52 protein-coding genes, 4 tRNA genes and 1 pseudogene are annotated in these 52995 nt (G+C 66.4%); 21 read left to right on the forward strand and 36 right to left on the reverse strand.

Annotation, left to right across the window (positions count from 1 at the left end; translation table 11 throughout):
- From AC1RQF_RS20955 to AC1RQF_RS20985, 7 genes and pseudogenes are all read left to right on the forward strand, one after another.
- A pseudogene (locus AC1RQF_RS20955) lies at positions 1-436 on the forward strand (bacteriophage T4 gp5 trimerization domain-containing protein); the annotation flags it as partial.
- Complete coding sequence (locus AC1RQF_RS20960; protein ID WP_492872877.1) at positions 436-1365, forward strand: DUF4123 domain-containing protein; 930 nt, start codon at positions 436-438, stop codon at positions 1363-1365. The pseudogene AC1RQF_RS20955 and the gene AC1RQF_RS20960, both read left to right, overlap by 1 nt.
- Before the next feature lie 10 nt (positions 1366-1375).
- Complete coding sequence (locus AC1RQF_RS20965; RefSeq protein WP_492872879.1) at positions 1376-4213, forward strand: toxin VasX; 2838 nt, start codon at positions 1376-1378, stop codon at positions 4211-4213.
- The gene (locus AC1RQF_RS20970; protein ID WP_492872880.1) at positions 4203-5150 is read left to right on the forward strand and encodes a DUF6708 domain-containing protein; all 948 of its coding nucleotides are present in this window, start codon (positions 4203-4205) and stop codon (positions 5148-5150) included. Before AC1RQF_RS20965 ends, AC1RQF_RS20970 begins: the two co-directional genes overlap by 11 nt.
- Before the next feature lie 314 nt (positions 5151-5464).
- A complete protein-coding gene (locus AC1RQF_RS20975; RefSeq protein ID WP_492872911.1) occupies positions 5465-5899 on the forward strand; it encodes a DUF6708 domain-containing protein in 435 nt (144 codons plus the stop codon).
- Positions 5881-6114 (forward strand): hypothetical protein, encoded by a 234-nt coding sequence (locus AC1RQF_RS20980; RefSeq protein WP_492872881.1) that lies wholly within the window; start codon positions 5881-5883, stop codon positions 6112-6114. Before AC1RQF_RS20975 ends, AC1RQF_RS20980 begins: the two co-directional genes overlap by 19 nt.
- Positions 6115-6158: 44 nt before the next feature.
- Positions 6159-6416 carry a PAAR domain-containing protein gene (locus AC1RQF_RS20985; RefSeq protein WP_274002055.1) on the forward strand — a complete coding sequence of 86 codons (258 nt, stop codon included), beginning with the start codon at positions 6159-6161 and terminating at the stop codon, positions 6414-6416.
- A gap of 62 nt (positions 6417-6478) precedes the next feature.
- Here the strand turns inward: AC1RQF_RS20985 and AC1RQF_RS20990 are convergent, their stop codons facing one another.
- From AC1RQF_RS20990 to uvrC, 5 genes are all read right to left on the reverse strand, one after another.
- Complete coding sequence (locus AC1RQF_RS20990) at positions 6479-6691, reverse strand: hypothetical protein (protein ID WP_492872882.1); 213 nt, start codon at positions 6689-6691, stop codon at positions 6479-6481.
- A gap of 461 nt (positions 6692-7152) precedes the next feature.
- Positions 7153-7228, reverse strand: a tRNA-Gly gene (locus AC1RQF_RS20995).
- Positions 7229-7283: 55 nt separating this feature from the next.
- A tRNA-Gly gene (locus AC1RQF_RS21000) sits at positions 7284-7359 on the reverse strand.
- A gap of 124 nt (positions 7360-7483) precedes the next feature.
- A complete protein-coding gene (pgsA, locus tag AC1RQF_RS21005) occupies positions 7484-8074 on the reverse strand; it encodes a CDP-diacylglycerol--glycerol-3-phosphate 3-phosphatidyltransferase (protein ID WP_274004254.1) in 591 nt (196 codons plus the stop codon).
- A gap of 80 nt (positions 8075-8154) precedes the next feature.
- Positions 8155-10215 carry an excinuclease ABC subunit UvrC gene (gene uvrC / locus AC1RQF_RS21010; RefSeq protein ID WP_492872883.1) on the reverse strand — a complete coding sequence of 687 codons (2061 nt, stop codon included), beginning with the start codon at positions 10213-10215 and terminating at the stop codon, positions 8155-8157.
- A 75-nt stretch (positions 10216-10290) separates the two neighbouring features.
- Here uvrC and earP point away from each other — a divergent pair, with 75 nt between their 5' ends.
- The 3 genes from earP (at position 10291) to AC1RQF_RS21025 (ending at position 13881) form a co-directional block, all read left to right on the forward strand.
- Positions 10291-11496, forward strand: a complete 1206-nt coding sequence (earP, locus tag AC1RQF_RS21015; RefSeq protein WP_274002052.1) for an elongation factor P maturation arginine rhamnosyltransferase EarP — start codon at positions 10291-10293, stop codon at positions 11494-11496.
- Positions 11497-11665: 169 nt separating this feature from the next.
- Positions 11666-12223: an elongation factor P gene (efp, locus tag AC1RQF_RS21020; RefSeq protein WP_252982604.1), complete on the forward strand. Its 558-nt coding sequence runs from the start codon at positions 11666-11668 to the stop codon at positions 12221-12223.
- 257 nt (positions 12224-12480) lie between these two features.
- Positions 12481-13881: a sigma-54-dependent transcriptional regulator gene (locus tag AC1RQF_RS21025; RefSeq protein WP_274002051.1), complete on the forward strand. Its 1401-nt coding sequence runs from the start codon at positions 12481-12483 to the stop codon at positions 13879-13881.
- Positions 13882-13924: 43 nt separating this feature from the next.
- On the opposite strand, the gene nagZ is transcribed toward AC1RQF_RS21025, so the two are convergent.
- The 22 genes from nagZ to AC1RQF_RS21135 form a co-directional block, all read right to left on the reverse strand.
- Complete coding sequence (gene nagZ, locus AC1RQF_RS21030) at positions 13925-14953, reverse strand: beta-N-acetylhexosaminidase (RefSeq protein WP_274002050.1); 1029 nt, start codon at positions 14951-14953, stop codon at positions 13925-13927.
- Positions 14954-14978: 25 nt separating this feature from the next.
- The gene (gene acpS, locus AC1RQF_RS21035) at positions 14979-15401 is read right to left on the reverse strand and encodes a holo-ACP synthase (RefSeq protein ID WP_274002048.1); all 423 of its coding nucleotides are present in this window, start codon (positions 15399-15401) and stop codon (positions 14979-14981) included.
- Positions 15402-15407: 6 nt separating this feature from the next.
- The gene (pdxJ, locus tag AC1RQF_RS21040; RefSeq protein WP_274002045.1) at positions 15408-16181 is read right to left on the reverse strand and encodes a pyridoxine 5'-phosphate synthase; all 774 of its coding nucleotides are present in this window, start codon (positions 16179-16181) and stop codon (positions 15408-15410) included.
- Positions 16178-17017, reverse strand: coding sequence for a DNA repair protein RecO (recO, locus tag AC1RQF_RS21045; protein ID WP_443111561.1), 840 nt, complete (start codon positions 17015-17017; stop codon positions 16178-16180). Before recO ends, pdxJ begins: the two co-directional genes overlap by 4 nt.
- On the reverse strand, positions 17004-17903 hold the full coding sequence (gene era / locus AC1RQF_RS21050) for a GTPase Era (protein WP_252982599.1): 900 nt from the start codon (positions 17901-17903) through the stop codon (positions 17004-17006). Before era ends, recO begins: the two co-directional genes overlap by 14 nt.
- A 63-nt stretch (positions 17904-17966) precedes the next feature.
- Positions 17967-19073, reverse strand: a complete 1107-nt coding sequence (rnc, locus tag AC1RQF_RS21055; RefSeq protein ID WP_492872884.1) for a ribonuclease III — start codon at positions 19071-19073, stop codon at positions 17967-17969.
- A 140-nt stretch (positions 19074-19213) separates the two neighbouring features.
- Positions 19214-20107, reverse strand: coding sequence for a signal peptidase I (gene lepB / locus AC1RQF_RS21060; protein ID WP_274002038.1), 894 nt, complete (start codon positions 20105-20107; stop codon positions 19214-19216).
- 15 nt (positions 20108-20122) lie between these two features.
- Positions 20123-21916: a translation elongation factor 4 gene (gene lepA / locus AC1RQF_RS21065; RefSeq protein WP_274002036.1), complete on the reverse strand. Its 1794-nt coding sequence runs from the start codon at positions 21914-21916 to the stop codon at positions 20123-20125.
- A 126-nt stretch (positions 21917-22042) separates the two neighbouring features.
- Positions 22043-22288 (reverse strand): glutaredoxin family protein, encoded by a 246-nt coding sequence (locus AC1RQF_RS21070; protein ID WP_492872912.1) that lies wholly within the window; start codon positions 22286-22288, stop codon positions 22043-22045.
- Positions 22289-22298: 10 nt separating this feature from the next.
- A complete protein-coding gene (locus tag AC1RQF_RS21075) occupies positions 22299-23804 on the reverse strand; it encodes a DegQ family serine endoprotease (protein WP_274002033.1) in 1506 nt (501 codons plus the stop codon).
- Positions 23805-23821: 17 nt separating this feature from the next.
- A complete protein-coding gene (locus AC1RQF_RS21080; protein WP_274002030.1) occupies positions 23822-24877 on the reverse strand; it encodes a MucB/RseB C-terminal domain-containing protein in 1056 nt (351 codons plus the stop codon).
- 5 nt (positions 24878-24882) lie between these two features.
- Positions 24883-25494 carry a sigma-E factor negative regulatory protein gene (locus tag AC1RQF_RS21085; RefSeq protein WP_274004246.1) on the reverse strand — a complete coding sequence of 204 codons (612 nt, stop codon included), beginning with the start codon at positions 25492-25494 and terminating at the stop codon, positions 24883-24885.
- 86 nt (positions 25495-25580) lie between these two features.
- Entirely contained in the window at positions 25581-26180 is a 600-nt protein-coding gene (gene rpoE, locus AC1RQF_RS21090; RefSeq protein WP_252983141.1) for an RNA polymerase sigma factor RpoE, read from the reverse strand.
- A 70-nt stretch (positions 26181-26250) separates the two neighbouring features.
- Positions 26251-26712: a hypothetical protein gene (locus AC1RQF_RS21095; protein WP_274002028.1), complete on the reverse strand. Its 462-nt coding sequence runs from the start codon at positions 26710-26712 to the stop codon at positions 26251-26253.
- An 11-nt stretch (positions 26713-26723) separates the two neighbouring features.
- Positions 26724-27962, reverse strand: coding sequence for a beta-ketoacyl-ACP synthase II (gene fabF / locus AC1RQF_RS21100; protein ID WP_274002026.1), 1239 nt, complete (start codon positions 27960-27962; stop codon positions 26724-26726).
- 148 nt (positions 27963-28110) lie between these two features.
- A complete protein-coding gene (gene acpP / locus AC1RQF_RS21105; RefSeq protein ID WP_012735022.1) occupies positions 28111-28350 on the reverse strand; it encodes an acyl carrier protein in 240 nt (79 codons plus the stop codon).
- Between the two features lie 143 nt (positions 28351-28493).
- Complete coding sequence (gene fabG / locus AC1RQF_RS21110; RefSeq protein WP_274002005.1) at positions 28494-29243, reverse strand: 3-oxoacyl-ACP reductase FabG; 750 nt, start codon at positions 29241-29243, stop codon at positions 28494-28496.
- 43 nt (positions 29244-29286) lie between these two features.
- Positions 29287-30219, reverse strand: a complete 933-nt coding sequence (fabD, locus tag AC1RQF_RS21115; protein ID WP_274002003.1) for an ACP S-malonyltransferase — start codon at positions 30217-30219, stop codon at positions 29287-29289.
- Positions 30220-30290: 71 nt separating this feature from the next.
- A complete protein-coding gene (locus tag AC1RQF_RS21120; RefSeq protein WP_274002001.1) occupies positions 30291-31280 on the reverse strand; it encodes a beta-ketoacyl-ACP synthase III in 990 nt (329 codons plus the stop codon).
- Entirely contained in the window at positions 31281-32384 is a 1104-nt protein-coding gene (gene plsX / locus AC1RQF_RS21125; RefSeq protein ID WP_274001999.1) for a phosphate acyltransferase PlsX, read from the reverse strand.
- A 133-nt stretch (positions 32385-32517) separates the two neighbouring features.
- Positions 32518-32697 (reverse strand): 50S ribosomal protein L32, encoded by a 180-nt coding sequence (gene rpmF / locus AC1RQF_RS21130; RefSeq protein ID WP_252983148.1) that lies wholly within the window; start codon positions 32695-32697, stop codon positions 32518-32520.
- Between the two features lie 97 nt (positions 32698-32794).
- On the reverse strand, positions 32795-33418 hold the full coding sequence (locus AC1RQF_RS21135) for a DUF177 domain-containing protein (protein WP_274001996.1): 624 nt from the start codon (positions 33416-33418) through the stop codon (positions 32795-32797).
- 254 nt (positions 33419-33672) lie between these two features.
- On the opposite strand from AC1RQF_RS21135, the gene AC1RQF_RS21140 reads away from it, so the two are divergent.
- On the forward strand, positions 33673-34308 hold the full coding sequence (locus tag AC1RQF_RS21140; RefSeq protein ID WP_274001994.1) for a Maf-like protein: 636 nt from the start codon (positions 33673-33675) through the stop codon (positions 34306-34308).
- A complete protein-coding gene (locus tag AC1RQF_RS21145) occupies positions 34305-35027 on the forward strand; it encodes an SAM-dependent methyltransferase (protein WP_274001991.1) in 723 nt (240 codons plus the stop codon). The genes AC1RQF_RS21140 and AC1RQF_RS21145 overlap by 4 nt, the downstream gene beginning before the upstream one ends.
- Positions 35028-35049: 22 nt before the next feature.
- On the opposite strand, the gene AC1RQF_RS21150 is transcribed toward AC1RQF_RS21145, so the two are convergent.
- The 4 genes from AC1RQF_RS21150 to AC1RQF_RS21165 are packed head-to-tail and all read right to left on the reverse strand — an operon-like array spanning position 35050 to position 38116.
- Entirely contained in the window at positions 35050-36039 is a 990-nt protein-coding gene (locus tag AC1RQF_RS21150) for a S49 family peptidase (RefSeq protein ID WP_274001989.1), read from the reverse strand.
- A 16-nt stretch (positions 36040-36055) separates the two neighbouring features.
- On the reverse strand, positions 36056-36448 hold the full coding sequence (locus AC1RQF_RS21155) for a Rieske (2Fe-2S) protein (RefSeq protein WP_274001988.1): 393 nt from the start codon (positions 36446-36448) through the stop codon (positions 36056-36058).
- Positions 36445-37104 carry an HAD-IIIA family hydrolase gene (locus AC1RQF_RS21160; RefSeq protein WP_252983155.1) on the reverse strand — a complete coding sequence of 220 codons (660 nt, stop codon included), beginning with the start codon at positions 37102-37104 and terminating at the stop codon, positions 36445-36447. Before AC1RQF_RS21160 ends, AC1RQF_RS21155 begins: the two co-directional genes overlap by 4 nt.
- 4 nt (positions 37105-37108) lie before the next feature.
- On the reverse strand, positions 37109-38116 hold the full coding sequence (locus AC1RQF_RS21165; protein WP_274001985.1) for an RluA family pseudouridine synthase: 1008 nt from the start codon (positions 38114-38116) through the stop codon (positions 37109-37111).
- Between the two features lie 718 nt (positions 38117-38834).
- On the opposite strand from AC1RQF_RS21165, the gene AC1RQF_RS21170 reads away from it, so the two are divergent.
- From AC1RQF_RS21170 to AC1RQF_RS21195, 6 genes are all read left to right on the forward strand, one after another.
- Positions 38835-41990 carry an Rne/Rng family ribonuclease gene (locus AC1RQF_RS21170; RefSeq protein WP_492872885.1) on the forward strand — a complete coding sequence of 1052 codons (3156 nt, stop codon included), beginning with the start codon at positions 38835-38837 and terminating at the stop codon, positions 41988-41990.
- Between the two features lie 139 nt (positions 41991-42129).
- A complete protein-coding gene (gene moaA / locus AC1RQF_RS21175; RefSeq protein ID WP_492872886.1) occupies positions 42130-43230 on the forward strand; it encodes a GTP 3',8-cyclase MoaA in 1101 nt (366 codons plus the stop codon).
- On the forward strand, positions 43230-43856 hold the full coding sequence (mobA, locus tag AC1RQF_RS21180) for a molybdenum cofactor guanylyltransferase MobA (RefSeq protein ID WP_274001981.1): 627 nt from the start codon (positions 43230-43232) through the stop codon (positions 43854-43856). Before moaA ends, mobA begins: the two co-directional genes overlap by 1 nt.
- 112 nt (positions 43857-43968) lie before the next feature.
- A complete protein-coding gene (moeA, locus tag AC1RQF_RS21185; RefSeq protein WP_492872887.1) occupies positions 43969-45258 on the forward strand; it encodes a molybdopterin molybdotransferase MoeA in 1290 nt (429 codons plus the stop codon).
- 34 nt (positions 45259-45292) lie between these two features.
- The gene (locus AC1RQF_RS21190; protein WP_252983162.1) at positions 45293-45568 is read left to right on the forward strand and encodes a hypothetical protein; all 276 of its coding nucleotides are present in this window, start codon (positions 45293-45295) and stop codon (positions 45566-45568) included.
- On the forward strand, positions 45565-46053 hold the full coding sequence (locus AC1RQF_RS21195) for a GNAT family N-acetyltransferase (protein WP_274001974.1): 489 nt from the start codon (positions 45565-45567) through the stop codon (positions 46051-46053). Before AC1RQF_RS21190 ends, AC1RQF_RS21195 begins: the two co-directional genes overlap by 4 nt.
- Before the next feature lie 53 nt (positions 46054-46106).
- Here AC1RQF_RS21195 and AC1RQF_RS21200 read toward each other — a convergent pair whose 3' ends face one another.
- The 5 genes from AC1RQF_RS21200 to pncB form a co-directional block, all read right to left on the reverse strand.
- Positions 46107-47591 carry a DNA recombination protein RmuC gene (locus AC1RQF_RS21200; protein ID WP_492872888.1) on the reverse strand — a complete coding sequence of 495 codons (1485 nt, stop codon included), beginning with the start codon at positions 47589-47591 and terminating at the stop codon, positions 46107-46109.
- Positions 47588-48577, reverse strand: a complete 990-nt coding sequence (locus AC1RQF_RS21205) for a 2-hydroxyacid dehydrogenase (RefSeq protein ID WP_492872889.1) — start codon at positions 48575-48577, stop codon at positions 47588-47590. Before AC1RQF_RS21205 ends, AC1RQF_RS21200 begins: the two co-directional genes overlap by 4 nt.
- A 75-nt stretch (positions 48578-48652) precedes the next feature.
- Positions 48653-50083, reverse strand: coding sequence for a sodium:proton antiporter (locus tag AC1RQF_RS21210; RefSeq protein ID WP_492872890.1), 1431 nt, complete (start codon positions 50081-50083; stop codon positions 48653-48655).
- A 55-nt stretch (positions 50084-50138) separates the two neighbouring features.
- Positions 50139-50801, reverse strand: a complete 663-nt coding sequence (locus AC1RQF_RS21215; RefSeq protein ID WP_492872891.1) for a LutC/YkgG family protein — start codon at positions 50799-50801, stop codon at positions 50139-50141.
- An 82-nt stretch (positions 50802-50883) separates the two neighbouring features.
- Positions 50884-52086 (reverse strand): nicotinate phosphoribosyltransferase, encoded by a 1203-nt coding sequence (gene pncB / locus AC1RQF_RS21220; RefSeq protein ID WP_492872892.1) that lies wholly within the window; start codon positions 52084-52086, stop codon positions 50884-50886.
- A 267-nt stretch (positions 52087-52353) separates the two neighbouring features.
- Between pncB and fdxA the strand changes: the two genes are divergently transcribed.
- From fdxA to AC1RQF_RS21235, 3 genes are all read left to right on the forward strand, one after another.
- Complete coding sequence (fdxA, locus tag AC1RQF_RS21225) at positions 52354-52677, forward strand: ferredoxin FdxA (protein WP_252983169.1); 324 nt, start codon at positions 52354-52356, stop codon at positions 52675-52677.
- Positions 52678-52773: 96 nt separating this feature from the next.
- Positions 52774-52849: transfer RNA gene (locus AC1RQF_RS21230), tRNA-Asn, on the forward strand.
- A gap of 69 nt (positions 52850-52918) precedes the next feature.
- Positions 52919-52994 (forward strand) — tRNA-Asn (locus AC1RQF_RS21235).
- Position 52995 lies beyond the last annotated feature (1 nt).

A 52995-nucleotide genomic window follows, 5' to 3' on the forward strand; every position in this document is an offset into this window, starting at 1 on the left:
CGTCGGCCGCAACCACACCCTCCACACCGGCAAGGACCGCACCGAAGAGGTCGGCAATAACCGCCGCGACAAGACCGCGGCCAACCACTGGGTGAGCATCGGCGGGCATCAGGAGCACACCGTTGAGGGGCACTCCGAGCTGCAGGCCGGCCAGGCCATTCGCCACCGCACTAAGGTCTATGAGATCCAGGCCGTTGAGAATCTTTCTATTAAGGGGCCGGGAGGGACCATCCGCATCGACGGTTCCGGTATCACGCTGGATGCCATCTCCATTCTGGTGAAGGGACCCATGAGTAAACCTGGCAGTGGAACGGGGAATGTACTCGCCCTGTCCGCAGCGCCTCGGGCTGGACAAAGTATGGTCCGTGCGTGCGCTATGCGTGCCGATGGCTCTTGTCCGCGCCAGCCGTGTCCTTGCGGGAAGGGAGCAGCTTGATGAAAACGGCGATCGAGCAATCGATGTGGTCACGCCAAGTAGTGAAGGCATTGCCCAGCACAAGCTGGACCTCGCTACAACAAGGTGCTCGCCCTTGGCTTTGCCTGAACGGCACGCATAGCGAAACGCTTGAGGAAGACGTGCTCACGATCACCAAGAGCTTTGATTTTCGTTGGATTTGGCGCGATACAGCTTGGGAGTACAGTTCCCCTGGCTATCGCCAGGGCCCCTTGCTGGTGCCACTCGACGAGGCACTGTACACCTTTGCGCTTGACCACTGGCTTAGCCAACAGGCAGGACTGATCCTACTAAGCCCCAATGATAGCGATAGCCTCGTAGCTCATCTCCAGCACTTGAACCAGTTGACCGGGTCCGATGGGCATCCGATCGGTTTCAGCCTTCATGCTCCGCGTGTCCTCGAAGAACTCTGTGAGGGGTTGCCGGAGGAGCGTCTATCTGGCCTGTTCGGTCCCATCCAGCGTTTCATCTGGTATGTGGGTGCAGGGCAATCAGGCGAGTGGTTATCTGCCGATGCACCGGTGACCAATCGGTCCCCATCGGTTGCAGAAAAACCCATCGTATTGACACTAGATGACGAAGACGCGCTCAACCATGCCAGCCTCGCGTGGTTCATGCGCGATTGCGTGCGCGAATTCCGTCAAAGAATCCCGGCCTACAGCAATCCTGAAAACGAACCCACGCTCTGGCGGCATCTCAACCTGTTCGTGCGTGAGGCGGCTGATCAACTAGCGCTAACCGCTGAGCGCGACGTTCGCCACTATGTGGAACTTCGCTTCCAGTACCCGCATGAGTTCTTCGCCAAGGATGCTGCATTGCGTGACATCTTTTTAAAAAGACAGGTGCAAGGGAAACAGCGGTTGCTTGACGCCGAAGCGCGGCTGACGGCACTCGCCACCGCAAGAGCTTGAAGGAACCCATATGACGACGCCCCATAAAAATGCCCTGGGCCCCAACCGCCCCAACGAGAAGCAACTGGCCGCTGCAATCTCGCCACTACCGTGTGAGCGGTGTGTTCCTGTCTACCCGATGCGCTATGGCATCGCGGATAGAGCCCTCGATAAAAGCATATTCCCCACGCTGAGTACCGAGGGGTATCCCGCTCTCACAGGTACTAAGGCCTATGGTTTGCGCGTGCTGCGCCCAGGCACCTACGTCTACCTCTGCTATTTCGAGAATGACCGTATGTGGACACAACACTATCAAGTTACCGAGGATGTGCGATTTGCCCGTATTTGGTGGGACCGGTCTGATGACAAAGATGCTACACCAGGTCGGCACACCCGGCCCGATACAGCCGGTGCCAAACCCTATCTACTTGCTCCGGAGAGCAAAACCGCAGAGACCGTCTACCTGTTGGTAAGTGACACGCTGCTTACCCATCGCACACTCTGGCAGGTCGAAACCAATAAGGACGGTCTACGCGACACATTGGCCACCAAGTGCATGCCTGCCGGAGGCGCCGGGCAAAAGCACGTTTTCAATGCAGCACTGCTTGGCAGCTCAACGCTCGAACTGCTCGCGCCCGCCGTTTACGGCGTACCGATGCACTACGGATGGAGCGAAATCCGCTTTACCGAAGGAGCGCCCAACAGCAATAACATCTTGGGCAACATGTACATCGCTTTGCAACCGCGCATGGAAATCACGCCTCTGGCGGTCACGTTGCAAGATCCGATCGGGATTGCAAGTGAGTTGCACTATCTGGTCACGGAGGCGGTCGCGAGCAAGACCAAGTATGCCGGGCAAAATGCACACAAGTTGCAGAGTGGGATTCTCATTACCAACTATTTTGAGGCCATGAAGAAGCAGGCGGCCAGTTCCCCAGATTCGGCCAAAGCCCTAGCCAAGCAACGCAATCTTGTGAACTATGCCGGCGCGACATTGTTTCCCGAGACCTACTCCAAGAAGATCAAAGAGTTTGAGAAAACCATTGCCACAGCGGTGAACGATTCCATCGCCTGGGTGCAACTCATCGACCAAGAGAAGCTGTTGGGCAAAGCACTGAGGTGTTTTGATCTTACCGTGATCCACAACGCACGCGACTATGAGAATGCAGTCTTCCAGTGTATTGGCGGCTTGGTTCACACCAAGGAGGGCGGCAAGGTGATGGATGACCTGATCGCCAAGCCTGCGGACAAAAGCCCCTATTGGCTGGCACTTGCCAATGGCAGCGAAATCCTGTTGGCTCGGTTGAAGTCCAGCACCGGCGATATTGCCAAAAACATGTTTGATGTAATGGACAAGTTTATGGAAGAGCATGTTATCGCTCCCGCCACCAATGCGCTGATTGGATTGTTGCAGGTGCTACCGGAAGCAAAGCAAGCAGACGTCCTGGTACGACGTCTGCGACATGTGATGGAGATCAGAGCCAACGCAACCATCGTTGTATATGATGTCCGCTTGGTGGATCTGCAGCGTGCCGCCTATGAATTCCAAGGTTACCAAACGCTCGGTGCCGAGCGCTCGCGCGGCTGGAAAATGCCACCGCCGAAAATCAACCAGGCCGATGTACTTACTCGTGTTCTGGTGTACGACTGGGTCAAGGTTGGTGAAACCACATACCGCGAACTTGACCGCGCGCCGGCAGAGCGGCCTGCGCTGCCACCGGCACGGGCTATTCATATGGAAGGCAATCCGTTCATTAACGCGATGAATCGGATACGTGGCCCCGGAGGGCACTTCTTCACTGGATTAGGAGGCTTCCTTGCGCTTAAGGGAATGAATAATTCACTAAAAGCGTGGAATTCGACGGAAAATAAGGCGGCAAATACTGCGGCAGTTGTTGGAGCCCTTTACTCTCTTGTTGGCGCTGGAATAGAAACTAGCGCAGCCGTCACTGTTATATCAGCTAAAGCGCGTGGCAATACCGCTTTAGCGAATAGCATGAAGATACTTGCCGCCAAACGTGGGGTAGCTATCTTCGGTGCTGGGGGAGTCGGCATCACAGCAGTTGCGGATGCAATTAGGGCGGCCGCTGCATTTGGTGAAAGTAACCCAGAACAAGGTTGGATGTTGGTCAGCTCAGCCATGGCCGGCGGCCTGCTGACGGTTGCGACCTGGGCAGGAGGCACAGCCACCGCCTTGACTGTTTCAGGTGGTGGAGCAGCCGCTATAGTGCTTGGCCTGACTCCGGGGGGCTGGGCCGTTGTTGCGGGTATCGCCGTCGTACTTGTTATTGGGTTTGCGTTTGGGGCAGACATGACCAAACATGGCCCTGTGGAGAGATGGCTTAAGCACAGCGCGTGGGGGATTGACAGCCGCCATTACAACAATCGTGAGGAGTTGGATGCTGTACATAGTTTGTACTATCGCCCGCGCCTGACGCCTGAGTGGGACAAAGCCCCCGGATACTCAGTGGGTACACTTCGCATCAGTTGCCAACTCCCCGGAACAAACGATGTGCCAGGAGATAAATTCCAAACAAGGTTAGCCTTCAGTCTGCGCGGCAACAAGCTTTCCCGAGTCAATGGGCCCATTATCCACTCCGCTGAAAGCAGCCCTATAGACTACCGTCGTGAGTGTTTGGTTACACCGTTAGGTGGCACTGGAAAGGAATGTGGCTGGTCGATTCAAATGCATGAGGATGCCAAGGTGGACTTGGAATATCTGTACTTTCCGGATCCGGAGCAACAACCCGGTTTGGCATTGTTGCAACCTGACGCGCCGACACCGTTGGTATTCACATCGGGGGGATGGTTTACCGATCCGATTGACTCTTCCAAGCTTGAACCCGTTGGAGCACCAAATGACAACTGAAATTAAACGTCTTCCAAGAAGCCTACGCCTCGGTGGAACGCCTCTATATAAAGCTCCCCCCTCTGGAGAATTGCCACAACCCGATGGAGTGCGGCGGGTCAGCAAACAGTGTATCGAACTTGAGACCTACGCTAACTTTACGCAGAGCAGTATCGCTGGTCATATTGGAATGTCCATTCTCGTGACCGCATCCGCTCTGCTACTGATATTGGCAGTTGCGGATAGAGATAAGATAACTGAACAAACACTTCTAACCTTCGCACTTATTGCTCCGGTTTTACCTTCTATAGTTCTCTTTTTTTACTTCACAAGTGGTGCCCATCGGAGTCGTGGAGGCTATATTCGCATCCATAGAGAAACTCGAAAGGCTTACTTCATTTACCCCCGGCAGACACACCTCCACGTACTCGACTGGGATAGCATCGAGGCCTTAGCTGGGTATATCCCGACCTTTACCGGCAGCATTAATACTTCCCGACATCCACTGTATTTGATCGGCATCGACTACGCTATGGATCCGCCCGCCGAGATCTGTGCGGCCTGTGGCAACCTCGGTATGTTCGATGGTGACCGGTCAGCCAGGGCGCTCTGGTCTTATCTGCAAGCCTTCATGGAGCGAGGTCCTGAGGGCCTACCCAAGCCCGCGCCGCTCCAGCCACGACGAAGCCGGTGGCAAGAGACGCAGCAACCCTACCGAGACTGGTATACGGGGCTGCGAGGTAGGTTGGCAAAGCCCTACGGCCTGCTCAAGGCCCCCATCACCATTCCGCTCTGGTTGGGCTGGCTGCTCATCAACGCATTTCCGGACAGCGTCGAAGCCTTCATCCAGTACAACGTGCCGTACACGCAGTTTCCCAAGGAGATCGACCGGCTATGCGGTTTCGACGAGAAGCGCACGCCGGTTATCCGCGTGAACGGGGAGCGCATTGAGCCATGAAGTGTTGCCGTGGATAGGACAGCCAATCTGATCAAGCGTCTACCAAACAGCCTGCGCGTTGGTGGAACGCCACTGTATCGAGATCGGCTACGGAAGAAACCCCTCAACCCGATGGGGTGCGACGGATTAACGATAGGTGTATCGAACTTGAAACTTATGCAAATTGCACGCAAAGCGGAGCTGCCGGCTTCATTGGAATGTCCGTCGTTGTTTTCATCTTCGCAGTTGTATTGGGCATATTCGCCCTCGGCCCCGCAAGCATAGAGCCAGATACAATCTTGGTTATGCTCTCCGGGCTACCAGTATCGATTGGCATGGCCTTTATTTTTTACTTAGCCAGCGGGGCTCATCGGAGTCGCGGCGCCTTTATTCGCATTCATCGAGGCACCCGAAAACTCTACTTCATATACCCGCGGCAGAAGCGTCTCCACGTACTCGACTGGAATCACCTCGAAGCCGTGGCAGGGTACGTTCCCATTGTGTCTGCAAGTGGCTACGCAAGCCGGCACCCGCTGTATCTCATCGGCGTGGACCACAGCATGGATCCGCCGACCGAGATCTGTGCGGCTTGCGGAAATCTCGGTCTATTTGACGGAGATCGGTCAGCCAAGTCCCTCTGGTCCTATCTTCAAGTTTTCATGGAACGAGGTCTTGAAAATCTGCCTAAACCCGCGCAGGTGCCGCCACGACGATGCCGTTGGCAAGAGACAGCAACCTTACCGAGACTGGTATGCGGGGCTTCGACGTAGGTTGGCGAAGCCCTACGGCCTGTTCAAGGCCCCCCATCACCATCCCGCTCTGGCTGGGCTGGCTGCTGATCAACGCGTTCCCGGGCAGCGTCGAAGCCTTCATTCAGTACAACGTGCCGTACACGCAGTTCCTCAAGGAGATAGACCGGTTGTGCGGCTTCAACGAAAAACGCAAGCCGGTGATTCGTGTCAACGGGGAGCGTATTGATTCGTGATGACTTGAAAAAGCTGATGCCGTTCTAAACCCAAGGAGTTTGAAATGAAACCAATCGTCCTCGTTGGTCATAAACACAGCTGCCCCATCCACGGGAGCGGTACAGTCGTCAGTGGCGCAAGCAGTGCCGAGATCAACGGCCGCGCCGTCGCGCGCGTTGGTGATCGGATCAGTTGCGGTGCCGTCATCCAGACAGGTTCGCCAGGCACCAGCGTGGAAGGCCAGCCGGTGGCTCGTGAGGGAGACAGCACCAGCCATGGCGGCAAACTGGTGGAAGGTGAAGCGGACTGGCTGGTCGAGTAAGACAGTGCTGAGCATCTGCGTGCGCCGTGGCTTTGCGCAGGTGCTCAGCAGAGCGCGGCCACTCACGTGTTGCCCGTATCAGAGGTCCAGCTCGCGGAATAGGTTTGCGGCAGCAGGCTCAAGCGGCCCACCAGCTTTTCCACCCGCTCATCTTCCTGTTGTGTGGAGTAGACGATCGTGTGCACTTCCGAACGTCCGCCATCGCGCTGCCGGCTTTCGACTCCCCGCAGTCGCAAATTGTGCGCGCCGATGGCGTTGAGCAATTCGGCCCGCACACCGCCTCATCCGAGGACGCGCAGGTCAGTGCGATGTTGTAGTAGCGCTCTTCGGCTTCGGCCTCAGGTACATGGCGGTCGACCAGCTTGGCGCGCTGGCGGAGCAGCAGGTTCGTCACCAGGATCAAGCCGGTGACCGTACTGGCCTCGGTCAGAAAACCGTAGCCCGCCACGCGCCGGTGGCCCAAATGGTGGCTGCTGCGCTCAGGCCTTGAATGGTAAGTCCGTTGCGGAGAGTGCCATGTTCAACTCCTCTGTACCTGGGTTCATTCAGGAACAGATGGTCGACATATCGCCCGCTACCGCCCAGCAACAATACGCTCCAGCCCGCGTCCGTATAGATGGGCTAAAAAGTGCTGGCTGCTGCTGGATTCCGGTAGACCTCACCGGAATGAAAAAAGGGGCTTTCGCCCCTTTTTCAACGACTTACAGAATTCCGTGGAACGCTGAAGATCAAAATTTGGAGCGGGAGACGAGTCTCGAACTCGCGACCTCAACCTTGGCAAGGTTGCGCTCTACCAACTGAGCTACTCCCGCATGTCCTGCATCGGACGTCCTGCTGCTTCACTACTCACAAAACGCCGCTTCGAATTGGAGCGGGAGACGAGTCTCGAACTCGCGACCTCAACCTTGGCAAGGTTGCGCTCTACCAACTGAGCTACTCCCGCGTTTTGCTGCTTCCCGCTGCGCTTACTGCTTGCCGTGCAGCGGAGAAACGAGATTATGTAGAAACCAGTTTCGGGTGTCAACACTTTTTCGCACCCTTTTTTCTTTTGCACACGCTCGCGCGCGTCAGGCCGCCCCGCCCCGCTCGCGAATCTGCGGCCACGCGAGCTTCATGTAGTAGAGCATCGACCAGATCGTCAGCACGGCGGCGAGATAGATCAGCCACTGCCCCCACACGCGCGTATCGAGCTCGAACACGCCGAGCGGCAGACGCCCATAGAACAGCAGCATCGGGATCGCGATCATCTGGCAGGCCGTCTTGAACTTGCCGAGCGAATTCACGGCGACGCTCTTCGATGCGCCGATCTGCGCCATCCATTCGCGCAGCGCCGAAATCGCGATCTCGCGGCCGACGATCACGAGCGCGATCGCCGCGTCGATCCGCGTGAGCTGCACGAGCACCAGCAGCGCGGCCGTCACCATCAGCTTGTCGGCGACCGGATCGAGGAACGCGCCGAAGGCCGAGGTCTGGTTCCACTTGCGCGCCAGGAAGCCGTCGAACCAGTCGGTCAGCGCGGCCAGGATGAACACGACCGCCGCCGCCAGGTTGCGGTGATCGCCGCTCATCACCGTGTCCGGCAGATAGAACACGCCGACCACGAGCGGAATCAGCACGATTCGCACCCACGTCAGGAAAATCGGAAAATTGAACGGCATGGCAGGCGACATGGGTAAAGGAGCTGCAATTGTGCCGTGTCACCCGCCCCGCTACAAGCCGGCGGCCAGGCGCGACGCGGCTAATGCAGCTGCCGGTAGATCTGTTCGGCGAGCGCGTGCGAGATGCCCTCGACGCTCGCCAGCTCCTCGACGCTCGCCGCCACCACCCCACGCAATCCGCCGAAGCGCGCGAGCAGGCGCTGGCGCCGCTTCGCGCCGACGCCCTCCAGCTCCTCCAGCCGCGAGGTCTGGCGCGCCTTCGCACGCTTCGCGCGCATCCCTGTGATCGCGAAACGGTGGGCCTCGTCGCGGATCTGCGCAACCAGCATCAGCGCCGCGCTTTCCTTGCCGAGCTCGAGCGGCGCGCGGCCGTCGGCGAACACCAGCGTCTCGAGGCCCACCTTGCGCCCCTCGCCCTTCGCGACTCCGACCAGCATCGAGCAATCGAGCCCCAGCTCGGTAAAGACCTGGCGAGCCATCTCGACCTGACCCTTGCCGCCGTCGATCAGCACGAGGTTCGGCAGCAGCGCGCCGGCTGCGGCTTCGCGCGTCGTGTCCGCGTCGATGCCCGCCTCCGCGTCGGCCGAGGCCGCCTCGGCCGCCTGCTCGACCATTTTCTCGTAGCGCCGCGTGAGCACCTGGCGCATCGCCGCGTAATCGTCGCCCGGCGTGATGCCGGTGATGTTGTAGCGCCGGTATTCGCCCGACTGCATCTTGTGATGGTGATAGACGACGCACGACGCCTGGGTCGCCTCGCCCATCGTATGACTGATGTCGAAACACTCGATCCGCAGCTGCGCGAGATCCTCGCTGTCGTAGCCGAGCACGTCCGCGAGCGCGCGCGTGCGCGCCTGCTGCGAACCCTGTTCTGACAACAGCCGCGCGAGCGCGAGCCGCGCATTCTGCTCGGCCATCGTCAGCCACGCGCGCCGCTGTCCTTGCGGCTGACGCAGCAGCGTCACCTTGTGCCCCGCCTGCTCGGTCAGGATGTCGATCAGCTCGCGGTTCGCGGGCGCATGGCTCACCACCAGCACCGGCGGCACCCGGTTGCCGAGGTAGTGCTGCGCGATGAAGGCCTCGAGCACCTCGCGCTCGAGCGCCGCCGCGCCGGCCGTCGCGCCCTCCGTCGCGAGGTCGTCTGCCGCAGGATCGCCCGCAGCAAGGTCTCCCGCCGCGGGATCGCCCGTCGCGGGACCGCCCGCCGCCCGATCATCAGCCTCCGCATCGCCCGCGCCACCTTCCGCGAGGGTCAGCGCGCTCTCCACATGCGCGGGGAAGTAGGCCTTGTCGCCCAGATGCCGGCCGCCGCGCACCATCGCGAGATTCACGCACACGCGGCCCCCCTGCGCGACCACGGCCAGGATGTCGACGTCGCTGTCGCCGCCGACGTCGATCGCCTGCTGGTGCAGCACGGTCGCGAGCGAGCTCATCTGGTTGCGCACCTGCGCCGCCTGCTCGAACTTCAGTTCGGCGGCAAACGCATGCATCTTCTGCTCGAGCTCGCCCATCACCTCGTTCTGGCGGCCCAGCAGGAAACGCGACGCGTTCGACACGTCGCGCGCGTAGTCGTCGTCGCCGATCGCGCCGACGCACGGCGCGCTGCAACGGCCGATCTGGTGCAGCAGGCAGGGCCGGGTGCGGTTGTTGAACACCGAATCCTCGCAGGTCCGCAGCTGGAACACCCGCTGCAGGATCTGGATGCTCTCGCGCACCGCCCAAGCGCTCGGGAACGGCCCGAAATACTGGTTCTTCTTGTCGACCGCGCCGCGGTAATACGCCATGCGCGGGAAGCGATGGCCGGTGAGCTTCAGGTACGGGTACGACTTGTCGTCGCGAAACAGGATGTTGTAGCGCGGCGCGAGCGCCTTGATCAGGTTGTTTTCGAGCAGCAGCGCCTCGGCTTCCGAGCGCGTGACCGTGGTCTCGATCCGCGCGATGCGCGTGACCATCATCGCGATGCGCGGCGACAGCTGGGTCTTGTTGAAATAGCTCGACACGCGCTTCTTCAGGTCGCGCGCCTTGCCGACGTACAGCACCGCGCCGTCGGCATCGTAGTAGCGGTAGACGCCCGGCATGTGCGGCAACTGCGCGAGGATCTTCTTGGGCTCGAAAACGGTTTCGGGTGTCTCGGGGGATGTCATGCGTGATTCGACGCGGCGCGCGCGCGAACAGGTCATTTAGAATCGCCAGTTTAGAGCATTCCCGCCCCGCTTCCGATGCCGTCCTTTCCCCTGATCCCGTCCGCGCACGCCGCCGTCGTCGACGCCGCGCCCGCCGTCCGCCGCATCGCCTGCGACCTGTTCTGCGCGGTGATCGACAATTTCGGCGACATCGGCGTCTGCTGGCGCCTCGCGCGCCAACTCGCCGACGAACACGGCTGGCAGGTGCGCCTCTTCGTCGACGACCTGCACCCGTTCGCGCGGCTGCGGCCCGACGCGCGCGTCGACGCCGCGCGCCAGACGCTCGACGGGATCGTCGTCGAGCACTGGCGCGGGCCGGCCCACGCGGGCGACACGCTCGCGATCGCCGACGTCGTGATCGAGGCGTTCGCATGCGAGCTGCCGCCCGAGTACGTCGCGGCGATGGCCCGCCGCGCACGCGCGCCGGTGTGGATCAACCTCGAATACCTGAGCGCCGAGGACTGGGTCGGCGACTTTCATCTGCGGCCCTCGCCGCACCCGCGCTATCCGCTCACCAAGACCTTCTTCTTCCCCGGGCTCGGCGCGGGCACGGGCGGCGTGCTCAAGGAGCGCGACCTCGATGCGCGCCGCGACGCCTTCGACGCCGCGGCGCGCGACGCCTGGTGGCAGGCCGCGACGGGCGGCCCCGCGCCGGCCGCCGGCACGCTGGTCGCGTCGCTGTTCGCGTACGAAAATCCGGCGCTCGACGCGCTGCTCGAACAATGGCGCGACGGCGACCAGCCGGTCGCCCTGCTGGCGCCGGAAGGCCGGGTGTCGGCCGGGCTCGGCCGCTTCTTCGGCACGGGCCAGCTCGCGGCCGGCAGCCGGGCGGCGCGCGGCAACCTGTGCGCACACGGGCTCGCGTTCGTCGCGCAGCCCGCCTACGACCCGCTGCTGTGGGTCAGCGACATCAACTTCGTCCGCGGCGAGGATTCGTTCGTGCGCGCACAATGGGCCCGGCGGCCATTCGTCTGGCAAATCTACCCGCAGGCCGACGACGCGCACCTGCCGAAGCTCGACGCCGCGCTCGCGCACCTGGGGGACGGCCTCGACGCCCCGGCCGGCGCCGCGCTCGCGCGTTTCTGGCATGCCTGGAACGGCCAGGGCGCGCCGGACTGGGCCGATTTCTGGAGACATCGCACGGCGCTGCGCACCCGCGCGGCCGCCTGGGCGGACGAACTGGCGTCGCGCGGCGATCTCGCCGGAAATCTGGCCGAATTCTCAAAATCTCAGTTAAAATAAGCGGTTATCCAACGGCAGACTGCGCAAGCGCGTACGTTTTCGGCGTCCGTGGCCCGCAGCGCGCGGCCCGGCCGGAACGGCCCCCGCGCGACCCGCCGGAATGAACCCGCCTGCGGCGTCCGCCGTTGCGCAACGCCCGGGCAATTTTTTCGTACAGGACAGTTTTATGATGAAAACCGCACAGGAACTCCGCGTAGGCAACGTCGTGATGATCGGCAGCGAAGCGATGGTGATCTCGAAGGCCGAATACAACAAGTCGGGCCGCAACTCCGCCGTCGTGAAGATGAAGATGAAGAACCTGCTGACGGGCGCGGGCCAGGAATCGGTCTACAAGGCCGACGACAAGTTCGACGTCGTCGTGCTGGAGCGCAAGGAAGTGTCGTATTCGTACTTCGCCGATCCGATGTACGTGTTCATGGACGCCGACTACAACCAGTATGAAGTCGAGGCGGAAATGATGGGCGACGCGCTCAACTACCTCGAAGACGGCATGGCCTGCGAAGTCGTGTTCTACAACGAGAAGGCGATCTCGGTCGAACTGCCGACGGTCCTGGTCCGCGAAATCACCTACACGGAACCGGCCGTCAAGGGCGACACGTCGTCGGGCAAGGTGCTGAAGAACGCGAAGATCTCGACCGGCTACGAGCTGCAAGTGCCGCTGTTCTGCAACACCGGCGACAAGATCGAAATCGACACGCGTACCAACGAGTACCGCAGCCGCGCGTAAGCAAAGCGCCCCTTGCGAAGCACGCCGAATCAAGCGCCCTCCGGGGCGCTTTTTCGTTGGCGGACAGCCCCCGGACACCCAGCACGAAATGCGCGCTGTAAGGCAAATCAAAGATATCCAATTTGTATCTTCGGTAACCGTTTTATATCGGCTGACAAATACCGTACGCTAAAAGCGCGGCGCGGCATAAAATCCATTTCTAATCTCAAAATGAGGCTGCCGCACGCTGCCCGCCCATTTGAATATTCGCGTACACCATGCCACACGCCCTGATTGTCGAAGACGATCCCAATAGCCTGTCCGGGCTCACCGCGCTGCTCGGCGCGGACGGATTTTCCGTCGATACCGCGACCTCGCTCGCCGAAGCCCGGACGGCGCTGGCCCGCTCGATCCCGGACGTGGTGCTCGTCGACCTGAACCTGCCCGACGGCAGCGGCTTCGACCTGCTGCAGAACCTGCCGCAGCAGCAGCCGAACGGATCGCTGCCGGTGATCGTGCTGACCGGCAATGCGACGGTCGAGAGCGCGATCGAGGGCTTGCGGCACGGCATCTGGGACTATCTGCTGAAGCCGATCAACATTCCGCGCCTGCGCAGCCTGCTCGCGCGGATTCCGCGGCCGTACGAGCTGATCGACGAGGTCCAGTCGCTGCGCGCCACGCTGCGCAGGCTCGGCCGGTTCGGCGCGCTGGTCGGGCGCAGCGACGCGATCCAGCACGTGTACGACATGCTCGAGCACAACGCGCGCACCGAGACCGCGGTGCTGCTTTGGGGCGAACCCGGCACCGGCAAGGAGATCGCCGCGCGCACGCTGCACGAGCTGAGCCGGCGCCGCAAGGGACCGTTCATCACGTTCGACTGCCGCGCGGCCGCCGTGTCGCCGCGCAATCTCGAAACCGACGGCACCGCGCTCGAGGGCATGCTGTTCGGCCGCGAGCGCGGTAGCTACACCGGCCCGGAGCGCCGCGAACCGGGGCTGTTCGAACAAGCGAGCGGCGGCACGCTGCTGCTCGACGAGATCACCGCGCTGCCGCTGGCCCTGCAGGAAGCGCTGCTGCGCACGCTCGACTCGCAGAACTTCATGCGCATCGGCGGCAGCAGCGAGATTTCGAGCGATTTCCGGCTGATCACGACCACGCGCCGCCCGGCCCGCGAGGCGGTCGCGAACGGGACGCTGCGCGAGGATCTGTGGCTGCGCCTCGACGCCGCATCGGTCGGCCTGCCGCCGCTGCGCGAGCGCGACGACGACGTGATCCAGATCGCCGAGGCGCTGGTCGACGATCTGAACCGCGAGACCCGCGCGGCGGGCCTTGGCGCGACCGACAAGCGGCTCGCGCCGGGCTTCGTGCGCGAATGCCGCGCCTACGATTGGCCCGGCAACGTCCGGGAGCTGCACGAGCGGGTCCGGCTCGCGTACGACGCCTCGGGCGATTTCATCGACACCCTGCACGCGGGCGAGCCAAGCCTCACGGCCGGCACGTCGCTGAACGGCAGCAGCGTGCAGGTGCGGGTCGGCACCCCGCTCGCGGACGTCGAGGATCTGCTGATCCGCGCGACGCTCGACGCGGTGGGCGGCACCCGGCACCGCGCCGCGACACTGCTCGGCATCAGCCCGAAGACGCTCTACAACAAGCTGCAGCGGATGAAGGAAGAAGACTGAGCGACGGCGGGCCGGGCCTGAGCGCCCGCCCCGCCGCGCCGGATCAGGCGAACAGCGTGTGCAGCAGCGCCTGGGCGCGCACGTAGGCCGGTTCGCGCATCAGCTTGTCCCACTTGAGCGCCTTGCCGCGCGGCCGCAGCCGCTTCAGGCGGCGGCTCGATTCGCGCGAGGGCATCGTCCGCAATTCATTGAGCACCTGCTCGGCCGCCTCGGGCTGGTTGCACACGAGCACCATGTCGCAGCCGGCCGCGAGCGCCGCCTCGGCCGCCTCGGTCAACGTCCCGCCCTCGCGCGCCGCCTCCATCGACAGATCGTCGCTGAACACCGCCCCTTCAAAACCCAGCTGGCCGCGCAGGATGTCCTGCAGCCAGATCCGCGAGAAGCCCGCGGGCCGCGCATCGACCTGCGTATAGATCACATGGGCCGGGATCACCGCCGCGAGCGACAGGCCGAGCCAGTCGTAAGGCGCGACGTCGGCCGTGAGGATCGCGTCGAGCGGCCGGTCGTCGGTCGGCAGCGCGACGTGCGAATCCGCCTCCGCGAAGCCGTGGCCGGGGAAATGCTTGCCGCAGTTGGCCATGCCCGCGAGCGCCAGCCCGTGATTGAGACTCTTCGCGAGCAGCGCGACGACGCGCGGATCGCTGTGGAACGCGCGATCGCCGATCACCTTCGAGTGGCCGTAGTCGAGATCGAGCACCGGCGTGAAGCTCATGTCGATGCCGCACGCGCGCAGTTCGGCCGCGAGCACGTAGCCGACGGCCGTCGCCGCCTCGGTCGCGCGCAGTACGTCACGGTCCCACAGCTCGCCCAGGCGGCGCATCGCGGGCAGCACCGTGAAGCCGTCGGTGCGGAAGCGCTGCACGCGGCCGCCCTCGTGATCGACCGCAATCAGGATGTCCTCGCGCACCGCGCGGATCGCCTCGGTCAGCGCGACCAGCTGCGCGCGGTCCTGGAAGTGGCGGGCGAACAGAATCACGCCGCCCGTCTGCGGGTGCGCGAGACGGCGCGCATCGTCACGGGTCAGCGCGGTGCCGACGACGTCGAGCATCACCGGGCCGGGAGTCAGTTTCATCGAATCAGGATCCTTCGGTAAGAAATCAGGCGGCGTCGCGGCCGGCGGCCGGGTCGGGCGTCTCGGCGACCACGAACGAGACCGCGTAGTCGCGCTCGTCGCTGACGGTGACGCGCGCCGTGATGCCGCGCGCGCCGAGCCAGGCCGCCAGCTCGCCCGACGCGACCACGAAGGGCTGCCCGCTCGGCTCGTTGAGCACCTGCAGCGCGCGCCACGTCATGGGCCAGCGCATCCCGAGGCCGATCGCCTTCGAGAACGCCTCTTTCGCGGAGAAACGGGTCGCGAGGAACGCGATGCCGCGCACTTCGGAGCGCGCGCGCCGCGCCTGGAACACGCGCAGCTCGTCCGGACCGAGCACCTTCTCGGCGAACCGCCCGCCCGTGCGTTCGAGCACGGCCGCGATGCGGCTCACCTGGACGACGTCGGTGCCGATGCCGTAGATCGCCATCGGCGTTCAGCGCGCGCCGTGCAGCGCCGCGACGCGCGCGGCGACCATGATCGCCTTCATCTCGCGCACCGCGTTGTCCCAACCGACGAAGATCGCGTGCGCGACGATCGCATGGCCGATGTTCAATTCGACGATGCCGTCGATCGCCGCGATCGGCTGTACGTTCGTGTAATGCAGGCCGTGGCCCGCGTTGACCTTCAGGCCGAGCCGTGCGCCCGCCTCCACGCCGGCGGCGATCCGCTCGTATTCGCGCTGCTGCTCCGCCTCATCGTGCGCATCCGCGTAGCGGCCCGTGTGCAGTTCGACGACCGGCGCGCCCGCCTCGTGCGCGGCGCGGATCTGGGTTTCGTCCGGATCGATGAACAGCGACACCCGCACGCCCGCATCCGCGAGCTGCCGGCACGCGGCGCGCACCGCTTCGAAGCGGCCCGCGACGTCGAGCCCGCCCTCGGTGGTCAGCTCCTCGCGCTTCTCCGGAACGAGGCAGGCATCGTGCGGACGGATCTCGCAGGCGATGTCGAGCATCTCCGTCGTCACCGCGCATTCGAGGTTCATGCGCGTCGTCAAGAGCGGCCGCAGCGTGCGCACGTCGGCGTCGACGATGTGGCGGCGGTCTTCGCGCAGATGCAGCGTGATCGCGTCCGCGCCGGCGGCTTCGGCGGCCAGCGCGGCGCGGATCGGATCGGGATAGGCGGTGCCGCGCGCGTTGCGCAGCGTGGCGACGTGGTCGATGTTGACGCCGAGGTCGATGGCGGTGGGCGTGGTGAGAAAGAAGCTCATAGATTTTGCAGGTCGATCAGGATCTGGCGCGTGGCGAGCGGCGTGCCGCCCAGGTAGGTGTTCAGCAGGAAGCGCATCAGCGTCTTGCTTTGCGCGACGGTCAGAGCCCGATGGTAATCGTCCTCCTCCATGTCGAGCAACGTCTGCCCGGACACGACCGGCCAATGCGACGGCACGCTGTCGTCGGCGTCGCGCACGCCGCGCTCCGGATCGAACACGTAGCGGCCGTCCGGCTGCACCGCGCGTCGCGCGACCGTGCGGCCGAGCGACATCGCGTAGCCGGTCTCGCGCAGCAGCACGCGCTCGAACGAGCGCAGCACCTGCACCGGCGCTTCGCCATGCGCAAGCCGCGTGAGCGTGACGAGGTAGTGCTTGAACAGCGGCGGATGCGGATCCTCGCGCGCGCAGAACTTGACCAGCAGCTCGTTCACGTAGAAACCGCACAGCAGCGCGTCGCCGGCGAGCGGCAGCATGCCGCCCACCCATTCCGCGCCCGTCAGCGTGCGCAGCTCGGACTTGCCGGACCAGGACAGCGCAAGCGGCTGGAAGGTCTGCAACACGCCGCGCAATGCCGAATGCGGGCGCTTCGCGCCTTTCGCGACGAGCGCGAGGCGGCCGTGGTCGCGCGTGAGCACGTCGATGATCAGGCTCGTCTCGCGATACGGGTAGCTATGCAGCACGAAGCCCGGCTGCTCGGCCACCCGGAACTCGGATGTGCGCGCGCCGCCGCGGCGCGCCTTGCGGGGCGGCTCGGGCGGCGGCGCGTCGGCGGGCGCGGCAGGCTCGGAAGCCGCCTCGCCCTCCGCGGGCATCATCCACGCGTCATTCGTACCCATAGGCGCGAAGCCCTGCTTCGTTGTCGGCCCAGCCGCTGCGCACCTTGACAAAGGTTTCCAGATACACCGGACCGTCGAACAGCTTCTCCATGTCCATGCGCGCCTCGGTGCTGATCTGCTTGAGTTTCGCGCCCTTCTTGCCGATCACCATCGCCTTGTGCGAATCACGCTCGACCAGGATCGTCGCGAACACGCGCTTCAGGCGCCCTTCCTCCTCGAACTTGTCGATCACCACGGTGCTCGTGTACGGCAATTCGTCGCCGGTCCAGCGGAACACCTTCTCGCGCAGGATTTCCGCCGCGAGGAAGCGGGAGCTGCGATCGGTCAGGTCGTCCTCGCCGTAGATCGGCTCGCCCTCGGGCAGGTACGGCTTGATCGTGTCCATCAAGCGGCGGATGTCCTCCGGCCGCATCGCGGACAGCGGCACGATCTCGGCAAACTCGCGCAGCGCGCCCATCTGCTGCATGAACGGATACAGGGTGTCCTTGTCATTCACGCGGTCGAGCTTGTTTGCGATCAGCAGCGTCGGCGTGCCGGGCGGGATCAGGTCGAGCACCCGCTGGTCGTCCGGGCCGAAACGGCCGGCTTCGATCACGAACAGGATCGCGTCGACCGACGTCAGCGTCGAGGTCACCGCGCGATTCAGCGAGCGGTTCAGCGCCGTGCTGTGGCGGGTCTGGAAGCCCGGCGTATCGACGAAGATGTACTGCGCGTCGTCGAGCGTGTGGATGCCGGTGATGCGATGGCGGGTCGTCTGCGCCTTGCGCGACGTGATGCTGATTTTCTGGCCGACCAGCGCGTTCATCAGCGTCGACTTGCCGACATTCGGCCGGCCGACGATCGCGATCATGCCGCAGCGGAAACCAGTGGGAGCGGGAGCGTTCATATCAGGATGCAGCGGGTTCGGAACCGGCGCGCGGGTTGGGCGCGACCGGTATCGTGTTCGGGATCAATGGCCGGCATCGGCAGCGCGCACGGGGGCGGCCGCCATGCCGGGCTCGGCTTCGGAGGACAGCGCGGGCGTCGCGTCACGGGGACGGGGCGGCTTGTCGACCAGGCCGGCCGCCGCGCGCGGCGCGGCGTCGGTTTTCTCCGCCGGTTTGTCGGCGGCGGCGGTTTTGTCGGCGGCGCGGGCGGACCGCTCGGCCGGCTCGGCGTGCGCGCCGCGGATCACCGCGATCGGCGCGGCGGGCGCAACCGGCTCCGCCGCGGGCCGGGCTTCGGCCGGGCCGCCCGCCGCGCGGGCCGGCGCACGTTCCTTGCGGTCCGGCGCACGCAGGTCGAGTGCTTCCTGCACGCCCTTCACGCCCGGCACGATCTCCGGTTCCGCATGCTTCGCGGCCCGCGCGCCCTTCGAGCGCTTCGGCTTCGCGCCGAGCAACGGCGCGGCGGCCATCACCTCGTCGAGCGCCTTCTTCGCGGCGGCCTGCTCGGCCGCGCGCCGGCTCGCGCCGGACCCGGACACCTTGACGTCGAGCTTCGGCACCGTGCACTCGACCTCGAACTGCTGATTGTGCGCCGCACCATGCGTCGCCACGACGGTATAGGTCGGCAGCGCGATCTTGTGACCCTGCAGGTATTCCTGCAGCAGCGTCTTCGCGTCCTTGCCGAGGGTGCGCGGATCGATGTGATCGAGGATCGGAATGTAGAGGCGCTTGATCACCCCTTGGGCGGCTTCGAAGCCGCCATCGAGGAACACCGCCCCGATGATGGCTTCGAATGCGTCCGCGAGGATCGAGGGGCGCCGGAACCCACCGCTGCGCAACTCGCCCTCGCCCAGGCGCAGCCCGTCGGAAATATTAAGGGCCTGAGCGATTTCGTACAGCGACTGCTGTTTGACGAGATTCGCCCGGACGCGCGACAAATCGCCTTCGTCCAACTTACCGAAACGTTGGAACAAAAGGGCGGCCACCGCGCAATTGAGAACGGAGTCGCCGAGAAACTCGAGCCGTTCGTTGTGCGTGGCACTGTGACTGCGATGGGTCAAAGCCTGGCGCAACAATTCCGCATTGCGAAATTCGTAGCGCAGCCGGCTTTCCAACTGGGATAGGGGCATGTGCAGGAGTATAACGCGGGCGCCAACTCCGTCGAACGGACGGGGCCGGGCACGAAAAGGCGTGACGAAGCGGTGTTACCGAGGGTTCTTAAAGTAGTTCGGCAACACGTCATGCGACGTGTTGCCGAACGGCGCGTTGCTCAGTTGAACGAGCCGATGCGTTTCAGGTTGCTGAAATTCATCCAGATGAAGAACGCGCGACCGACGATGTTCTTGTCGGGCACGAAGCCCCAGTAGCGGCTGTCCGCGCTGTTGTCGCGGTTGTCGCCCATCATGAAGTAGTGACCCGGCGGCACCTTGCAGATCACGCCGCGGCTGTTGTATTCGCAGTTGTCGCGATATGGGTAGTCGTACGCGCCCATCACGAACGGCGGCACGCCGGGATTGTTCAAGATCGCGTTCTTGCGGGTGCCCAGCGTTTCCTCGAACTGCTTCGCGTAGTTCATGCGCTCTTCGTCGAAGTAGTCGGCCATCGGCGTTTCGGGCACCGGCTGACCGTTGATCGTCAGCTGCTTGTCCTGATACGCGACGGTGTCGCCCGGCAGGCCGATCACGCGCTTGATGTAGTCGACCGACTCATCCTTCGGGTAGCGGAACACCACCACATCGCCGCGTTCGAGCGGCCGCCCCGCCGTGATCTTGGTATTGACGACAGGCAGCCGCAGCCCGTAGTCGTACTTGTTGACGAGGATGAAATCGCCGACCAGCAGCGTCGGCACCATCGAGCCCGACGGAATCTTGAACGGCTCGACGATGAACGAACGAACCACGAACACGACGAGGATCACCGGGAAGAAGCTCGCCGTGTACTCGAGCCACCACGGCTGGCGCAGCTTGTCGTCGCGCAGCCGCGCACGCGTCTGCGGCGCGTTCTCGTCGGCGAAGCGCTCGCCGACGCGCGCCTGCTGGCGATCGAACTCCTCGACCGCCGCATCCGCCGCCCGACGCCGCTGCGGCAGGAACACCAGCTTGTCCAGCACCCACGCGATGCCCGTCAAGACGACGAGCACAAAAAGGATCAGCGCAAAATTCATAAAGGATCAGTCCTGTTATTTGTCTTCGACGCGCAAGATCGCCAGGAATGCCTCCTGCGGGATCTCGACCGAACCCACCTGCTTCATCCGCTTCTTACCTTCCTTCTGCTTCTCCAGCAGTTTCTTCTTGCGCGAGATGTCGCCGCCGTAGCACTTCGCCAGCACGTTCTTGCGCAGCGCCTTGATGTTCTCGCGCGCGATGATGTGCACGCCGATCGCGGCCTGGATCGCCACGTCGTACATCTGGCGCGGGATGATCTCGCGCATCTTCGCCGCGACTTCGCGGCCGCGATACTGCGACTGCGAACGGTGCACGATGATCGACAGTGCGTCGACCTTGTCGCCGTTGATCAGCATGTCGACCTTCACGACGTCCGACGCGCGGTATTCCTTGAACTCGTAGTCCATCGACGCGTAGCCGCGCGACACCGACTTCAGCCGGTCGAAGAAGTCGAGCACGATCTCGGCCATCGGGATCTCGTAGGTGAGCTGCACCTGGCGGCCGTGGTACTGCATGTTGATCTGCATGCCGCGCTTCTGCTCGCACAGCGTGATCACCGAACCCACGTATTCCTGCGGCATGTACAGGTTCACGGTCACGATCGGCTCGCGGATCTCGCCGATCCGGCTCGGCTCCGGCATCTTCGCCGGATTCTCGACCGTGATCGTCGCGCCGTCGCTCTTCACGACCTCGTAGACGACGGTCGGCGCGGTCGTGATCAGGTCCATGTCGAACTCGCGCTCGAGCCGTTCCTGCACGATCTCCATGTGCAGCAGGCCGAGGAAGCCGCAGCGGAAGCCGAAGCCGAGCGCCTGCGACACTTCCGGCTCGTACTGCAGCGACGCATCGTTCAGCTTGAGCTTCTCGAGCGACTCGCGCAGCGCGTCGTACTGGTTCGCCTCGACCGGATAGAGGCCCGCGAACACCTGCGGCTTCACTTCCTTGAAGCCCGGCAGCGGCGCGAGCGCCGACTTGGTCGCATGCGTGACCGTATCGCCGACCTTGGCGGCCGTCAGTTCCTTGATGCCGGCGATGATGAAGCCCACCTGCCCGGCCGACAGCGATTCGAGATTGCGCGACTTCGGCGTGAACACGCCGACGTGCTCGACCGGGAACTGCGCGTCCGTCGCCATCAGCTTGATCTTTTCCTTCGGACGCAGCGTGCCGTTGACGATCCGCACCAGCATCACGACGCCGACGTAGTTGTCGAACCAGGAATCGATGATGAGCGCCTGCAGCGGCGCGGCGGGATCGCCCTTCGGCGGCGGCACCTTGGCGATCAGCGACTCGAGCACGTCCTCGACGCCGAGCCCCGTCTTCGCGCTGCAATGGGTCGCGTCGGTCGCGTCGATGCCGATCACGTCCTCGATCTCCGCGATCGCGTTCTCCGGGTTCGCGGCGGGCAGGTCGATCTTGTTGAGCACCGGCACGACCTCGACGCCGAGCTCGATCGCCGTGTAGCAATTCGCGACCGTCTGCGCCTCGACGCCCTGGCTCGCGTCCACCACGAGCAGCGCGCCTTCGCACGCGGACAGCGAACGGCTCACCTCGTACGAGAAATCGACGTGCCCCGGGGTGTCGATCAGGTTCAGGTTGTAAACCTTGCCGTCGCGCGCCCGATACGACAGCGCGGCGGTCTGCGCCTTGATCGTGATGCCGCGCTCGCGCTCGAGATCCATCGAGTCGAGCACCTGCGATTCCATTTCGCGGTCGGACAAGCCGCCGCATACCTGAATGATGCGATCCGCGAGCGTCGACTTGCCATGGTCGATGTGCGCGATGATCGAAAAGTTGCGAATATGATCCATTCCGTCCGATCAAGCGAAAAAGGCGCGCTCGACGATCGCAGAGCACGCCTTGTGTAAGTCGGTGAAAAAACAGCCTATTTTAGCCGAAAAGCCCTGCCAGGGGCGGCCTTTGCGTGGAACCCGCGGCTAACCGCGCCGCACGGCCCGCTGCAGCGCTTCCGTCACCCGCGCCGCATCGAAACGATGCCGGCAGACCTCGACGCCGTCGAGCAGCAGCACCGGCACGTCCTCGTCGTAGCGCGCGACCAGCGCGGGGTCCGCATCGATGTCGACCACCTCGACGCGCGCGCCGAACTCGGCCGCGACGGGCGCCAGCGCGTCGCGCATGTCGTCGCACAAATGGCACCAGCCGCGGCCGTACAGCGTGAAGATCACGATTCGCCTACTTCTGGCGCGGACGGATCGGGATGAACTGCGTGTTGTCGCCGCGCCGCACCAGCACCGCCACCACCTTCTGCGGATCGAGCTGCGCGGTCAGGTCGACGAACTGCTTCGCGCTCGTGATGTCGGTGTCGCCGACCCGCAGCACGATGTCGCCGCGCCGCAGGCCCGCGCGCGCGGCCGGACCGTCGACATTGACGATCTGCACGCCGCCGCGCAGCTTGAGCGCCTTCAGCTGGTCGGCCGGCACATCGTTCACCGTCAGCCCGAGCGAGTTGCTCTGGCGCGGTTTCGGCTGGCTCTGGCCCGCGTCCGCCTTGGCGTTCTTGTCGACGGGCACCTCGGTGATCGTGATCGGCAGGTCGCGCGCCTGGCCCTTGCGCCAGATCGTGACCGTCGCGCGCGTGCCGGGCTTCGTGTCGCCGACCATGCGCGGCAGGTCGGTGGCCGTATCGACCGGGCGATTGTTGAACTTCAGGATGATGTCGCCCGGCTGGATGCCCGCCTTGTCGGCCGGGCCGCCCGGCTCGACGCTGCTGACCAGCGCGCCTTCCGCCTTCGGCAGGCCGATCGAGTCGGCGACGTCCTTCGTGACCTCGCCGATCGCCACCGCGATGCGGCCGCGCACCACCTTGCCCGAGGCCTTCAGCTGGTCGGCCACCCGCATCGCCTCGTCGATCGGAATCGCGAACGAGATGCCCATGAACCCGCCGGTGCGGCTGTAGATCTGCGAGTTGATGCCGATCACCTCGCCCGACATGTTGATCAGCGGACCGCCCGAGTTGCCCGGGTTGACCGCGACATCGGTCTGGATGAACGGCAGGTAGTCGCCGGTATTGCGGCCCTTCGCGCTGACGATGCCGGCCGTGACGGTGTTGTCGAGCCCGAACGGCGAACCGATCGCGACCACCCATTCGCCGACGCGGACCCGGTTGGAATCGCCGATCGCGACGCTCGGCAGGCTGGTCGCGTTGATCTTCACGACCGCCACGTCGGTGCGCTCGTCAACGCCGATCAGCTTCGCCTTGAACTCGCGCTTGTCGGTCAGCGTCACGTAGATCGTGTCCGCATCGTCGACCACGTGCGCATTGGTCATCACGTAGCCGTCCGACGACAGGATGAAGCCGGAGCCGACGCCGCGGTTCTGCTCGGCGTCCGGCGCATCGGGCGGGTTCGGCTGCGCGCCCTTCGGATTGCCCGGCGCCTGCGGCAACGGGATGCCGAAGAAGCGACGGAAGAATTCCGACATGTCGCCGTTGTCCATCCCCGGCGGCATCATGCCGCGCGTGTCGGTCGGCACGTTCGCCGTGGTGCGGATGTTGACGACTGCCGGCCCGACCTTCTCGACGAGATCGGCGAAATCGGGCAGCCCTGCGCGCGCCGGCGCCACGGGCGTGCTCGCGCCGGCGGCGCTCGCCGCGGGCGCCGCCGATGCGTGGGGGACGAACGGAACCCAGGCAGCCACCACCGCGGCGGCCAGCCAGTTGCGCAGCGAAAGTTTCTTCATGTCGGACCGGAGGAAGGTTACTTGGAAGCCTTGTATTCTATGGCAGACGTAAACTGCTGCAAGGTCGCCGGCGGCACCTCGCCCAGCGCGGTGATCCAGTAGTCGCCGCGGCGCTTGACGAGCACGTGGGTCGCGCCGGTGCTGCCCGCGCCTTCCTTGCGGACATTCTTCTCGGCCGGTTCGATGAATACGGAGATGGTGGCGAGGCCGTCGGTATAGACCGCCTGGTCGACCGGGATCGGCGGATCGCCGGCATCGCGCGACGCCATCGGACGGCGCACTTCGCGAATCTTGCGGAAGCCGGCGACGGTCGGCGCGATCAGCCAGCCCTGCGCCTCGATGTCGACGGGAGCGACAGGCGGCCGCACCACGGTCCAGCCGGTCAGGTTGCGCATGCCTGCCGCGATCGCGCCCTTCTGCGCGGCATTGCCCGCGCCGATCTGCACCTGCGAGAACGCGATCTGCTCGAGCACGCGCTCGTCCGCGTCGAGCGTCTGCGAACGCAGCAGCAGCCCGGTGCGCGCGTCGGTCCAGAGCTTGTAGGCGAAGCGGTAGGCGTCCTTCGGCATCAGTTCGACGACCTGCGCGTCGAGCCCCGCGACCCGGTCCTGGCCGAGCAGCTTCGGCTCGTAGACGGCCAGCACCTGCTCGCCGCTCGCGCCGAGCAGCGCCGGGAAGGAATCCTTGTTCTGGCGCCGTTCGACGACGCACAGGCGCCGCTCGGGCACGAACGTGTAGAGATCGTCGTTATGGCGCAGCAGCTTGCGCGGCTTGCCATCGAGCGTCTCGATCTGCTCGTACTCGCCGTCGCCCTTCACCGCCACATGGACGATGCGTGACGACTGCACATAGGTGCCGCGCTGGTAGACGAAGGTGCCTTCGTAGCTTTGCTGCTGCGCGGCCTGCTGGATCCGGTCGAGCCAGTCCGCCGCGGCGCGCCGCGTGGCGACGAGATCGTCGGGCTGCTGCGCGACGGCGTGGGATTGAACGGACAACAGCGCGGCCGCGCAAAGCAACAGCGCCGGCAGCCGCTTCCAGCCGGGAATGGCGTGCTTCACCTGCAATGTCCGCATCGGGTTTATTGGCCTTGCGTGGTCACGGCGGCGCGAATGAGCGGCATCGAGCCCGTCACGACCGGTTGCTGCGCGAACTGCTGGTGCGCTTCGAGATATTGGTCGAGGCTCGCGTCACGGATGATGTTGGCATCCTGCAACGCCGGCTGCGCGCCTGCCTGAACGGCCGCGACGCGCTGCACGCCGCCCTGCGGCGCGCCCGCCGACGCGATCTGCGCCTGACCGCCACCCGTGCCCTGCAACTGCGGCACGACGATCCAGGTCAGCGTGGCGGCAGCCGCCGCCACCGCGAACGCCGGCACGACGCGGCGGCGCCACGACAGCAGCGTGCGCGCCACCGGGCTGATCGCGGCCGGCGCGAGCAGGTGCGGCTCCGCCGCGAAGCTCGCGGAGAAGCGCGTCATGAAGGTTTCGCTGACGGCCGGCGACAGCGCAAGCTCATCCGAGCGCAGCGCATCGCCGATCGCGTGGTATTGCGCCCAGGTCACGCGCTCGGTCTCGCCAAGCCCGGCCAGGAGCTGCCCCAACTGAAGCCCGTCGAGCGGCTCGCCGTCGACCAGTGCGGACAGGCGCTCGCCTTGCGAGCATGCTTGCGACTGTGTAGAAACCGACCCCATGATGCTCCCCATCTTACCTATCCCGTCGTGATCCACGACTTTCTGTGATACCTCTAGACCCCGGGCCGTCCCGGCCCGCCATGCGCTTACCAGCGCTTGCCTTCCGGCGTATCGAGCAATGGCCGCAACCGCGTGGCGATCGCCTCGCGGGCGCGGAAGATCCGCGACCGGACCGTGCCGATCGGGCATCCCATCATTTCCGCGATTTCCTCGTAGCTCAAGCCTTCGATCTCGCGCAGCGTGATCGCCGTGCGCAATTCTTCCGGCAGCAGGGCCATGGCGGCGTTGACCGTCTCGGCGATCTGCTTGCTCATCAACATCGACTCGGGCGTGTTGATATCCCTTAGTTGGTCGGCGTCGGAGAAAGTTTCCGCTTCTTCGGCATCCGCTTCAGTCGAGGTGGGCGCCCGGCGACCCTGGGTCGCAAGGTAGTTCTTCGCCGTATTCACGGCAATCCGGTACAACCACGTGTAGAACGCCGATTCGCCGCGAAACTGCGGCAACGCCCGATACGCCTTGATGAAGGCGTCCTGGGCCACGTCCTCGACCTCCGCGGGATCCCGCACGAGGCGCGAAATCAGTCGGATGATCTTGCGGTGGTATTTGGTGACCAGGAGTTCGAACGCCGCCTTGTCGCCTTTCTGTACGCGTTCGACCAGCGCCTGGTCGATTTCTTTTTCACTCACCTGACAAATCCGTTAACTAGGGATGCAACGCGGAACGCCATTGTAGCGCCCCGCCCTCGCGCCGCGCGCGTCACGCCCGTGCCGGTTCGCCGCGACGCGCGCGACGGCCCAGCACGGAGAGTACGCGAAACGTGGATACGTCGACCGAATCCGCGGCCACGAACAGCGTGGCCGCACGCTTCGTCCGGCCGCGTACGGTCAGCGCGAGCAGCAGATCGCTCCACTGCACGCCGTCGACCACGCGCCCTTCCGCCAGCAGCCGGCCCGCGCGGTCGAACGCCGCGAGCGTGCCCGCGCCGGCATCGATGCCGAGCTGCGCGGGCACCCTGCGTCGCCAGGCCGCGCCGACCCGCAGCGCGAGCCAGGCGGCCACGAGCAAGGCGAGGAGCGTCGCGCCGGACGGCCCGACGAGGGGCGTCGCGACCACCCGGCAGGCCCATGCCGCGCTTGCCACGCACCCGGCCAGCGCGCCGGCCAGTCCGGCCGACGCGCGCAGCGCGATGCGCGGACCGGCGCGGAAAGGATCCGTCAAGTGAGCCTGCGTCAGGCGCGCTTGAAGACCAGCGTGCCGTTAGTCCCGCCGAAGCCGAAGGAGTTCTTCAGCGCGACGTCGATCTTCATGTCCCGCGCTTCGTTCGCGCAGTAATCGAGATCGCACTCGGGGTCCTGGTTGAGGATGTTGATCGTCGGCGGCGAGATCTGATGATGCACGGCCAGCACCGTGAACACCGACTCGAGACCGCCCGCGCCACCCAGCAGGTGGCCCGTCATCGACTTGGTCGAATTGACGACGATGTCCTTCGCGTGGTCGTTGAACGCGCGCTTGATCGCGATCGTTTCAGCGAGGTCGCCGAGCTGGGTCGACGTGCCGTGCGCGTTCAGGTAGTTCACCTGGTCGACATTGATGCCCGCGTTGCGCAGCGCAGCGACCATGCAACGGCGCGCGCCGTCGCCGTCCTCGAGCGGCGCGGTCATGTGATAGGCGTCGCCGCTCATCCCATAGCCGCCGATCTCGGCGTAGATCTTCGCGCCGCGCGCCTTCGCGTGCTCGTACTCCTCGAGCACCATCACGCCCGCACCCTCGCCCAGCACGAAACCGTCGCGGTCCTTGTCCCACGGACGGCTCGCCGTCGCGGGATCGTCGTTGCGCTGCGACAGCGCGCGCGCGGCCGCGAAACCACCGATGCCGAGCGGCGAGACGGTCGATTCCGCGCCGCCGGCGATCATCACGTCGGCATCGCCGTACTCGATGAGGCGCGACGCCTCGCCGATGCAGTGCAGGCCGGTCGTGCAGGCCGTGACGATCGCGAGGTTCGGGCCCTTCAGGCCGAACTTGATCGACAGGTGGCCCGAGATCATGTTGATGATCGACGCCGGCACGAAGAACGGCGAGATCCGACGCGGACCGCGGTTCAGCAGTTCGGTTTGCGTGACCTCGATCATCGGCAGGCCACCGATCCCCGAGCCGACGATGACGCCGACCCGCTCGGCATTTTCCTCGGTGATCGCAAGACCGCTGTCCTGCATCGCCTGCATGCCGGCCGCGACGCCGTAGTGGATGAACGTATCCATGTGACGCGCTTCTTTCGCGGGCAGGTAGTCTTCGATATTGAAGCCCTTCACCTCGCCTGCGAAGCGGGTCGAGAAGTTCGTCGCATCGAACTTCGTGATGTTGGCGATGCCGGACTTGCCGGCCACCAGATTGGCCCAGCCGTCGGCAACATTATTGCCAACAGGCGAAATCAGCCCAAGGCCTGTAACAACGACTCGACGGCGGCTCACGGTAACCTCTTTTCCATTGGATGACAAAAACAAAAGCCACAGCAGCCACAGGAACCAGCCCTGCGAGCCCTGTGGCTGTTAGCTCTGCCGGACGGAGCCGGCGAGATGCGCCTCAAACGCAGTATGCGCTGAACGACGCGGACGGCGCTTAGGCCTTGACGTTCGCGCGAGCGTAGTCGATCGCTTGCTGCACGGTCGTGATCTTCTCGGCCTCTTCGTCCGGGATTTCCATGCCGAACTCGTCTTCCAGTGCCATCACCAGTTCGACGGTGTCGAGCGAGTCCGCGCCCAGATCGTTCACGAACGATGCTTCGTTCTTGATTTCGCCTTCGGCGACGCCCAGTTGTTCAGCGACGATCTTCTTGACGCGTTGTTCGATGTTGTCCATTACCCCTCCGAGGGAAAGTTCAGATTTACAAGTGCGCGCATTTTATCAGGTTTGCTGCCGCCCAAAATGCGCGCCGGCTTTACGGTTAGACAAGCGCCGCGACAGGATTAACGTGGCACGGCGCGGATGGTAAACGAAATCCGTTACGACATGTACATGCCGCCGTTCACATGCAATGTCGTGCCTGTGATATAGCCGGCCTGCGGCGACGCGAGGAACGCGACCGCGTGTGCGATGTCGTCCGGGCTGCCGAGGCGGCCGAGCGGAATCTGGGTCTTGAGCGCCGCCTGCTGTTCGTCGGGCAGCGCCTTCGTCATGTCGGTGTCGATGAAGCCGGGCGCCACGCAATTCACCGTGATGCCGCGGCTGCCGATCTCGCGCGCGAGCGCGCGGGTCATGCCGGCCACGCCGGCCTTCGCCGCCGCGTAGTTGACCTGCCCCGGGTTGCCGGCCGAGCCGACCACCGACGTGATGTTGATGATCCGGCCGCCGCGCGCCTTCATCATCGGACGCAGCACCGCGCGCGACAGGCGGAACACCGACTTCAGGTTGGTGTCGAGCACCGCGTCCCAGTCGTCGTCCTTCATACGCATCGCGAGTTGGTCCTGCGTGATGCCCGCGTTGTTGACGAGCACGCCGAGCGAGCCGAATTCCTTGACCGTCGCCTCGATCAGCGCCTCGGCGGCGGCTGCGTCGTTGACGTTCAGCATCGCGCCGCGGCCTTCGAGACCGGCTTCCTTGAATGCCGCGCTGATCGCGTCGGCCCCCGACTCGCTCGTCGCGGTGCCGATCACCATCGCGCCGCGACGCGCCAGTTCGAGCGCGATCGCACGGCCGATGCCGCGCGATGCGCCGGTAACGATCGCAACCTGTTTATCGAGAGTTTTTTCCATGAAATCTTCCGTGGTTCGGTGAACGGCGAGCGCCTGGCTCCGCTTACGCGGCGACGAGCTTGAGCGCCTCGTCGAGCGACGCCGGATCGAACACCGCGGCGCCCGTCAGGTTGCCGTCGATGCGTTTCGTGAGGCCGGTCAGCACCTTGCCCGGGCCGCATTCGATCACGTGCGTGACGCCCGTGCCCGCGATGTGCCGCACGCACTCGACCCAGCGCACCGGGCCGGCCGCCTGACGCACCAGTGCGTCCTTGATCGCGGCCGGATCGCTGACCACGGCCACGTCGATGTTGTTCACGACGTCGACGGCGGGCGCCTTCACGTCGACCCGCGCGAGATAGTCGCGCAACTGGTCCGACGCCGGCTTCAGCAGCGACGAGTGGAACGGCGCGGACACCGGCAGCGGCAGCGCGCGCTTCGCGCCCTTCGCCTTCGCCACCTCGCAGGCCTTCTCGACCGCGGCCTTGGCCCCGGCGATCACGACCTGGGCCGGCGCGTTGAAGTTCACCGCCTCGACCACGCCGGCGACCGATGCTTCCGCGCACACGGCCCGCACCGTCTCGTCGTCGAGACCGAGGATCGCGGCCATGCCGCCCTGGCCGACCGGCACCGCGGTCTGCATCGCCTGGGCGCGGAACCGCACGAGCGGCACCGCGTCGGCGAACGCGAGCGCGCCGGACGCGACGAGCGCGGTGTACTCGCCGAGGCTGTGCCCGGCAGCGATCGACGGCGCCGGGCCGCCCGCCTGCTGCCACGCGCGATAGCACGCATAGGCGGCGGTCAGCATCACCGGCTGGGTATTGGTCGTGAGATTGAGTTCTTCCGCCGGGCCCTCGGCGATCAGCTTGCCGAGATCCTGCTTGAGCGCATCGGACGCCTCCTGGACCGTCTCGCGCACGACGGCGAGGTCGGCGAATGCGTCGAGCATGCCGACAGCCTGCGAGCCCTGGCCGGGAAAGACAAATGCAAATTTCATAACGTCCCCAAATGAATCGATTCGAGCGGCGCGCAGCTTCTGCGCGCCGGCTGGGATGAGATCCGCGGAAATCAGTAGCGGAACACCGACGCGCCCCACGTGAAGCCGCCGCCGACGCCTTCGATCAGCACATGCTGACCGCGCTTGATGCGGCCGTCGCGCACTGCGGTGTCGAACGCGAGTGGAATCGACGCAGCGGAGGTGTTGCCGTGCTCGCCGACGGTGACGACCATGCGTTCCTGCGGCAAGCCGAGCTTGCGGCAGGTGCTGGTCATGATACGGATATTCGCCTGGTGCGGAATCAGCCAATCGACCTGTTCGGGTGCGAGGCCCGCCTTCGCGAGCGCCTCGACCGCGACCTTCTCGAGCACGTTCACCGCGAGCTTGAAGACGGCCTGGCCGTCCATGTGCAGGAATGCGCTGCCGCTGATCACGCCGCCGTTCACGTTGCCCGGCGTGCACAGGATATGCGAGTAGCTGCCGTCCGCATGCAGCGCGCTGCCGAGCACGCCCGGCTCCTCGGACGCGCCGAGGATGACCGCGCCCGCGCCGTCGCCGAACAGCACGCAGGTGGTGCGGTCCTTGAAGTCGAGGATGCGCGAGAAGGTTTCCGCGCCGATCACGAGCGCCGTGCGGTGCTGGCCGCTGCGGATGAAGCTGTCGGCCGTGGCGAGCGCGTACGCGAAGCCCGAGCACACCGCCTGCACGTCGAACGCGGCGCCGTTGTTCTTGATCCCGAGCTTGTTCTGCAGCAGGCAGGCCGTGCTCGGGAACACGAAGTCGGGCGTCGAGGTCGCGACAATGATCAGATCGATCGACTGCGGATCGACGTCGGCGGCCTCGATCGCGCGCTGCGCGGCGACCAGCGCGAGGTCGCTCGTGGTCACGTTCGGGTCGGCGAAGTGGCGCGCGTGGATACCGGTGCGCGCGACGATCCACTCATCGCTGGTCTCGATGCCTTCCTGCGCGAGACGATCGGTGAGGTCCTGGTTCGTGACCCGGTTGGGCGGCAGACAGCTGCCCGTGCCGAGCACGCGGGAATAGAGAGTCGATTGGGCCATTTATGCTTTAGAGGATAGCGCGGCGGAAGGCTCTGCTGGCTGACCGGCCACAGGGCTCGCACCGCCCGCCCCGCCCGCCTCGCGTCCGTCGGCCAGCGGCGCGGCGTTTTCCGCCATCGCCCGCGACAGTCGCTCCAGCACGCCATTTTTGACGGCATCATACCCGCGTTTGATCGCCCACTCAAACGCATAGGCGTCCGCGGAGCCGTGGCTCTTGATCACGAGGCTGCGCAGGCCGAGCAGCGCCGCACCGTTGTACTGCCGATGATCGACGCGCTTCTTGAAGCGCAGCAGCACCGGCAGCGCGAGCACCGCCATCAGCCTCGACAGCAGCGAGCGGCTGAACTCTTCCTTGATGATGTCGGCGAGCATCTGCGCGAGCCCTTCCGACGTCTTCAACGCGACGTTGCCGACGAAACCATCGCACACGATCACATCGACCGTGCCCTTGTAGATGTCGTTGCCTTCGACGTTGCCGCGGAAATTGAGCGTGCTGGCGCGCAGCAATTCGCCCGCGCGCTTGATCGTCTCGTTGCCCTTGATCATCTCCTCGCCGATGTTGAGCAGGCCGATCGACGGACGCTCCTTGCCTTCGAGCGCGGCGACGAGCGCGTGCCCCATCTCCGCGAACTGCAGCAGATGCTGCGGTTCGCAGTCGACGTTCGCGCCGAGGTCCAGCATCATCGTGTAGCCGGTCGGATTCGGCAGCGCGAACGCGATCGCGGGCCGCTCGATGCCGGGCAGCGTCTTGAGAACGTAACGGGAAACCGCCATCAACGCGCCGGTATTGCCGGCGGAGATGCAGGCCTGCGCGTCGCCGTCCTTCACGTGATTGAGGGCGACCCGCATCGAGGAATCTTTCTTCTTGCGCAGCGCGACTTCGACCGGATCGTCCATCGCCACGACTTCGGTGGCGGGCACGATGGTCAGCGCGGGTTCGTCGAGCGCCTTGTGCTTCTTGAGCTGGGCCCGGATCGCGCTGTCGAGGCCGACGAGCATCAGGCTGGCGTCGGGATGCGCGCGGACGAACTTGACTGCGGCGGGAACGGTCACGGACGGGCCGTGGTCGCCTCCCATGCAATCGATTGTGAGCTTTACAGTCATGGAGTGCGACGAATTTCAGGCACAAAAAAGCGGCAGTTGAATGCCGCCTTTTTGTCGAGCCAGGAAAGTGTCAAGCGAACCGCTTGTCGCACGAACCGCCCGAATCATCATCAGGCACCGCGCGACGCGACGCTTAGTCGTTCTTCGTCTTGACGACCTTCTTGCCGCGGTAGTAGCCGTTCGGGCTGATGTGGTGGCGCAGATGCACTTCACCCGTGCTCGGCTCGACCGCGATGGGCGCGCCCGTCAGGAAATCGTGCGAACGGTGCATGCCGCGCTTCGACGGCGACTTCTTGTTTTGCTGAACTGCCATGACTAACTCCTAAAAATTTTTCGGATTCTAACACAGCCCGATCCGACGCTTAACATCCCGGGCCCGACGGCCCAACGCCTTCCCGTGCTCCTACTGCCTAGTGTTTCTCGCCGTCTCGCTTCAGCGCCTCGAGCGCCGCGAACGGGTTCGGCTTGTCGCTCTCCCCGCCCGCCTCGTCGGATGCTTCATCCGCTTCGGCGACGGGGGCGCTCGCGCCCGACACGAGGCTTTCGTGCACCGCCGGACACACATCGTGGTTCGGCACAAGGGGCAGCGAAAGCAGCAACTCCTCCTCGATCAGGTCGACGAGATCGAACTGGCGCGAGCCTACGATCACATCGACCTCATCGTCGTCGAGCGGGAATGCCTCGGCTTCTTCTTCGGTCGCCACGATGCGATACACCACGTCGACATCGAAAGCCTGCTGGTACGGCGTCAGGCAGCGCTGGCATTCGAGCCACGCCGAACCGTGCAGCGCGAGGCGCAGATACGGCTGCGGCCCCTCGGTTCCGTCGTCCTGCAGTTCCGGCTGGGTCGAGCCCTCCGCCTGCCAGGTGAAGCGCGTATCGCGGTCTGGCGCGTCGGCCGGCACTTCGTTTAACATGCGCGGCAGTTGCGACAGGTGCAGCGCGCCCGCCGCCTGACGGCCGCTGCGAGCGAACTCGAACAGGTCGACCGCGTGCGGATCGAGCGAAACCGCAGGTTTGCCGGAAGATGTCATGTGCGCTCCTGCTGTCGTCGATCGGGATGGCCGGGCGTACCGGCCAGGCCTGGCCCGTTGCTGACCCACCCGCCCGGCGCCGCCCGCCTGGGCCTGACACAGGCTCGGCGCGGCCTCCGGAGCGGTTTCCGAAGAAATCGGCACAAATACTGCCGATGAAAAGCGCAAAAGCATAACCGTTTTGTCTTTTCGAGTCAAACACTTAAACAGCGCCCAGCGGGCGCCCCATTGATCCGCCTCAACCGCTTTCCATCATGCCGGCCACCCCTTCCCGCCTCCCCCGCCTGATCCTTGCCTCCAGCTCCCGCTATCGGCGCGAGCTGCTCGAGCGTCTGCGCCTGCCGTTCGACGTGCTGAGCCCCGACCTCGACGAATCCCCGCTGCCGGACGAAACGCCCGCCGCGACCGCCCTGCGCCTCGCCGAAGCGAAGGCGCGCGCGGTCGCGCGGCAGATCGACGCGCCGGACGGCGCGCTCGTGATCGGGTCGGACCAGGTCGCGACTTTCGACGGGCTGCAGATCGGCAAGCCGGGCACCCACGCGCGCGCGCTGGCCCAGCTGAAGGCCATGCAGGGCCGCGAGGTCGAGTTTCACAGCGCGCTGTGCCTCTACGACAGCCGCACCGACCACGCGCAGCGCGAGGACGTCGTGACGCGGGTGCGCTTTCGCACGCTCGCCGACGCGGCGCTCGACGCCTATCTGCACGCGGAGACCCCTTACGACGTCGCGGGCAGCGCGAAATCCGAAGGGCTCGGCATCGCGCTGCTCGATGCGATCGATTCCGACGATCCGACCGCGTTGATCGGCCTGCCGCTGATCGCGCTCACGCGCATGCTGGGCACGGCCGGGCTGCCGCTGTTCGGCGCCGCCTCGGGAGGCATCGCACGATGACGACCGGCACCCTGTACCTGATCCCGAACACGCTCGGCGACGGCGACGCGGCGATGCTCGCGGCCGTGCTGCCTGCCGCCGTGCAGGCGCGCGCCGCGACGCTCGGCTACTACGTCGGCGAGAACGCGAAAACGACCCGGGCCTTCCTGAAGAAGATCGGCACCGAACGGCCGATCCAGGACATCGAGATCCGCGAATTGAACGTCAAGACGCCGGCAGCCGAGATCGAGCGGCTGCTCGCGCCGCTGCTCGCCGGCACCGACGCCGGGCTCGTGTCGGAGGCCGGCTGTCCGGCCGTCGCCGACCCCGGCGCGCTGCTGGTGCGGCGCGCGCACGAGCGCGGCGTACGGGTCGTGCCGCTCGTCGGCCCGAGTTCGATCCTGCTTGCCTTGATGGCATCCGGCCTGAACGGCCAGAGCTTTGCGTTCCACGGCTACCTGCCGGTCGACGCCGCCGCCCGCGCGAAGCGGCTGCGGGAACTGGAGGCGCATTCGCGCAAGGCGAACGAGACCCAGATCTTCATCGAGACGCCGTACCGGAATCAGGCGATGCTCGACACGCTGACGGCGACCTGCGCGCCGTCGACGCTGATCTGCGTCGCCGCCGACCTGACGCTGTCGACCGAGACCATCCTGAGCCGCCCGGCCGCCGCCTGGAAAAAGGCGCCCGCGCCCGACCTGCACAAGCGCCCGGCGATCTTCCTGCTGCTCGCGAACTAGCCGGGCCCCGGCGGGCGGCGGATCAGCGCAGCTTGAACTCGCCGCCCGCCAGCGCCGCCTTCATCGCGGCATGGCCGACCGCCGCGCCGAAACGGCGCGCGACCCGGTCGGACAGGCTTTCCTTGACCGTGTAGTCGACGATGTCGGGCGCCTTCAGCACGTCGCGCGCGACGCTGTCGGTCGTGCCGAAGCCGTCGGCGAGCCCCAGCTCGACGCTCTTCTCGCCGGTCCAGAACAGCCCCGAGAACAACTCGGGGCTGTCGTGCAACCGCGCGCCGCGGCCGTCCTTCACCGCCTTGATGAACTGCGCGTGGATCTGGTCGAGCATCTCCTGCGCATGCGCGTCCATCTTCGGCGTTTCCGGCGAGAACGGATCGAAGAAGCCCTTGTTCTCACCCGAGGTATGCAGGCGGCGCTGGACCCCGAGCTTGTCCATCAGGCCCGTGAAGCCGAAGCCATCCATCAGCACGCCGATCGAGCCGACGATGCTCGCCTTGTCGACGTAGATCTTGTCCGCGGCCGACGCAATGTAATAGCCGCCCGACGCGCACATGTCGGTGACGACCACGTAGAGCGGCTTCGACGGGTATTGCTTGCGCAGCCGGCGGATCTCGTCGTACACGATGCCCGCCTGCACCGGGCTCCCGCCCGGGCTGTTGATGCGCAGCACCACGCCCGCCGTGCCCGCGTCGTCGAACGCGTCGTCGAGCGCCGAATTGATGTCGGACGCATTCGCGTTGGTGCCCGTGGCGATCTCGCCGTCGATCGTCACGAGCGCCGTGTGGCGGCCCGACGACAGCTTGCCGTCGCCCGAGAAATCGACCAGCGCGAACGCCACGACCAGCAGCACCGCCAGGAACGCGAAGCGGAAAAAGATCCGCCAGCGCCGCGCCGCGCGCTGTTCCTTGATCGCCGCGAGCGCGATCCGCTCGAGCGCCGCGCGCTCCCAACCCGACTCGCCGCCGGTGGAAGATTTAGGGGTCGAATCAGAAGGAGTCAGTTGGTCGGCCATGCGGGGTCGTCAGAAGTCAGGACGCTGCGGGATGCAGGTCGTCGTCGGGCAGCCAGAATACCGCACGGCCGTCCGGCGTGTCCCGTTCGTCGACCTGGACCGGCCGCAGCCGCGCGCCGCGGCACGGCCCGCCGACGCACTTGCCGGTATCGGGCGCGTAGATCGCGCCATGCGTCGCACACATCAAATACAGGCCGGACGACTCGAAGAACTGCCCCTCGACCCAGTCCAGTTCCATCGGCACGTGCGCGCAGCGGTTCAGGTAGCCGTAGGCCCGGCCCTCGTAGCGCACGAAAAACACGACCGCCTCCTCGCCGCGCAGGCGCGCCGCGCAGCGCACGCCCGCACCGCCGTCGGCCAGCGCATCGGCGGCGCACACGCGCCAGGCGGGTTGCGTTGACTCGCTCATGCGTACTCGCGCAGCCAGCCGGCCAGCGCCTCGATATCGGCCGCGACGAAACGGGGTTCGAGCGCCGCGAGCGCCGCCGCCGCGTGCGCGCCGTAGCCGACGCCGATGCCCGCCGCGCCGGCGTTGGCGGCCATCTGCAGGTCATGCGTGGTGTCGCCGATCATCACGGTGCGCGCCAGATCCTGACCCAATTCCCGGGTCAGCTCCTGCAGCATCGCGGGATGCGGCTTCGAGAAGGTCTCGTCGGCGCAGCGGGTGCCGTCGAACAGGCTGGTCAGCTTGGCCTGGTCGAGCGCGCGGTTCAGGCCCACCCGCCCCTTGCCGGTCGCGACCGCGAGCAGGTAGCCGGTGTCGCGCAGCTCCTCGAGCATCGCGCGCACGCCGGGAAACAGCTCGGTGCGCTGGTCCTTCGTGAAATAGTGGACCCGGTAGCGCTCCGCGAGCCGCGGATAGTCGGCCGGATCGAGATCCGGCGCGGCGATCTGCAGCGCGTCGCGCAGCCCGAGGCCGATCACGTAGCGCGCGGCCTCGTCCGACGGCGTGGGCAGGCCAAGGTCGCGGCACGCCGCCTGGATGCTGTGCGCGATATGCGCAGTCGAATCCATCAGCGTGCCGTCCCAGTCGAACACAATCAGGTCAAATTGCTCTCGAGCCATGCTTTTATCGGGCGGTATCGCGCAAGTCGGTGAGTTGATCGATGAAACTGCGGCATTCCGCGGGCAGCGGCGCGTCGAACTGCAGCGCCTCGCCCGTCAGCGGGTGCGCGACGCGCAGCCGGTGCGCGTGCAGGAACATCCGCTTCAGCGACGGCATCGCGTTTGCGCGCGCCAGCGCCTTGTTCAGTGCGAAATCGCCGTATTTCGCGTCGCCCACGATCGGCAGGCCGAGATGGGCAAGGTGTACCCGGATCTGATGGGTCCGACCCGTTTTGAGTTCCGCCTCCAGCAGCGCGTAGCCAGGCCAACGATCGACCAGGTTGAAGACCGTGTGCGACGGCAGGCCGTCGTCCTGCACCCGCACCCGGCGCTCGCCGTCGGGCGTCGAGTACTTGAAGAGCGGCGCCTTGACCGCGCGGCGGCGGCCCCAGTCGGCCGCCCAGTCGCCGTGCCCGCAGGCGAAGTAGCGCTTGTCGAGCTGGTTGTCGCGGATCTGCGCGTGCAGGCCGACGAGCGCCGAGCGCTTCTTGGCGAGCATCAGGATACCCGAGGTCTCGCGGTCGAGCCGATGCACGAGCTCCAGGAACTTCGCCTGCGGCCGCGCGGCACGCAGCTGCTCGATCACGCCGAACGCGACGCCGCTGCCGCCATGCACCGCCACCCCGGCCGGCTTGTTGATGACGAGCATCGCGTCGTCCTCGAACAGGATCTCGAACGCGGCGGGCTGCACGACGGGGGCGTCGGCGCGCGCGAGGTCGGCCGCCGCGATCCGCACGGGCGGCACCCGCACGATGTCGCCGTGCGCGAGCCGGTACTGGGCGTCGACCCGACCCTTATTGACCCGGACCTCGCCGCTGCGCAGAATCCGGTAGATATGGCTCTTCGGCACGCCTTTGCAGACGCGCAGGAGGAAATTATCGATGCGCTGTCCGGCCGCGCTGTCGTCGATTTCGAGCAGTGAAACCTGGTCGCTCGCGACCAATTTCTGAGAAATTTTGCCTAACTCATTCATACTGAATATAATTTTGTGCAGCTTTCCGCCGCGGGCGGCCTGATCGGCCGATTCGGGCGGACTGTGCAAGGCGCAAGCGCAAACCGTCATTTTACTTGCGCCGGGGGCGTGCTGCTCGTCCTTGATGAATCAGAAAGCAGCAAGTTGCACGCACGGCAGCCGGCTTCGGCAGGGATCGCGCCCACAGGCGGATTCGGTTGAAACGCTGCCGCGGTAACGGAATGTTGGACCAAAGAATTCAATTGGAAGCGCACGCGCCGCGCAGTGAGCAGCCTGCGCTTCCAGTTGCGAATGTTACGGCGTGCGCCTGATGTGGCTTCGCGAAGAGTGCGAAGCTTGGCGACGTCAAACCAAGGAAGAACACCCCAGGCGGGAAAGTCGGGCTGGATTCGATACTCCCCGCTGCGGCCCAGCCGCAGCATCTGCCGCCCATCGGCGTCGCGCGCACCTTGCGCCCGCGCCTTGCGGCAGTGCCCGGTCGGAGGCTTAGCGCGCCCTGAGGCGCGCGGAGTGTCGACGCCGTGCTTTGAAGCCGTGTTCGCAGTGCCAATGGCCACCGCCCCTGTCGTCCGGGCCGGGCCTCCGCAGGCAATTCTCCCCGTCGGCATCCCCGCTCCAGCGTGCTTGTGACAACACAACAAGGCGCGGCCTGACGTCGTCCCCGCCCTCCGGCTGACAACCGCGAGGCGCCGCCGGCAGAGCCGCCTGGAGTCGTTCAATGAAACGCATGCTGTTCAATGCGACGCAGCAGGAAGAACTGCGCGTCGCAATCGTCGATGGACAGAAACTCATCGACATCGATATCGAAACGGCCGGCCGCGAACAGCGCAAAGGCAATATCTACAAGGGTGTCGTCACCCGTATCGAACCGTCGCTCGAAGCCTGTTTCGTCAACTACGGCGAAGATCGCCATGGTTTCCTCCCGTTCAAGGAAGTCGCCCGCCAGTATTTCAAGGAAGGCGTCGACATGCGCTCCGCCCGCATCCAGGATGCGCTGCGCGAGGGCCAGGAACTGATCGTCCAGGTCGAGAAGGAAGAACGTGGCAACAAGGGCGCCGCCCTCACCACCTTCATCTCGCTCGCCGGCCGCTACCTGGTGCTGATGCCGAACAACCCGCGCGGCGGCGGCGTGTCGCGCCGGATCGAGGGCGACGAGCGCCAGGAACTGCGCGAGACGATGGCCCAGCTCGAGCTGCCCGACGGCATGAGCATGATCGCCCGCACGGCCGGCATCGGCCGCAGCGCCGAGGAACTGCAGTGGGACCTGAACTACCTGCTGCAGCTCTGGCGCGCGATCGAGGCCGCTTCGCAAAGCGGCCACTCGGGCCAGCCGATGCTGATCTACCTGGAGTCGAGCCTCGTGATCCGCGCGATCCGGGACTATTTCCAGCCCGATATCGGCGAAATCCTGATCGACACCACCGAGATCCATGACCAGGCCCGCGCCTTCATGGACATCGTGATGCCGGACAATGTCAACAAGGTGAAGCGCTACCACGACGACGTGCCGCTGTTCTCGCGCTTCCAGATCGAGCACCAGATCGAGACCGCGTACTCGCGCACCGTGCCGCTGCCGTCCGGCGGCGCGATCGTGATCGACCACACCGAGGCGCTCGTCGCGATCGACGTGAACTCGGCGCGCGCCACCAAGGGCGCCGACATCGAGGAAACCGCGACCCGCACCAACCTCGAAGCCGCCGATGAAGTGGCCCGCCAGCTGCGCCTGCGCGACCTGGGCGGCCTGATCGTGATCGATTTCATCGACATGGAATCGGCCAAGAGCCAGCGCGAGGTCGAGCAGCGCCTGAAGGACGCGCTCAAGCACGATCGCGCCCGCGTGCAGATGGGCAAGATCTCGCGCTTCGGTCTGATGGAGCTGTCGCGCCAGCGGCTGCGCCCGGCCCTGTCGGAAGGCAGCCACGTGACCTGCCCGCGCTGCAACGGCACCGGCCACATCCGCGACACCGAATCGTCCGCGCTGCAGGTGCTGCGGATCATTCAGGAAGAGGCCATGAAGGAAAACACCGCGGCGATCCACTGCCAGGTGCCGGTCGAGGTAACCGCCTTCCTGCTCAACGAAAAGCGCCAGGAAATCAACAAGATCGAGTCGCGCTTCAAGGTCGGCGTCGTGCTGATCCCGAACAAGCACCTCGACACCCCGCACTACAAGCTCGAACGCCTGCGCCACGACGACGCGCGCCTCGACGACCCGCGCGCCTCGTGGAAGATGGCCGAGGAAGCCGCCCGCGAACTCGAGTCGGAAACCGGCTACAGCAAGCGCGCCGAAGAGGTGAAGCCGAAGCAGGAAGCCGCCGTGAAGGGCATCACGCCCGAGCGTCCGGCGCCCAGCCCGGCGCCGCAGCGCCCGCAGCCGGCGCCCGCGGCACCCGCCGCGCCGGTCGCGGCGAGCGGCGGCTTCGTGGGCTGGCTGAAGGGCCTGTTCGGCCTCCAGCCGGCCGCCGCGCCCGCTCCGGCGCCGGCCGCCAAGGAGCAAGCGGCCCGTCCGGCGCGCGAACGCGGTGACAAGACCGAGCGCGGCGAAAAGGCCGAACGCGGCGGCGATCGCAACCGCAACCGCCGCGGCGGCAACGGCCCGCAGCAGGCAGGCGGCCGTGACCAGGCAGCCGGCGGCCGCGCGCAGCAGCCGCGCGCCGAACGCGAAGGCAAGGAAGCGCGTGAAGGCCGTGAAAACCGCGAGGGCCGCGAGGCTCGGGAACCGCGTGAAGGCCGTGAAGGCCGCGAGCCGCGCGAAGGCCGTGGCCAACGCGACAACCGCGAGGGTCGCGAAGGCCGCGAACCGCGCGAGGCCCGTGAGAACCGCGAGCCGCGCGAGGCCCGTGAACCGCGTGAACCCCGCGAGCCGCGTGAAAACCGCGAGCCGCGCGACCAACGCGAACGCGCCGAGCAGCCGGAAGCCGCCGACGCGCCGCGCCGCGAGCGCGGCGAGCGCCGCAAACCGGTCCAGCATGCCGCCACGCTCGAAACCGTGAACCGCGGCACCGACGCGCATGCAGCGGAAGCGACCGACAAGCCGGGCTACGCGCCTGATATCGAAGGCGGTGACGCGGAAGCCGGCAGCGAAGAGCGCCGCCGCCGCCGTCGCGGCCGCCGTGGCGGTCGTCGCGAGCGTGACGAGGAAATCCAGGGCGTGATGCACCAGGGAGGCGACGCGGACGAAGGCGTCAGCGCAACCGACGCCGCAACGCACGCAGCCGAGCCGGTCGCAGCGCCCGCCGTGGCCGTGGTCGCCGCCGCAGCGGCAACCGAGGTGGCAGTGACGGACGTCGCCCACACCGCAACGCCCGTCGTCGCAGCCGAACCCGCTGCCCCGGCAAGCGAGCCGGCCGTGGTCGAAACCGCACCGGTCGCGCATGTCGAGCCGGCGGCCGTCGAGCCGGTGGCAATCGAAGCACCTGTCGCGGTCGAGGCACCTGTCGCAGTCGAAACGCCGGTCGTGGCTGAAACCGCCCCGGTCGCGGTCGAAACCGCCCCGGTTGCGCCGCAAGCCGCCCCCGTGGCCGTGGCAACCGTTGCCGCCCCCGCCGAACCGCAGGTCGAAGCCATCGCGCCGACGCCGGTCGCCGCGCCTCAGCCGGAGCCGGTCGTAACGGCCGCGCCGGTCGAAGCAGCCCCGGCGCCGGTCGCGCCGCAACCCGTGCCGGTCGCCACCGCGCCTGCGCCGGCCGCGAAGCTCGAGACCGTGCTGGAAGCAGCCGGGCTCGTGTGGGTCAACACCGACACGGACAAGCTGCGCGCCGCGCAGGCCGAGGCGTCGCAACACGCGCCCGCCGCGCGCGTGCCGCGCGAGCGCAAGGCGCTGCCGCCGGCTGACGCAACGCCGATGCAGCAGGTCGAAACGTCGCAGAACCACTAAGTTCCGCGCCGCTTGGACAAAAGCCCGCCTCGAAAGAGGCGGGCTTTTTTATCTGTGCTGGTTTTCCACGGGACGCCGTGCACCGGTCCTCCTCGTCGCTTCCAGCTAAAATGGAAGTCTGGATTACCTTTCAATCATCATGTCCCGACGCATCATTCCCGTGGCCGACGCGAGCGCCGTGCCGGTCCCCGGCCCCGCCCACGTCCCGACCGGCGTCCTGAACGACGCGCTGGCCCGGCCGCTGCGCGACCTGCGCATCTCGGTCACGGACCGCTGCAACTTCCGTTGCGTCTACTGCATGCCGCGCGCGGTGTTCGACAAGAACTATCCGTTCCTGCCCCACGCAGACCTGCTGTCGCACGAGGAAATCGAGCGGCTGGCCCGGCAGTTCGTCGCGCACGGCGTCGAGAAGATCCGCATCACCGGCGGCGAGCCGCTGCTGCGCAAGAACCTCGAATTCCTGATCGAGCGGCTCGCGCGCCTGACCACGATCGACGGCCGCCCGCTCGACCTCACGCTCACCACCAACGGCGCGCTGCTCGCGAAAAAGGCGCAAAGCCTGAAGGACGCCGGGTTGTCGCGCGTCACGATCAGCCTCGACGCGCTCGACGACGCGCTGTTCAAGCGCATGAACGACGCCGATTTCGCGAGCGCCGACGTGCTCGACGGCATCTTCGCCGCGCAGGCGGTCGGCCTCGGCCCGCTCAAGGTCAACATGGTGGTCAAGCGCGGCACCAACGACGGCGAGATCCTGCCGATGGCGCGCCGCTTCCGGAATACCGGCGTGATCCTGCGCTTCATCGAATACATGGACGTCGGCGCGTCGAACGGCTGGAACATGGCCGAAGTCCTGCCGTCCGACGAGGTGCTCGCGCGCATCGCCGCGCATTTCCCGCTGGTCCCGCTCGACGCGCACAGCCCCGCCGAGACCGCCCAGCGCTGGGGCTACGCGGACGGCGCGGGCGAACTCGGCGTGATCTCGAGCGTCACCCGCGCGTTTTGCGGCGACTGCACGCGCGCGCGCCTGTCGACCGAAGGCAAGCTGTACCTGTGCCTGTTCGCGTCATCGGGCCACGACCTGCGCGCGCTGCTGCGCGGCGGCGCGAGCGACGCCGAGATCGCCACCGCGATCGCGCAGATCTGGCATGCGCGCGCCGACCGCTACTCGCAGCTGCGCGGCAGCCCGACGGCGCCCGTGCGCGACGCCCGGCGCGTCGAGATGTCCTACATCGGCGGCTGATGCGCAGCGTCCCGTCTTCTCCCTCCTCCGCCCCCGCCGGCCTGCTGCTCGCAGGCGGACGCGGCACGCGGATGGGCGGCGTCGACAAAGGCTTGCAACTGCTGCACGGCGAGCCGCTCGCGCTGCACGTGCTGCGCCGTCTCGCGCCGCAGGCCGGCCCGCTCGTGATCAGCGCGAACCGCCATCTCGACCGCTACGCCGTGCTCGGCGCGCCGTTCGGCGCGACGGTCGCGACCGATGCCGACGACAGCTTCGCGGGCCCGCTCGCCGGCCTGCTCGCGGGCCTGCTCGCCGTCGACGCGCCCTTCGTGCTGTGCGCGCCGTGCGATTCGCCGTTCCTGCCCGCCGATCTCGGCGCGCGGCTCGCCGCGGCGCTCGACGCAGCGCACGCCGACATCGCGATGGCCGCGACCGTCGACGCGCACGGCGCGCGCTCGCCGCACCCGGTGTTCGCGCTCGTGCGCACCGCGCTCGCGGACGACCTGACGGCCGCGCTCGAAGCCGGCGAGCACCGGATGCGTGCGTGGTACGCACGCCACAAGACCGTCGAAGTCACTTTTACTGACGAGCGCGCGTTTTACAATGCCAACTCTTTGCAGGATCTGGCCGGACTGAACCGCGCCTGACGCGCACCGCCGGCTCCGCCCGCCGCGTGCCATCCCGGCCACCACGCGCCCGCCGCGCACACCGCCGGCCTCCCGGCCACGATCATCGTCCGCCTCGCGGCGCCTCCCACTCATGACCACGCATACCGCCACCGCCTCGCCCGCTTCGCCCGACACCGACGCTCCGCTCAGCGTCGATGCCGCCCGCGCGCTCGCGCTGCGCCACGCGACGCCGGTCACGGACCACGAGCGGGTCGCGGCGCGCGACGCGCTCGGCCGGGTGCTCGACGCCGACATCCTGTCGCCGCTCGACGTGCCGGCCTACGACAATGCGGCGATGGACGGTTACGCGTTCGCCGGCGCGCTGCTCGCGGGCGCCGCCGACTGCGCGCTGTCCGTCGCGGGCCGCGCGCTGGCCGGCCACCCGTTCACGGGCACGCTGCCCGCGCTCGCCTGCGTGCGGATCATGACGGGCGCGCCGATGCCCGCGGGCGCCGATACCGTGATCGCGCAGGAGCGCACCACGGTCGAAGGCGACACGGTGCGCTTCGCGGCCGCGAGCATCGCGCGCGGCGCCAACTGCCGCCGCGCGGGCGAAGACCTGGCGCGCGGCGCGCGCGTGCTCGGCACGGGCCGGCGCGTGCGCGCCGCCGATCTCGGCCTGCTCGCCTCGCTCGGCATCACGGACCTCGCGGTGCGCCGCCGCCTGCGCGTCGCGTTCTTCTCCACCGGAGACGAGTTGCGCGTCCCCGGCGAAGCGCTCGACGCGGGCGCGCTCTACGACAGCAATCGCGCGACGCTGCACGGCATGCTCGCGCCGCTCAACCTCGACCTGCTCGACCTCGGCATCGTCCGCGACGATCCGGCGGCGCTCGAACACACACTGCGCACCGCCACCGCCCAGGCGGACGTGGTGATCACCTCGGGCGGCGTCTCGGTCGGCGACGCGGATTTCACGCGCGCGCTGCTCGCGCGCCTCGGCGACGTCACCTTCGCGAACGTCGCGCTGCGCCCGGGCCGGCCGCTCGCCTGCGGCCGCCTGTGGGCGGACGACACGCGCGCCGAGCGGCCCGCGCTGTTCTTCGGCCTGCCGGGCAACCCGGTCGCGGTCGCGGTGACCTTCCAGGTGATCGTGCGCGACGCGCTGTTCGCCATGATGGGCGCCGAGCCGCAGCCGGCCGCGCTTTATCCGGCCGTCAGCACGCATGCGTTCGACAAGCGGCCGGGCCGCACCGAATATCTGCGCGGCCGCGCTTCGCGCGCGCCGGACGGCCGCTGGCTGGTCGAGCCCGCCGGCTCGCAAAGCTCGGCCTCGCTCGCCGGCCTCGCGGCCGCCAACTGCTTCATCGTGCTCGCGCACGACACCGCGCGGGTTGACGTAGGCGCCACGGTCGATATCCTGCCGTTCGGCGACGCAATCTAGATTCGTTTTCTGTACACACGGGGGCTACACGCACATGAAAAAGCAAATCACATCCATCGCCGCGGGACAAACCGCGAAGGCGCTGATTCTCGTCTACCTGACGTTCAGCGTGCCGATCGTCCTGCTCGGCATCCTGGTCGCCTTCGTGCGCTTCGGGTCGGTCGAGCTGAGCACGATCTTCAGCGCGCTGCTGCTCAACGCGATCCTCGGCTTCGTGCTGCTGTGGATCGCCTGCCACGCCTACAACTGGGTGGCCTCGCGCTTCGGCGGCATCGAGATCGTGCTGTCCGACGCGCCGGAAGAGGCATGACCGCGGCCGCCGCGATCCGCGCGGCGACGCCCGGCGACGTCGGCGCGCTCCTCGCGCTGATGCGCGAGCTGGCCGAATTCGAGCAGCTCGCGCACGTCTTCGCCGCCACCGAAGCCGACCTCGCCGAGGCGCTGTTCGGCGCGCACCCGGCCGCCGAGGCGCTCGTCGCCGCGCGCGACGGCGCGCTCGTCGGCTACGCCCTGTTCTTCCACAACTATTCGAGCTTCGTCGGCCGGCGCGGCCTCTATCTCGAAGACCTGTACGTGCAGCCGCCGGAACGCGGCTCCGGGCTCGGCACGCGCTTCCTGCGGCATCTTGCCGCACTCGCGGTCGAGCGCCGCTGCGGCCGCTTCGAATGGACCGTGCTCAACTGGAACCAGCCGGCCATCGATTTCTACGAAAAGCTCGGCGCGACCGTGATGCCCGACTGGCAGATCGTGCGCGTCGCCGGCGACGCGCTCGCGACGCTCGCGCAGCCCCGCTGAATGCAACAAGGGGCGCCGCGGCGCCCCTTGTCCCGTTTCCCGCCCGGCGCGCGTCACGCGTCGTCCGGCTCCGGCTCCGTCCCCGCGCCGCCCAACAGCCCGGCCGCCTCGTCGCCCGGCAAGGCCTCGACCTGCTTCAACCGGCGGCTCATCACGCGCGTGCGCTGCTCGGCCGACTCGATCGAGCGCGTGACCGTTTCGAGCTGGGCCTTGGTCTTCGCGAGCACGTCGCCGAACTTGCCGAATTCGGTCTTCACCGCGCCCAGCACCTGCCAGACCTCGCTCGAGCGCTGTTCGATCGCAAGCGTGCGGAACCCCATCTGCAGGCTGTTCAGCAGCGCGGTCAGCGTGGTCGGGCCGGCGATCGTGATCCGGCAGTCGCGCTGCAGCAGGTCGGTGAGCCCGGGCCGGCGCAGGATCTCCGCATACAGGCCCTCGGTGGGCAGGAACAGCAGCGCGAAATCGGTCGTGTACGGCGGCGCCACGTACTTCTCGGCGATCGTGCGCGCCTCCGCGCGGATCCGCGCCTCGAGCGCGCGCCCGGCCTCCTCGACCGCCGCCGCGTCGGCGCGTTCCTGCGCGTCGAGCAGGCGCTCGTAGTCCTCGCGCGGGAATTTCGCGTCGATCGGCAGCCACACCGGCCGCGCATCGCGGTCGCGCGCGTCGTGACGGCCCGGCAGGCGGATCGCGAACTCCACCCGCTCGCTGCTGCCCGGCACCGTCGCGACGTTCTTCGCATACTGGTCCGCCGTCAGCATCTGTTCGAGCAGCGCCTCGAGCTGCACCTCGCCCCAGGTGCCGCGCGTCTTCACATTGGTCAGCACCTTCTTCAGGTCGCCGACGCCCGCCGCCAGCGTCTGCATCTCGCCGAGACCGCGATGCACCTGTTCGAGCCGGTCCGACACCAGCTTGAACGATTCGCCGAGACGCTGTTCGAGCGTCGCGTGCAGCTTCTCGTCGACCGTGCGCCGCATCTCCTCGAGCTTCGTCGCGTTGTTCGCCTCGATCTCCTTGAGCCGCTGTTCGAGCGTCGCGCGGACCTCGCCGATGCGGCGGTCGTTCGCCTCGGTCAGCTGCGCCAGCTGCTGGTTCAGCACCGCCCCGAGATGGCGCAGCGCGGCGCCCTGTTCGTCGCGCGCCAGCTGCGACTGCTGCTGCAGCGCGCCGCGCATCGCGTCGAACTGCTGCGTGTTCGCCTCGACCAGCTTCGCCAGCTGCTGGCCGAAGCCATCGATCTGGTGATTCTGCACGGTCGCGACGCTCGTCAACTGCGCGGCCAGCATCTGCTGCAGCTGCGCGAAGTTGCCGCTCAACTCGGTGCGCGCGCCGCGCGCGCTGCCCGCGATCTCGCCGCGCAGCTCGCGTTCGAGACGTTCGACCGCATGCGCCTGTGCATCGATCGCGTCGTCCAGATGCTCGCCGAGCTGCGCGAGCGCGTCGTCGCGCCCTCCGCCGCGCACCAGCACGCCGAGCACGATCAGCGCGACAAGCAGCGCCGCCGCGAGCGCCACCACGGCGATCAGCAGCCAGGAGGTCATCGGCGCGCCTTTCCGAGCACGCCCGGGTTGATCGGGTTCGGCGGCTGCCCGGCGCGCGGCCCCTCGCCCAGCGCGGCGATCAGGTTGTCGGCCGCGAGATTCGCCATCGCGCGCCGCGTGGCCGCCGTCGCGCTCGCGATGTGCGGCGTGAGCACGACGTTCGGCACCTCGAGCAGCGCCGGATTCACGCTCGGCTCGCCCTCGTAGACGTCGAGCGCGGCCGCCGCGATGCGGCGCTCGCGCAGCGCGACGGCGAGCGCGGCGTCGTCGACGATGCCGCCGCGCGCGATATTGGTCAGCGTCGCGGTGGGCTTCATCAGCGCCAGCTCGGCCGCGCCGATCGTGTGATGGCTCGCGCCCGTGTACGGCAGCACCAGCACCACGTGGTCGGCGCACGCGAGCAGCGCCTCCTTCGTCGCATACTCGGCGTTCAGTTCGGCCTCGATTTCGGGCGCGACCCGCGAGCGGTTGTGATAGACGACCCGCATGCCGAAGCCGCGCGCGCGGCGCGCGAGCGCCTGCCCGATCCGGCCCATGCCGATCACGCCCAGCGTCGAGCCGTACACGTCCGCCCCCAGGAAACCGTCGTATGCCCACTTGCGCCAGTGGCCGGCGCGCAGCCAGTGCTCGGACTCGGCGATCCGGCGGGCGGCCGCCATCATCAGCGCCCAGCCGAAATCGGCGGTGGATTCGTTGAGCACGTCGGGCGTATTGGTGCCGAGCACGTGCGCGGCGTCGAACGCGGCCATGTCGAAGTTGTTGTAGCCGACCGCCATGTTCGCGACCACGCGCAGCCGCGGCGCCGCCGCGAGCACGGCCGCATCGATCGGATCGCCCGCCGTCAGCGCGCCGTCCTTGTCCGCGAGGCGCCGCGCGAGCGCGTCGGGCGCGAGCGCGTCGCCGTCGTGCCAGTCGACCTCGAAATACTGCTTGAGCCGTTCGATCACGTCCGGAAAGATCGGACGCGCCACCAATACTTTCTGCATTGCCCCCTCCGTATACGACGGACGGCACACGCCGCGCCTCGCGCCGTGTGCCGTTCCGTCACGACCATCGCACGCTTACGCGGCGAAGAAGATCCACGTCGCCAGCAGGAACACCGGCACCAGGATCAGGACCGCCCAGCCGAGATACGCGAAAAAGCTCGGCATCCGCACGCCGCGCGATTCCGCGATCGCCTTCACCATGAAGTTCGGCGCATTGCCGATGTAGCTGTTCGCGCCCATGAACACCGCGCCCGCCGAGATCGCCGCGAGCGTGCTCGCACCCGTCGTCATCAGCGATTGCGCGTCGCCGCCCGCGAGATTGAAGAACACCAGGTAGGTCGGCGCGTTATCGAGGAACGACGAGAGCAGGCCCGTGGCCCAGAAATACATCGCGTCGACCGGCTTGCCGTCCGGCCCGGTCACGAGGTGGACGATCTGCGCGAACGCGCCGTCCTGCCCCGCGCGCAGGATCACGATCACCGGCGCGATCGTCACGAAGATCCCCGCGAACAGCTTCGCGACCTCCTCGATCGGCGCCCAGTTGAACGCGTTGCCTTCGCGCGCCGAACGCGGCGTGATCGCGAGCGACACGAGCGCGACGACGATCAGCGCCACGTCGCGCACGAGATTCTGCAGCGCGATGTGCGTGCCGAACACGTCGAACGTGATGCCGGGCTTCCACAGCCCGCTCATCAGCACGAGCACGACCACCGCGCCGAGCAGCAGGAAGTTGACCTTGCCGTCGATCGAGATGCCGTGGCTGTCGGGCGTCGGGTCGAGGAACGGCTTGGCCTCTTCGCCGCCCTTGCGGTAGTAGTAGGTGTCGAGCGCGAAGAACAGCGCGAGCAGGATCCCGCAGATGAACAGCATCGGCAGCGCCAGATGCGTGGTGGTCCAGAAGAAGCTCACGCCGTTCAGGAAGCCGAGGAACAGCGGCGGATCGCCGAGCGGCGACAGCGAGCCGCCCGCGTTCGCGACGAGGAAGATGAAGAACACGACCACGTGCACGACGTGTTTGCGGTTGTCGTTCGCGCGCAGGAGCGGCCGGATCAGCAGCATCGCCGCGCCGGTGGTGCCCATGATGCTCGCGAGCACCGTGCCGAGCGCGAGGATCCCGGTATTGAGCTTGGGCGTGCCGTGCAGGTTGCCGTGCACGCAGATGCCGCCCGCGACCGTATATAGCGTGGTCAGCAGCACGATGAACGGGATGTATTCCTCGAGCAGCGCATGCACGAGCGTGCCGAACGCGGTGCCGACGCCGAACGCCGCGGCGAACGGCGCGAGGAACAGCAGCGCCCACAGCGCGGCGATCTTGCCGAAATGGTGATGCCAGAAGACCGGCGCGATCAGCGGGAATACCGCGATCGACAACAGGATCCCGGCGAACGGGATGCCCCACAACGCGGAAAGCGTGGCGCCGTCGAGAGTCGCGGCCGATGCAGGCGCGGGAAACGCACAGAGTGCCCCTCCCAGCGCCATGCCCGCCCAGGCGGCATGTCGTTTCATGTTCACTACCTCTTGAAGTACGGATGGATTGCGGGCGCAGCGGGCGCCATCGCCGTCACGCGCCGGTGACGACGATCGCGTGTACGCGATACGGCCCATGCGCGCCGAGCACGATGGTCTGCTCGATGTCGCCGGTACGCGACGGCCCCGACACGATGTTCACGGCACGCGGCAATTCGCCGCGTTCCGCGCGGATCAGCGCGAACGCTTCCTCGTGGCCGGCCACGATGCGCGACGCCGGCACGATCGCGATATGGGTCTCCGGCAGCAGCCCGGCCGACGCATAGGTCTCCGGACTAGACAGCAGAACCAGCGACCCGGTTTCCGCGATCGCGCAAAAACACCCGGTGATGCCGACCCGGTCGGCGTCCTCCGGCTGGCGAAACGCGACGGACAGCCCCGCGCCGCGCCAGTCGAGCCCCTCGAGCGTACGCCAGGCGATCGCCTCGACGGGCAGGCCGAGCCCGCTCAAATAGCGGGCGGCGGCCGCGGGCGCATCGGCCGGGGATGCGACCGTGTCGACGGTGGTTTCGAAGCGGCGGGCTTCCTCGACGAACTGGCCGGCCAGGTCGGCCGGCACGGGCGGACGCGGCCCCTCGGGATGACGCGCGAGATAATCGGCGACGCGCTCGCGCTCCGTCGCGTCGGCTTCGGCCGAACGGCCCGATGCCGCGCGAATGCGCGCCAGGATGTTGCGGCGGGCAGCCGAAGTGTCCATGAGCGGTCCTTGTGACGGTGGCGGTCGGTAGCCCTGCGATTATACCGGCCGCATCGCGCCGCGCCCGCCCCCGGGCGCCGCCTTACTTGCCGGCGCCGTCGTCGTCGGCCGGCGGCGCGATCCCGAACACCTGCCGCAGATAGGCGAGATACGCCTTGTCGTCGCACATGCTCTTGCCCGGCGAATCGGACAGCTTCGCGACCGGCTGGCCATTGCAGCGCACCATCTTGAGCACGATCTGCAGCGGCACGTAGCCGAGATCGTTGGTCAGGTTCGTGCCGACCCCGAACGCGAGCTTGCAGCGCCCGCGGAACCGCTCGTAGAGCTGCATCACCTTCGGGATGTCGAGCGCGTCGGAGAACACCAGCACCTTGGTGCGCGGGTCGCAGCGGTTGTCCTCGTAGTGCTTGATGAGGCGCTCGCCCCAGTCGAACGGATCGCCCGAGTCGTGGCGCGCGCCGTCGAACAGCTTGCAGAAGTACATGTCGAAGTCGCGCAGGAACGCCTGCATGCCGTAGACATCCGACAACGCGATGCCGAGATCGCCGCGATACTCCTTCGCCCACATCTCGAAGCCGAAGATCTGCGAATCGCGCAGCCGCGGGCCGAGCGCCTGGCAGGCCTGCAGGTACTCGTGCGCCATCGTGCCGAGCGGCGTGAGCCCGTGCTTCATCGCGTAGTAGACATTGCTCGTGCCGGCGAACTGCGGCCCGAGCCCGTCGCGCAGCGTGAGCGCGACCTCCTCGTGCCAGTCCTTCGAGAAGCGCCGGCGCGTACCGTAGTCGGCGATCTTGCAATCGGCGAAGCCGGGCTGGCCGCCGAGCAGCTGGATCTTCTCGCGCAGCCGCTCGCGGCCCTCGCGATAATCGGGTTCGCGCTGCGTATTGCGGAAGTACACCTCGTTGACGATCGCGAGCACCGGGATCTCGAACAGGATCGTATGCAGCCACGGCCCCTTGATCTCGATCTCGATCTCGCCGTCGCCCTTCGCCGACGGCAGCACCGAAATGTATTTCTCGCTCAGGTGGAACAGCGCGAGGAAATCGACGAAGTCGCTCTTGATGAAGCGCAGGCGGCGCAGATAGTCGAGTTCCGGGTCGGTGAAGCGCAGCTCGCAGAGCGACTTCACCTCCGCGCGGATCTCGTCGATATAGGGCACGAGGTCGACGCCGGGCGTGCGGCACTTGAAACGATATTCGACGTTCGCGGCCGGGAAATGATGCAGGACGCCCTGCATCATCGTGAACTTGTACAGATCGGTATCGAGCAGCGAAGTGATGATCATGATTCAGGACAACCAAAATCGAGACGGAGCCCGGAGATCCGCGCGCCCCTGCGCGCCGCCCGCTCCGTGGCGACCATGTTACCCGAATACGGGCCGGACCATCCGCGAGGGCGGACGCCGGGGCGTTTGCGCCGCCATAAACTAATCACGAAACGGTATAAGCCGGGAATCCGCGCGCTGCATGCGGGTTTTGCGCTTCAGTTACAATGCCGCTTTTGGCGCCACGCCCATACCCCATATACACATCGCCAAGCAGGAGCAATTTGAATGACTCACGTAGTGACCGAAGGCTGCATCAAGTGCAAATACACGGATTGCGTCGATGTATGCCCGGTGGATTGCTTCCGTGAAGGCCCCAACTTCCTCGCGATCGACCCGGACGAGTGTATCGATTGCGCGGTTTGCGTCGCCGAGTGCCCGACCAACGCGATCTACGCGGAAGAAGACGTGCCGGGCGACCAGCAGCAGTTCACTCCGCTGAACGCTGAACTGGCGAAGGCATGGCCGTCGATCACCAAGACCAAGCCCGCGCCGGCCGATGCCGACGAGTGGAAGGACGTCCAGGACAAGCTGCACCTGCTCGAGCGTTGAGCCCGCACGGCGGCGCGCGCTTTTTTGCTGCATTGCCGCCAAAACTGTTGACAGACTGACCAACGCACCATAGAATCTCGCTTCTCTGCTGTTTGTTCCCCGATAGCTCAGTCGGTAGAGCGCCGGACTGTTAATCCGTAGGTCCCTGGTTCGAGCCCAGGTCGGGGAGCCAAGAAATGCAAAGGCCCGTTGCTGACGGGCTTTTTCATGGCAGCGAACAGACACGCAGCACCCGTTTTATTCCCCGATAGCTCAGTCGGTAGAGCGCCGGACTGTTAATCCGTAGGTCCCTGGTTCGAGCCCAGGTCGGGGAGCCAA

It is taken from the genome of Burkholderia sp. GW821-FHT14F03 (assembly GCF_058803765.1).

What these genes read in the sequence shown, in the direction of transcription:
- AC1RQF_RS20960 (WP_492872877.1), top strand. Translation starts at nt 436, where the DNA reads ATGAAAACGGCGATCGAGCAATCGATGTGGTCACGCCAAGTAGTGAAG.
- AC1RQF_RS20965 (WP_492872879.1), top strand. Translation starts at nt 1,376, where the DNA reads ATGACGACGCCCCATAAAAATGCCCTGGGCCCCAACCGCCCCAACGAG.
- AC1RQF_RS20970 (WP_492872880.1), top strand. Translation starts at nt 4,203, where the DNA reads ATGACAACTGAAATTAAACGTCTTCCAAGAAGCCTACGCCTCGGTGGA.
- AC1RQF_RS20975 (WP_492872911.1), top strand. Translation starts at nt 5,465, where the DNA reads ATGGCCTTTATTTTTTACTTAGCCAGCGGGGCTCATCGGAGTCGCGGC.
- AC1RQF_RS20980 (WP_492872881.1), top strand. Translation starts at nt 5,881, where the DNA reads ATGCGGGGCTTCGACGTAGGTTGGCGAAGCCCTACGGCCTGTTCAAGG.
- AC1RQF_RS20985 (WP_274002055.1), top strand. Translation starts at nt 6,159, where the DNA reads ATGAAACCAATCGTCCTCGTTGGTCATAAACACAGCTGCCCCATCCAC.
- pgsA (WP_274004254.1), bottom strand. Translation starts at nt 8,074, where the DNA reads ATGCCGTTCAATTTTCCGATTTTCCTGACGTGGGTGCGAATCGTGCTG.
- uvrC (WP_492872883.1), bottom strand. Translation starts at nt 10,215, where the DNA reads ATGACATCCCCCGAGACACCCGAAACCGTTTTCGAGCCCAAGAAGATC.
- earP (WP_274002052.1), top strand. Translation starts at nt 10,291, where the DNA reads ATGCCGTCCTTTCCCCTGATCCCGTCCGCGCACGCCGCCGTCGTCGAC.
- efp (WP_252982604.1), top strand. Translation starts at nt 11,666, where the DNA reads ATGAAAACCGCACAGGAACTCCGCGTAGGCAACGTCGTGATGATCGGC.
- AC1RQF_RS21025 (WP_274002051.1), top strand. Translation starts at nt 12,481, where the DNA reads ATGCCACACGCCCTGATTGTCGAAGACGATCCCAATAGCCTGTCCGGG.
- nagZ (WP_274002050.1), bottom strand. Translation starts at nt 14,953, where the DNA reads ATGAAACTGACTCCCGGCCCGGTGATGCTCGACGTCGTCGGCACCGCG.
- acpS (WP_274002048.1), bottom strand. Translation starts at nt 15,401, where the DNA reads ATGGCGATCTACGGCATCGGCACCGACGTCGTCCAGGTGAGCCGCATC.
- pdxJ (WP_274002045.1), bottom strand. Translation starts at nt 16,181, where the DNA reads ATGAGCTTCTTTCTCACCACGCCCACCGCCATCGACCTCGGCGTCAAC.
- recO (WP_443111561.1), bottom strand. Translation starts at nt 17,017, where the DNA reads ATGGGTACGAATGACGCGTGGATGATGCCCGCGGAGGGCGAGGCGGCT.
- era (WP_252982599.1), bottom strand. Translation starts at nt 17,903, where the DNA reads ATGAACGCTCCCGCTCCCACTGGTTTCCGCTGCGGCATGATCGCGATC.
- rnc (WP_492872884.1), bottom strand. Translation starts at nt 19,073, where the DNA reads ATGCCCCTATCCCAGTTGGAAAGCCGGCTGCGCTACGAATTTCGCAAT.
- lepB (WP_274002038.1), bottom strand. Translation starts at nt 20,107, where the DNA reads ATGAATTTTGCGCTGATCCTTTTTGTGCTCGTCGTCTTGACGGGCATC.
- lepA (WP_274002036.1), bottom strand. Translation starts at nt 21,916, where the DNA reads ATGGATCATATTCGCAACTTTTCGATCATCGCGCACATCGACCATGGC.
- AC1RQF_RS21075 (WP_274002033.1), bottom strand. Translation starts at nt 23,804, where the DNA reads ATGAAGAAACTTTCGCTGCGCAACTGGCTGGCCGCCGCGGTGGTGGCT.
- AC1RQF_RS21080 (WP_274002030.1), bottom strand. Translation starts at nt 24,877, where the DNA reads ATGCGGACATTGCAGGTGAAGCACGCCATTCCCGGCTGGAAGCGGCTG.
- AC1RQF_RS21085 (WP_274004246.1), bottom strand. Translation starts at nt 25,494, where the DNA reads ATGGGGTCGGTTTCTACACAGTCGCAAGCATGCTCGCAAGGCGAGCGC.
- acpP (WP_012735022.1), bottom strand. Translation starts at nt 28,350, where the DNA reads ATGGACAACATCGAACAACGCGTCAAGAAGATCGTCGCTGAACAACTG.
- fabG (WP_274002005.1), bottom strand. Translation starts at nt 29,243, where the DNA reads ATGGAAAAAACTCTCGATAAACAGGTTGCGATCGTTACCGGCGCATCG.
- fabD (WP_274002003.1), bottom strand. Translation starts at nt 30,219, where the DNA reads ATGAAATTTGCATTTGTCTTTCCCGGCCAGGGCTCGCAGGCTGTCGGC.
- AC1RQF_RS21120 (WP_274002001.1), bottom strand. Translation starts at nt 31,280, where the DNA reads ATGGCCCAATCGACTCTCTATTCCCGCGTGCTCGGCACGGGCAGCTGT.
- plsX (WP_274001999.1), bottom strand. Translation starts at nt 32,384, where the DNA reads ATGACTGTAAAGCTCACAATCGATTGCATGGGAGGCGACCACGGCCCG.
- rpmF (WP_252983148.1), bottom strand. Translation starts at nt 32,697, where the DNA reads ATGGCAGTTCAGCAAAACAAGAAGTCGCCGTCGAAGCGCGGCATGCAC.
- AC1RQF_RS21135 (WP_274001996.1), bottom strand. Translation starts at nt 33,418, where the DNA reads ATGACATCTTCCGGCAAACCTGCGGTTTCGCTCGATCCGCACGCGGTC.
- AC1RQF_RS21140 (WP_274001994.1), top strand. Translation starts at nt 33,673, where the DNA reads ATGCCGGCCACCCCTTCCCGCCTCCCCCGCCTGATCCTTGCCTCCAGC.
- AC1RQF_RS21145 (WP_274001991.1), top strand. Translation starts at nt 34,305, where the DNA reads ATGACGACCGGCACCCTGTACCTGATCCCGAACACGCTCGGCGACGGC.
- AC1RQF_RS21150 (WP_274001989.1), bottom strand. Translation starts at nt 36,039, where the DNA reads ATGGCCGACCAACTGACTCCTTCTGATTCGACCCCTAAATCTTCCACC.
- AC1RQF_RS21155 (WP_274001988.1), bottom strand. Translation starts at nt 36,448, where the DNA reads ATGAGCGAGTCAACGCAACCCGCCTGGCGCGTGTGCGCCGCCGATGCG.
- AC1RQF_RS21160 (WP_252983155.1), bottom strand. Translation starts at nt 37,104, where the DNA reads ATGGCTCGAGAGCAATTTGACCTGATTGTGTTCGACTGGGACGGCACG.
- AC1RQF_RS21165 (WP_274001985.1), bottom strand. Translation starts at nt 38,116, where the DNA reads ATGAATGAGTTAGGCAAAATTTCTCAGAAATTGGTCGCGAGCGACCAG.
- AC1RQF_RS21170 (WP_492872885.1), top strand. Translation starts at nt 38,835, where the DNA reads ATGAAACGCATGCTGTTCAATGCGACGCAGCAGGAAGAACTGCGCGTC.
- moaA (WP_492872886.1), top strand. Translation starts at nt 42,130, where the DNA reads ATGTCCCGACGCATCATTCCCGTGGCCGACGCGAGCGCCGTGCCGGTC.
- mobA (WP_274001981.1), top strand. Translation starts at nt 43,230, where the DNA reads ATGCGCAGCGTCCCGTCTTCTCCCTCCTCCGCCCCCGCCGGCCTGCTG.
- moeA (WP_492872887.1), top strand. Translation starts at nt 43,969, where the DNA reads ATGACCACGCATACCGCCACCGCCTCGCCCGCTTCGCCCGACACCGAC.
- AC1RQF_RS21190 (WP_252983162.1), top strand. Translation starts at nt 45,293, where the DNA reads ATGAAAAAGCAAATCACATCCATCGCCGCGGGACAAACCGCGAAGGCG.
- AC1RQF_RS21195 (WP_274001974.1), top strand. Translation starts at nt 45,565, where the DNA reads ATGACCGCGGCCGCCGCGATCCGCGCGGCGACGCCCGGCGACGTCGGC.
- AC1RQF_RS21200 (WP_492872888.1), bottom strand. Translation starts at nt 47,591, where the DNA reads ATGACCTCCTGGCTGCTGATCGCCGTGGTGGCGCTCGCGGCGGCGCTG.
- AC1RQF_RS21205 (WP_492872889.1), bottom strand. Translation starts at nt 48,577, where the DNA reads ATGCAGAAAGTATTGGTGGCGCGTCCGATCTTTCCGGACGTGATCGAA.
- AC1RQF_RS21210 (WP_492872890.1), bottom strand. Translation starts at nt 50,083, where the DNA reads ATGAAACGACATGCCGCCTGGGCGGGCATGGCGCTGGGAGGGGCACTC.
- AC1RQF_RS21215 (WP_492872891.1), bottom strand. Translation starts at nt 50,801, where the DNA reads ATGGACACTTCGGCTGCCCGCCGCAACATCCTGGCGCGCATTCGCGCG.
- pncB (WP_492872892.1), bottom strand. Translation starts at nt 52,086, where the DNA reads ATGATCATCACTTCGCTGCTCGATACCGATCTGTACAAGTTCACGATG.
- fdxA (WP_252983169.1), top strand. Translation starts at nt 52,354, where the DNA reads ATGACTCACGTAGTGACCGAAGGCTGCATCAAGTGCAAATACACGGAT.